This is a genomic window from Streptococcus himalayensis, assembly GCF_001708305.1.
Classification (GTDB): domain Bacteria; phylum Bacillota; class Bacilli; order Lactobacillales; family Streptococcaceae; genus Streptococcus; species Streptococcus himalayensis.
In genome coordinates, this window is record NZ_CP016953.1 from 421029 (window position 1) to 470000 (window position 48972).

The 48972-nt window shown below is 40.1% G+C and carries 41 protein-coding genes and 3 pseudogenes (2 of these 44 running past the window's edge); 15 read left to right on the plus strand and 29 right to left on the minus strand.

Annotation, left to right across the window (positions count from 1 at the left end; all coding sequences use genetic code 11):
* The 25 genes and pseudogenes from BFM96_RS01980 to BFM96_RS02100 all read right to left on the minus strand — a co-directional run.
* Positions 1-145, minus strand: partial view of a nucleotide sugar dehydrogenase gene (locus BFM96_RS01980; RefSeq protein ID WP_068989686.1) — the beginning only. The gene continues 1064 nt to the left of window position 1, outside the view; 145 of the gene's 1209 nt are visible here — the first part of the coding sequence; its start codon is at positions 143-145; its stop codon lies off the left edge, out of view.
* A 69-nt stretch (positions 146-214) separates the two neighbouring features.
* Positions 215-1108, minus strand: a complete 894-nt coding sequence (locus tag BFM96_RS01985) for a glycosyltransferase family 2 protein (RefSeq protein WP_068989687.1) — start codon at positions 1106-1108, stop codon at positions 215-217.
* 100 nt (positions 1109-1208) lie between these two features.
* Positions 1209-2078: a glycosyltransferase family 2 protein gene (locus BFM96_RS01990; protein ID WP_068989691.1), complete on the minus strand. Its 870-nt coding sequence runs from the start codon at positions 2076-2078 to the stop codon at positions 1209-1211.
* A gap of 36 nt (positions 2079-2114) precedes the next feature.
* Positions 2115-3188: a hypothetical protein gene (locus BFM96_RS01995; protein WP_068989695.1), complete on the minus strand. Its 1074-nt coding sequence runs from the start codon at positions 3186-3188 to the stop codon at positions 2115-2117.
* Positions 3189-3218: 30 nt separating this feature from the next.
* Positions 3219-3956, minus strand: a complete 738-nt coding sequence (locus BFM96_RS02000) for a glycosyltransferase family 32 protein (RefSeq protein ID WP_068989698.1) — start codon at positions 3954-3956, stop codon at positions 3219-3221.
* Positions 3953-4444: a glycosyltransferase gene (locus BFM96_RS02005; RefSeq protein ID WP_068989701.1), complete on the minus strand. Its 492-nt coding sequence runs from the start codon at positions 4442-4444 to the stop codon at positions 3953-3955. Before BFM96_RS02005 ends, BFM96_RS02000 begins: the two co-directional genes overlap by 4 nt.
* A complete protein-coding gene (gene pssD / locus BFM96_RS02010; RefSeq protein WP_068989704.1) occupies positions 4444-4893 on the minus strand; it encodes a PssD/Cps14F family polysaccharide biosynthesis glycosyltransferase in 450 nt (149 codons plus the stop codon). Before pssD ends, BFM96_RS02005 begins: the two co-directional genes overlap by 1 nt.
* A gap of 1 nt (position 4894) precedes the next feature.
* Positions 4895-6265, minus strand: coding sequence for a sugar transferase (locus BFM96_RS02015; protein WP_068989705.1), 1371 nt, complete (start codon positions 6263-6265; stop codon positions 4895-4897).
* 826 nt (positions 6266-7091) lie between these two features.
* Positions 7092-7406 (minus strand): annotated as a pseudogene (locus BFM96_RS02020) (LLM class flavin-dependent oxidoreductase); the annotation flags it as partial.
* 87 nt (positions 7407-7493) lie between these two features.
* Positions 7494-8120, minus strand: coding sequence for a hypothetical protein (locus BFM96_RS02025; protein WP_068989711.1), 627 nt, complete (start codon positions 8118-8120; stop codon positions 7494-7496).
* A 9-nt stretch (positions 8121-8129) separates the two neighbouring features.
* A complete protein-coding gene (purR, locus tag BFM96_RS02030) occupies positions 8130-8951 on the minus strand; it encodes a pur operon repressor (RefSeq protein WP_068989712.1) in 822 nt (273 codons plus the stop codon).
* 201 nt (positions 8952-9152) lie between these two features.
* Positions 9153-10100: a 3'-5' exoribonuclease YhaM family protein gene (locus BFM96_RS02035; protein WP_068989713.1), complete on the minus strand. Its 948-nt coding sequence runs from the start codon at positions 10098-10100 to the stop codon at positions 9153-9155.
* Positions 10090-11310 (minus strand): DNA recombination protein RmuC, encoded by a 1221-nt coding sequence (locus tag BFM96_RS02040; RefSeq protein WP_068989714.1) that lies wholly within the window; start codon positions 11308-11310, stop codon positions 10090-10092. Before BFM96_RS02040 ends, BFM96_RS02035 begins: the two co-directional genes overlap by 11 nt.
* Position 11311: 1 nt before the next feature.
* Positions 11312-11944 (minus strand): thiamine diphosphokinase, encoded by a 633-nt coding sequence (locus tag BFM96_RS02045; RefSeq protein WP_068989716.1) that lies wholly within the window; start codon positions 11942-11944, stop codon positions 11312-11314.
* Entirely contained in the window at positions 11937-12596 is a 660-nt protein-coding gene (gene rpe, locus BFM96_RS02050) for a ribulose-phosphate 3-epimerase (RefSeq protein ID WP_068989718.1), read from the minus strand. Before rpe ends, BFM96_RS02045 begins: the two co-directional genes overlap by 8 nt.
* An 87-nt stretch (positions 12597-12683) precedes the next feature.
* Positions 12684-13562, minus strand: a complete 879-nt coding sequence (gene rsgA, locus BFM96_RS02055; protein ID WP_068989722.1) for a ribosome small subunit-dependent GTPase A — start codon at positions 13560-13562, stop codon at positions 12684-12686.
* Between the two features lie 687 nt (positions 13563-14249).
* Entirely contained in the window at positions 14250-15125 is an 876-nt protein-coding gene (gene rsmA, locus BFM96_RS02060; protein ID WP_068994116.1) for a 16S rRNA (adenine(1518)-N(6)/adenine(1519)-N(6))-dimethyltransferase RsmA, read from the minus strand.
* Between the two features lie 367 nt (positions 15126-15492).
* Positions 15493-16053 carry a ribonuclease M5 gene (gene rnmV / locus BFM96_RS02065; protein ID WP_068989724.1) on the minus strand — a complete coding sequence of 187 codons (561 nt, stop codon included), beginning with the start codon at positions 16051-16053 and terminating at the stop codon, positions 15493-15495.
* A gap of 1 nt (position 16054) precedes the next feature.
* A complete protein-coding gene (locus BFM96_RS02070; protein WP_068994119.1) occupies positions 16055-16828 on the minus strand; it encodes a TatD family hydrolase in 774 nt (257 codons plus the stop codon).
* Positions 16829-17514: 686 nt separating this feature from the next.
* Positions 17515-17652 carry a 50S ribosomal protein L34 gene (gene rpmH, locus BFM96_RS02075; RefSeq protein ID WP_018368178.1) on the minus strand — a complete coding sequence of 46 codons (138 nt, stop codon included), beginning with the start codon at positions 17650-17652 and terminating at the stop codon, positions 17515-17517.
* Positions 17653-17757: 105 nt separating this feature from the next.
* Positions 17758-18270, minus strand: a complete 513-nt coding sequence (locus tag BFM96_RS02080; protein ID WP_068989726.1) for a beta-class carbonic anhydrase — start codon at positions 18268-18270, stop codon at positions 17758-17760.
* 171 nt (positions 18271-18441) lie between these two features.
* Positions 18442-19137: a TIGR00266 family protein gene (locus BFM96_RS02085; RefSeq protein ID WP_068994122.1), complete on the minus strand. Its 696-nt coding sequence runs from the start codon at positions 19135-19137 to the stop codon at positions 18442-18444.
* A 214-nt stretch (positions 19138-19351) separates the two neighbouring features.
* Positions 19352-20713, minus strand: coding sequence for a DNA repair protein RadA (radA, locus tag BFM96_RS02090; RefSeq protein ID WP_068989729.1), 1362 nt, complete (start codon positions 20711-20713; stop codon positions 19352-19354).
* Between the two features lie 2 nt (positions 20714-20715).
* Entirely contained in the window at positions 20716-21159 is a 444-nt protein-coding gene (locus tag BFM96_RS02095) for a dUTP diphosphatase (RefSeq protein ID WP_068989732.1), read from the minus strand.
* A 421-nt stretch (positions 21160-21580) separates the two neighbouring features.
* Positions 21581-23023 (minus strand): LPXTG cell wall anchor domain-containing protein, encoded by a 1443-nt coding sequence (locus tag BFM96_RS02100; RefSeq protein WP_068989735.1) that lies wholly within the window; start codon positions 23021-23023, stop codon positions 21581-21583.
* A 189-nt stretch (positions 23024-23212) separates the two neighbouring features.
* Here BFM96_RS02100 and BFM96_RS02105 point away from each other — a divergent pair, with 189 nt between their 5' ends.
* Positions 23213-24148, plus strand: a complete 936-nt coding sequence (locus tag BFM96_RS02105; protein WP_068989738.1) for a helix-turn-helix domain-containing protein — start codon at positions 23213-23215, stop codon at positions 24146-24148.
* Positions 24149-24451: 303 nt separating this feature from the next.
* Here BFM96_RS02105 and BFM96_RS02110 read toward each other — a convergent pair whose 3' ends face one another.
* Positions 24452-26221 carry an ABC transporter ATP-binding protein gene (locus BFM96_RS02110; protein ID WP_068989741.1) on the minus strand — a complete coding sequence of 590 codons (1770 nt, stop codon included), beginning with the start codon at positions 26219-26221 and terminating at the stop codon, positions 24452-24454.
* A gap of 1 nt (position 26222) precedes the next feature.
* A complete protein-coding gene (locus BFM96_RS02115) occupies positions 26223-27929 on the minus strand; it encodes an ABC transporter ATP-binding protein (RefSeq protein WP_068989744.1) in 1707 nt (568 codons plus the stop codon).
* A gap of 623 nt (positions 27930-28552) precedes the next feature.
* Between BFM96_RS02115 and BFM96_RS02120 the strand changes: the two genes are divergently transcribed.
* Both BFM96_RS02120 and galU read left to right on the plus strand, forming a co-directional pair.
* Positions 28553-29569, plus strand: a complete 1017-nt coding sequence (locus BFM96_RS02120) for an NAD(P)H-dependent glycerol-3-phosphate dehydrogenase (RefSeq protein WP_068989746.1) — start codon at positions 28553-28555, stop codon at positions 29567-29569.
* A 27-nt stretch (positions 29570-29596) separates the two neighbouring features.
* Positions 29597-30493 carry a UTP--glucose-1-phosphate uridylyltransferase GalU gene (gene galU, locus BFM96_RS02125; RefSeq protein WP_068989749.1) on the plus strand — a complete coding sequence of 299 codons (897 nt, stop codon included), beginning with the start codon at positions 29597-29599 and terminating at the stop codon, positions 30491-30493.
* A 43-nt stretch (positions 30494-30536) separates the two neighbouring features.
* Here the strand turns inward: galU and BFM96_RS11190 are convergent, their stop codons facing one another.
* Entirely contained in the window at positions 30537-32168 is a 1632-nt protein-coding gene (locus tag BFM96_RS11190; protein WP_068989752.1) for a helix-turn-helix domain-containing protein, read from the minus strand.
* A gap of 119 nt (positions 32169-32287) precedes the next feature.
* On the opposite strand from BFM96_RS11190, the gene argF reads away from it, so the two are divergent.
* From argF to BFM96_RS02170, 7 genes and pseudogenes are all read left to right on the plus strand, one after another.
* On the plus strand, positions 32288-33226 hold the full coding sequence (gene argF / locus BFM96_RS02135; RefSeq protein ID WP_068989754.1) for an ornithine carbamoyltransferase: 939 nt from the start codon (positions 32288-32290) through the stop codon (positions 33224-33226).
* A gap of 53 nt (positions 33227-33279) precedes the next feature.
* Complete coding sequence (locus BFM96_RS02140) at positions 33280-34785, plus strand: YfcC family protein (protein WP_068989757.1); 1506 nt, start codon at positions 33280-33282, stop codon at positions 34783-34785.
* A 14-nt stretch (positions 34786-34799) separates the two neighbouring features.
* The gene (locus BFM96_RS02145) at positions 34800-35657 is read left to right on the plus strand and encodes a dimethylarginine dimethylaminohydrolase family protein (protein ID WP_068989760.1); all 858 of its coding nucleotides are present in this window, start codon (positions 34800-34802) and stop codon (positions 35655-35657) included.
* A 14-nt stretch (positions 35658-35671) separates the two neighbouring features.
* Positions 35672-36652 (plus strand): NAD(P)-dependent oxidoreductase, encoded by a 981-nt coding sequence (locus BFM96_RS02150; protein ID WP_068989763.1) that lies wholly within the window; start codon positions 35672-35674, stop codon positions 36650-36652.
* Between the two features lie 306 nt (positions 36653-36958).
* Positions 36959-38196, plus strand: a pseudogene (locus BFM96_RS11305) (IS3 family transposase); the annotation flags it as partial.
* Positions 38197-38290: 94 nt separating this feature from the next.
* Positions 38291-38718, plus strand: a pseudogene (locus BFM96_RS02165) (transposase); the annotation flags it as partial.
* Between the two features lie 98 nt (positions 38719-38816).
* A complete protein-coding gene (locus BFM96_RS02170; protein WP_068989767.1) occupies positions 38817-40073 on the plus strand; it encodes an ISL3 family transposase in 1257 nt (418 codons plus the stop codon).
* A 410-nt stretch (positions 40074-40483) separates the two neighbouring features.
* On the opposite strand, the gene BFM96_RS02175 is transcribed toward BFM96_RS02170, so the two are convergent.
* Complete coding sequence (locus tag BFM96_RS02175) at positions 40484-43936, minus strand: SEC10/PgrA surface exclusion domain-containing protein (RefSeq protein ID WP_068989768.1); 3453 nt, start codon at positions 43934-43936, stop codon at positions 40484-40486.
* A gap of 151 nt (positions 43937-44087) precedes the next feature.
* On the opposite strand from BFM96_RS02175, the gene BFM96_RS02180 reads away from it, so the two are divergent.
* The 5 genes from BFM96_RS02180 to BFM96_RS02200 form a co-directional block, all read left to right on the plus strand.
* Entirely contained in the window at positions 44088-44414 is a 327-nt protein-coding gene (locus BFM96_RS02180; protein ID WP_068989771.1) for a helix-turn-helix domain-containing protein, read from the plus strand.
* A gap of 1046 nt (positions 44415-45460) precedes the next feature.
* Positions 45461-46768 (plus strand): site-specific integrase, encoded by a 1308-nt coding sequence (locus BFM96_RS11310; protein ID WP_223245865.1) that lies wholly within the window; start codon positions 45461-45463, stop codon positions 46766-46768.
* A gap of 101 nt (positions 46769-46869) precedes the next feature.
* Entirely contained in the window at positions 46870-47208 is a 339-nt protein-coding gene (locus BFM96_RS02190) for a DUF771 domain-containing protein (RefSeq protein ID WP_068989773.1), read from the plus strand.
* 56 nt (positions 47209-47264) lie between these two features.
* On the plus strand, positions 47265-48395 hold the full coding sequence (locus BFM96_RS02195) for a site-specific integrase (protein ID WP_068989780.1): 1131 nt from the start codon (positions 47265-47267) through the stop codon (positions 48393-48395).
* Between the two features lie 197 nt (positions 48396-48592).
* Positions 48593-48972: the 5' end (the start) of an ISL3 family transposase gene (locus BFM96_RS02200; RefSeq protein WP_068988908.1), read on the plus strand. Its footprint extends 877 nt past the window's final position; 380 of the gene's 1257 nt are visible here — the first part of the coding sequence; the start codon lies at positions 48593-48595; the stop codon falls past the right edge of the window.

Here is a 48972-nt window from a genome sequence, read left to right on the forward strand (position 1 = left end):
TATCCTGAATCGGAGACTGCTTCTGATTGATCATCTCCACTTTCTCAGGAATAATATCAACAGCGGTTACTTGATGATGTTGTGATAATAAAACAGCTATTGACAGCCCAACATAGCCTGTCCCTGCTACTGCAATATTTTTCATTTGACACTCCTTCATACTATGCGTAAGCAATTTTATGATGTTTTTAATTATTTGTGTTACAGTTTGTCACTATTTTACCATATAACGAATGAATTGCTTATAGAAAGACAAGGATGTGCGTTTGAATAAATGGGTTGTTAAAATATTTTTCAAGGCAGATTTAAAATGAACAAAATCCTTTGTTGCGTAATAATGAGGCGCAAGACGACAGGCGAAACGATATTCTACTTCTTTTCTTTCCCGTTCTGAAAGCAAATCATAATGACTTCTACACAAGTCTCTTAATTTTTCTTCTCCAATGATGCGCTTTTCATGTCCCTGTCTACTAATTCTCTGACTTTCTTCATCGTGATAGATGGATAAAAATTCTGGTACTCGGTCTACTTCATATCCTGCCGCTAATAATTTCACAATGACCGTCGAATCTTGTTTACATGGCACATCGCTAAAGCAGCCTACTGAATCCAACGCTTCCTTTCGGCACATCCATTGAGAAGTTGCGGCTATACAGTCTAGCATCCCTTCAAAAACACATTTTCCTGTGTAGTCATAGGTATATTTGACTTCATGACCTTGACTATCGATGCTTAAACAATAACCATAGATTAAACCAACCTTGTCCGAACTGTTCTTAAAAAGTTCTAACTGCTTTTCAATCTTGATTGGTAGATATTCGTCATCATCATCTAAAAATGCAATGTAGTCTGCCTTGCTGTTTGCTATCCCGACATTTCTTGCAACAGCACCACCAACATTGACTTCATTCACGATGAGTTTCAGGCGAGCATCCTTAATTCCCTCCACTAACTCTCTTACTTTAGCTTTCAAGTCAGTCTCTTTATTATCATCAACCACCAAAATTTCCATATTTTGATGCGTTTGATTTAGGACACTTTGAATGGCTCGTCGCAAGGTATCTGTCCTACCATACGTCGTAATAACCACACTGACTAAATCATCCACGGTTTTCTCTCTCCCATTTTTCTAAATCATTTTCAACATGATAAACTGCTACGATCACACTAATCAATTCATTCATCATTTTATCTCTTCCTCTCTCATCTCACTTAAATCTCTTTAAATAAACCATATAAGCTAATGGTCTTAATAACATTTTTTTAAATCTATTTTTTTTCACTTGCATATTCGGAAGGGCTATTCGTAAAGCCTCTTTATTCAACGTAACCTTCAACATTTCTAAAAACTTATTCTTACCCACTAAGTTTTTAGAAATAAATTGCTCCCTCTCCTTAAAGAGTAAGAATGTCCCTTGCGGATTATTTTTCCACAAGGTAAAGATATTGCTGGTTAAACCACTAGCAAGGTATTCAAAATAATACAGTTCTCTATTTATCGCCCTAAATTTCCCAATTTCTGAAAGAGCAATATAAAAAATTTCTTCGGATAAAAATGTCTCATTTGGATAATGAGGAAATCGTACAGCTTTTACGCTAGCATTCTTGATAACAATAGCCGTTTCTATCGCTAGGCCATACTTTAATTTTATTTCAGGGATTGATACTTGTGTCACTTGCTCTGGCAACCAAGATGGTCTTTGACTAACAGGAGATTTAGGATAAACGAGTCCAACTTCCTCTTGCGACAAAGAATTTATATCTTTTAAGATGAGGGAGACGGCTTCATCACTCAGCCAATCATCACTATCAACGACCATATGATAATCCGATTCAGCCATATAATCCAAAGCTAGGTTATAGGCAGTATGCTTTCCCCCATTTTCTTTTGGTAAATAAATGATATCAAACTGGCTAACTCCACTAAGACTTGCAATCCAATCTTGTGTTTGATCGCTGGACCCATCATCTACTACTAGCCAACTAAACTCATGACAAGTCTGAGATTGTAAGGATTGATAAAGTTTTTTTAATTCCTGACACCGATTATAGGTAGGAGTTACAATATAAAATTTCACAGCTTCCTCACTTTATTTTTTTCAATTTTTAGTAGCCTATTGCAGATCGTCTAACTCTCGAAAATAGTACTTTGCAATGATAAATAGCGTAATATTGAACAAGGTATTCATATAGAAGCTTTCTGTAAACAAGAGCAACGAAATCATCACTAATACAAAGTTTGTCGCTAAGCTCCCATAGTTTGCAGTAAATCGAGCTGTTTTATAATAGGCAAGGCTGACAATGATAGCAAGAATGACTCCGTACAACATCACAATCATAGAGTAACTATTATCAAAGAGAATACCTGTACCATCATAATTTCTTCCAAATAGCGTTAGTGGATACTGAAACTGTAAATGAGTGTAATACAGTCGACCTGTTAAAAATATATCTAACTGTTGAACGATTACGCTCTTTCCTAATAATCGGGCTAACACCAAGGTGAGCCCTAGCAAGAAAAACTGAACGTACGGAACTACTATTTTCAACAATTTCAAAACAGGTTTCCATTGCAACGCATAATATCCTACGAATAGTAAACAAATCATATAAAAACCAGTCCTAGAGTAGGAATATGAAAAAATCAAAAAATTGCAAATCATTAAAAAGAAAACTTCTATCAATTTCAATCTTTCAAACTTCAAAAAAAGCCACAGTACGACAATCATAAAAAAGGAACTGTGAAAGAGATTAGGATGCCCAAAACCAAATGAATAGCGGGAAATAAAGACTCCTTCGCGATAAAAAATGGCTTGTTTAGCTGGCAAGATGCCAACTACAGAAAGCAATACATTATAGAAAAAGCCGACAAGGCGGGAAATCAACATGGTCCAAAAGATTTTATTTAAACGAATGCCCTTACTTCCAACCACGAGCAAAAGAGAAAACAAAACCGTCTCTTTCTTTGTCATCAGAAGACTCAAAACACCTATTAAAAACAGAGCTGCCAAGCCGATAAACTCATTTCTAGTCCATCTCTCTTTTACAGACTTCATGACAATCAATACCGTACCAAATAGTAAGACCGCCACATATACCTTGTTATCACTAGAAATACCGATACCTTTGACAAAGCTTATCAATAGTAGGGGCAATAAATAGAGGATCTCATTTTTTGTCAATCTCAATCTGAACCCCTCCTTTCTTCGTCTTCTTTTTTATTTTTTGAGTAATTCTTTTACTTTTTGATAGCTTCCTTCTCCCAAGATAGCATCCATTTTTCTTCTAGTGAAGACCTTAAAAGGTAGTAACAACTTTTTAAACCGTGCTCCTATTCCGCTACCGTACCAACTTGCATCATAATGGTGGATTGAATAAGTATTTTCTGTATAATTCATCTTTTTTGTTTCCAAACTATACGGGCAAAAATACTCCGGGGGATAGATGGTCACATCATCAACCAATTGCACCTTATTTTCTTTTTTTAATCCCTCAGATAAGAGGAGGTCAGTAGTAATATCCACACAAGTTTTGTTCATACGAGGATTAAAGTCTATCGATTCATACGCTTCTTTATTCTTTTTTACAAACCCATGTCCTTTTTCTGCTCCAAATCCTAATCCAGTTGCAACTCTACCAATGGTTTCCATCCCCATAAAACACGATTTATCCAATAAATCATCTAAAGAGGTCAATAGTTCCACATCTGTGTCCAAGTAGATACCACCGTATTGATAAACGATGTCTAGACGTGCATAGTCGGAAACAAAGGCATATTTCCCCATACTATAGGCTTGAGCGATAAAAGGTATCTTATGAACATCATAATTCTCTTCATTCCATTCAACAATCCTGTACTCCGGACATTTTTCCTTCCAAGAGAGGATACATTTCTGAACACTTTCTGGCAGTGGATGATTCCCAAACCAGCAGTAATGAATTGTTTTAGGTATCATAATTTGTTTACCAATCTTTCTATCTCCATACGAAATCGATTATTGAACTCTTTATTATTGGATACTGTTTTACTGGTAGATTGAGAATGGGTCGTCAAACAGTCTTTTAATTGGCTAATTTGTTCGACTGTTACAATATTCTGATAGTTTCTTTGTACATACAAACTAAATTCCAATTGATGGTCATTGACATGCTCACCATACTGCTTCAATCTTGGAACGACAATGGGGACTTTTCCCTCAGCAACGACCCCCATAAAGGTAGCTGGACCACCATGGGTAATAACAATTGAGGCTTCTTTTATATACCGATTCATTTCATCGTAGGACAAGAGCTTCTTCCAGTTGCAGTATTGAGGTTCATAGGTTGAATAACCTGTTTGAATAAATACTTCTTCTTCAATCAGTCCCTCAGCTTTCAAACGATCGACTTCCTCTATCAAGCGATTAAAAGGTTGCTCGTGCGTGCCAACTGTTACAAAGATCATTAAAATATACTCCCTAAATTGATTGCTTTCGGATAAACCTCTTTCATTTTTTCCCACTGGACAATAAACTTATCCGTCACTGGATATACCAATTTCCCTGTTAGAGTCGGTTTATCAATCCTGTCAAACACTTCGATATATACTGTTTTTACTCCGAATAGCTTTCCTAAATAAAAGAAAGGGACAGCCACTGCTGCACCTGACGAGATAATCACATCTGGTCGCTCTTTTCTTAAAACTTTAATGGCTAAGAGTGTATTTTTGATTAAATTTTTTATATTTCGATTCGTTGGAAAATAACAAGAATACATCTTTTCATCTCTCAAAACACTTCGCGCATCTTCTTTATCAAATATAACCCAAAATCTTTCTTTATCTTGCCAAAAGGGCTTTAATAAATAAAGATGGGTTAAATGTCCTCCGCTAGATCCCACTAAACATACCTTCATGCTATTTCGCTCCATCTTTCATCATCACTACCTTGAGTGTTTTTAGTAATATCTTAATATCCGACCAGATGGTCCAGCCATCAATGTATTCCAAATCTAGTTTCACAACTTCCTCAAAATCTGTAATCTCACTACGCCCACTGACCTGCCAGAGACCTGTAATCCCTGGTTTGAAGCTTAAGCGGCGCTTTTGGTCAGGAGTGTAGTGCTCATACTCATCCTTCGTTGGGGGTCGTGTTCCTACTAGGCTCATGTCCCCTTTTAACACATTGTAAAATTGAGGTAGTTCATCTAGGCTAGTCCTTCTCATAAATCGACCAATTGGAGTAATCCGCGGGTCATCATCCATTTTAAACATCCCACCCGTCATGGTATTGTGTGCCATCAGCTCTTTTTTCCGCTCTTCGGCATCCATATACATCGAGCGAAACTTATAAAAGTCAAAAATTCTACCATTTTGTCCTACACGCTCTTGTTTGAAAATAGCGGGTCCGCCATCCTTCTTGATTTTGGAAGCGAGACAAAGATAAGCAATTCCACACAGGAAAAGTCCTGCTAGGCTTCCTAAAATATCAAGCAGGCGCTTTGCGAAAATATGGCTTGGTTTGTAAAAATTGGTCGAAAAAGTCACGACATTAAAATCACCGACCTCACGCAATTTTTTCTCTCCAGGATAAAAATTAAAGGCATTTAAGACAACATTCACCTGAATTCCCATATTTTCAAATTGGGCAATATAATCTCGAATCGGATAGTCACTTGGAAGATTAATCAAAACCTCATCAACCACTGATTTTGTAGCATAGGAAAGCAACTGCTCTTTCACGACAAAGGGAATGTCTGGATTCCTATAAGCAATGCTATCTACGGTAGAAATAGCAACAATATTGCCATTGAAAGCTGGGGAAGTCATCAAGCGATGTAAGGTGGCATCTGCACGGTCCAAAATCGTTACGACCAATATCTTTCGACTACTTTTTAATCGAGGATACAACTCGCGGTAATAGTGTTTGATGAAGATATTAAGGATGTATTGCCCTATCAGGTTTGCTGCGATAAAATACAGGACACCACGACGAGAAATAGAAAAGTTATCCTTGAGCATAAAAGACACAAAAGTCGTTAGAATCGCATAACAACTGCTATATCTCAATGTTTGAACAAACTCTTCTAAATACCCTCTTCGAAGAATTTTTTCGCTATAACTACTGAGGTAAAAAGCGACGATATGTAAAAAGGATAAAATGACAATGCCACTTCGCGTCAAATCGGTATGTGAAACCATACTGATGACACTCGCGATAAGTAAGACAACAACAAGTTGAATAACTGCAATAAAATTATGGAGCCTGTCTTTTCTCTCTTCAAACATATTTATCCCAAAACATCCTATATTCTCTTCAACTTTATCGATTCCGCAAGAAATCTTTTATCATTTTATAATAAATCAATTAATAGTGAATAAAAAATGAGTTTAACTCAAACTATCACTCATTTTTAAACAATCTATTTACCGAATTATATCACCTACCAAAGTAAAATGCAATAGACTTGTTTGGAAAGTTTTAACCTTAAAACACAAAAAGTTCACCCCCCCCCCCTTATCTGTTTAGCCTAAAATAGGCTCCTCAAATTCCCAAACAAGCCTAATCAATTCAACTTTTCTCAGCTATTTATGAAATCAGAGCCTCAAACAAGCAAATATTTATTGTTTTTAATATTCGTTATTTATGAATAAATTGTATAAAAAATCATAATTACAAATTTATCCAGCAACAACTCCCTTGTTTAAAAAAGGATGACACATAAGCATCTATCAAAGATGAGCTTATGAACTTTTTACGTTTACCTATGACGAAGAACTGGCTAAGCTTCTCGGTATTTCCTTAATTCCCGCAGAAGGCGTCTGCCAGTCTCCTAAAGCACTTTGGTATACATGCTAAAAACAAACCCAATAAAATCCACTCAAACATCTCACACTAACTTCCACCATAGCGAAACTTAATTTGAAACGTTTTCAGATGAGAAGATTTTGTGCGCTCATTTTTTCAACTAGATTCGACTAAAAAAGTCATGAAATCAACCGTTATAAAAAACCAGTGGAACTTACCCTGACCTGGATTTCCACTGGTTTTATCATTTTTATCAGACTAAATGCCACTTGAAAAGTCAATGGAAGTTAGTTTGGGGATTTAGCATTATTTCTTGCCTGCAAAATAGGAACGAACCTTCGGTGCGACTTGCTCGCCATACAGTCGAATGGCTTTCAAGGTATCCTCATGCGGCATAGACCCTACTGGAAGATGGAGCATAAAACTATCCAGTCTTAACTCCTCTACCACTCGAATGATTTTATTAGCCACCGTATCAGGATCGCCGACGAACATCGCACCATCCTCACCAACACTCTTCAAGTAAGCATCATAGGTCAATGGTTCCCAGAAAGGTCTATCCTTACTAATCGCATCTACCAGCTGCTTGGTCGGGTAAAAATAATCCCGCTCAGCTTTTTTCCTATATCAAATAACTTTTTAATCCTCCATCGATCCAACATTCCTAGTATCAGTGGAGTTCTGTACAAGCCATCCTGCTAACCTTCCTTATTCTGTCGTTTCTGAAGAAGCAAAACCTCCACTTTCTGGAGCTGGTTCAGTGATAGTGGTTTCAGTCGCTGGCTCTTCAGCTGCTACACTTGGAGCGGCTGGTTGTACTGGTTGAAAAGGCTGCACTGGTTGAAGCGGTTGAGTGGGCTGAACGACCACAGCCTCTTCTTGAGCATTCTGGCTAGGCTGAGTAGCATTCGTTTCGACTGTTGATTCGGTTGTTTCTGATGAGGATGAATTGCCTTTGGTTTTTTCATCTTCTTCAAGCTTTGTCTCCACGGCCTTCAGGCGTTTCTCAAGTCTTTCTCTCATCGCTTTATCTTTTAGTTTGGCGATTTTTTCTTTCAAAGGAGCAATTTGTCCTTTTTTAGGAGTAGCTTCAAGCTTTTTCAGCTCTAATTCTAAATCTTTTTCTAATTTTTGCTGCTCTCGTCGCTCTTTTTCTCGTTCCCCCAAAGAAGTTTGAACTATTTTCGGTCTGCTTTCTGATAATTTTTTCTGTGCCTCTGCTTGCTGCTTTCTCACAACGAATAAACCTGAAATCAGCACAGCAACAAGGACAAAAATCACTGTCAACCGCGACCAAAGCGGACTTTGATCAAACTTGTCGAATAAACTCTTCACGTATTTTCCTCATTCTTTATCAAAAATATTTCCAACTTCGACATCAATTTTACTGTTTTTCACATCGATATTGGTCACCCTTAGCAGCGATTTATACTCAAATGTATCCCGTGCAGCTTGGGCATTATCTGCAAAAACTGCAACACCTGCCAATTCAGAATCAAATTCTGACAAGAGACTGACCATCCCATTGATAGTTCCTCCGCCTTTAAGGAAATCATCCACAATCAAGACACGGCTACCCGCTTTTAGGCTTCGCTTGGATAAAAACATCTTTTCAATCCGATCACCACTTGAGCCAGAAACGTAATTGACACTGACGGTCGAACCTTCTGTGATTTTCAAGTCTCGGCGGACAATGACAAAAGGAACATTCAACACATTTGCCACAGCATTTGCCAAAGGAACTCCTTTGGTCGCCACTGTCATCACAGCATCAATCTTCTGATTGCGGAAGGCTTTTGCAATAATTCGACCGATATTTTTTAGGATAGCCGGCGTACTCAAGAGATCAGAAAGATAGATATAGCCTCCTGGCAAAATACGGTCACTTTCGGATAGCTTGGCACACAATTCTTCGACTATGCTACGTCCTTCTGTGTCAGAAATAGACGGGGTGAAAATCACTCCCCCACCTGCCCCTGTAATGGTTTCCACATGACCAATTTCCATCTCTTCAAAGGCTCGTTTGATAATCACCATATCCTCTGAAATAGAGGACTTTGCAGACTCATACTTTTCTGCAAAGGTATTTAAACTGGTCAATTCATAAGGATGATTCATCAGATAATTTGAAATGACAACCATCCGCTCACTTCTTCTTAATTTCATTCTGTCACCACTTCGTTCCTATTTTCTCCATTATACCATAAAAGCACAAAAAACGAACATTATTTTGTATCTAACATCCGTTTTTCGCTTTTCATCAAATTTCAGCCCTTCTTGTAGGGGTAGGAGAGCATTCCATTCTAAGATGATTGACCTTTCGTCATTACTATCATTTCTTAGAGAGCTTTCCTTTTTTAATAGACACTACTCCTCGTCCAATTTTGGCTTATAAAACATACGATTATCTAAAGCAAAGAGCCGGTTGGTCATCTCTCCTGGTGCAACGAGGTTCAGAGCTGTTGTCATCATCATCATCTCCGCATCTAAATTATCAATCATGTGAAGAATCTCCGCCTCCATAATCTTGGGACGAACAGGGCTGCCGTACTCCAATAGCCCATGATGGCTCAGAATGACATGTCGCAAGACAATCACTTCTTCCTTGGTGTCATCAATCTTTAATTCTGCCAAGATTTTCGTGATTTCCTCATCAATCAAGGCAATATGGCCAATGAGATTTCCACGAACAGTGTACTCAGTCTGGTCTGGTCCTGTCAGCTCAATCACCTTGGCCAAATCATGGAGCATAATTCCCGCATAGAGCAGACTTTTGTTTAACTGCGGGTAAATCGTGCCAATGCTATCTGCCAAGCGAATCATGGTCGCTGTATGATAGGCAAGTCCTGCCTCAAAGGCATGGTGATTAGTTTTTGCCGCTGGATAGGTATAAAATTCCCGATCATACTTGGCATACAAGGCACGAACCACGCGCTGCCAAACTGGATTTTCAATTTTAAAAATCATCTGAGAAACATACTCACGCAGCTCTTTGACATTGACCGGTGGCTTTTCCTTAAAATCAGACGGATCGTGAGGTTCCCCTATCTTTGGCAAACGCAGGGTAATTTGGTTGACTTGGGGGGTGTTGTTATACACTTCTCTGCGTCCTTGCATATGGACAACCTTCCCTGCTGTAAATTCCTCTACGTTATGAGGTTGGGCATCCCAGAGCTTGCCTTCAATCGTCCCTGTATCATCTTGGAAAATAAAGGCCAGATAATTTTTCCCTGCACGGGTTTGACGCACTTCAGCAGATTTTATCAGATAAAATCCTTGAAAATGCTCATCTTTTTTCATTTGATTAATCTTCATCTACATCCTCTTCCTCTTGGAATTGCAACAAGTCTAGCCCAGCATTGTCCCCAGAAATCTCAATATGTTGCAACGTTCGCTCAATTGCAGTCGTCCGCCGTGTCAACAATTCATCGATATTACCAGACGCATGCTGCAAATGCTTCTGTGCCTTGGTTAAAATGCCACCAAACTTGCTAAATTCCAACTTGACATTGCCCAAGACCTTGCTGATGTCATCCGCACTTTTTTGGATATTCAGAGTTTTAAAGCCCACAGAGAGCGAGTTTAAAAGGGCGGATAAAGTGGTCGGCCCAGCCACCACAATCTGCTCCTCCCGCCGCAAACTGTCAAAGAAAGCTGGTTGACGAACGACTTCCGCATAAAGCCCCTCGGTCGGTAAAAAAAGAATTCCAAAATTAGTCGTGTGGGGCGGTGCGATATACTTGTTCTTAATATCCTTGGCAAACCGCTTGATACTCGCCAGCAAAGCCTTGCGATAGCGTTCAATCTCCTCTTTATTGCCCGCTTCATAAGCGTCCTCTAGGCGGTAATAATCCGCCAAGGGAAACTTGGAGTCAATCGGTAGGTAAACGGATTCTCCAGCTTGACCTGGCAATTTGACCGCATACTCCACGTGCTCACTCGAATGTGGTACAGTCGCAAACTCTACCTCATACTGACTAGGCGTCAAAATATCTTCGATAATCTGAGCCAGCTGCAACTCGCCCATAATCCCACGCGTCTTGGTATTGGATAAGACCTTGTTTAAGGTCCCCACATCTCGCGCAATATGCTGCATTTCACCCAGACCACGATTGACAGCCTCTAACTGTTTGGACACCGTTTCAAAAGATGACTGCAAGCGGGTTTGTAAAGTCTTATCGAGTTTTTCCTCCACAGTTTGGCGCATTTGCTCCAAGCGAAATTCATTCGAAGCTTGAATCTGCTGCATCCGCTCATCTGTCTTATCCCGATTCTTACTGAGGTGCTCTGCCATTTCCAAACGAAATTCCGTCAAACGGTCACTCAACGCTAACTCCAACTGCTGAGCCTGCAATTGACTGGCCTGACGTTCCTCACGAAAACGATAATCCAGCTGATCAGATAAGTGATCGGCCTGTTCTTCCAAGCTCTCTTTTACTAAATTCCGTGCCTTGTCCCTCTCCTGCCACAGCAAGATGAGCAAGACGAGATTGAGCAAGCCCAAACTCACCATAATCCATTCCATACTAGCTCCTATCCTTGCTATAAATGACGACCAAATATCCTTTAGGACAGGTCACTTCTATCGGTTGCCCGATAAATTCGTTTGACCCATAGATTTTTTTCTCAAAGAAATTCTGCTCATTCAAGGGGTACTTGGCTCCTGAAATGGTCAAGGGGGTTGATGTTTCCGACATAAAGCCTACATAGGTCATGCCCTCCTTAGGCTCTACCTGATGCTTTCCTTCTGGAAAATAGCAGAGCAGATTTTGCTCATCGACCAAGCAAAACTGACGCATATAGGGAGCAAGACGAGGGTCACTAGGCAGAAAGACATTGGACAAGGTATGGTCTAAACGACCTCCAAAAGCTCCAAAAATATGGACTTGTGCCTCAGGCATTTTTTGAAAGAGCATGTTTAACGCCAATTCCAAATCCGTATCGTCTTTTTCAGGCTGAGCCTGCGCAAAGATTTCTGAAGCTTGGGCAATCCGTTCCCGTTCCTCAGCTGTCACCGAATCAAAATCGCCCACCGCCATGTAAAGTGGCAGACCTTTCTCAAGTAAAAAGAAAGCCCCACGATCAACCCCGACAAAATAATCAAAGTCTGTCTGATAATCCGCCATTCGCCCCCCAGCAAAGACAGCTACCCTAGTCATGGAGAGCCTCTCGTAAGGTCACAACTTGCTGTGCGACATCCCCTTTAAAGACGTAGCTACCTGCCACAAATACATTAGCACCCGCTTCTTTGGCAGCCGTGATTGTATGGTTATCAATCCCTCCATCGACCTCAATATCAAAATCCAAGCCCTTTTCTTCTCGCAAAGTAACCAATTGACGAATCTTCACCATGGTCTCTGAAAGAAAAGCTTGCCCGCCAAAGCCTGGATTAACCGTCATAACCAAGACTTGATCGACCAAATGAAGGACATGCTCAATTGCTGCAATCGGTGTTCCAGGATTCAAGACCACGCAAGGTTTCACCCCTGCTTGGCGAATTTTTTGAAGAGCTCCGTGAATGTGCGGTGTCGCTTCCACATGAATGCTGATAATATCTGCACCCGCCCGTGCAAATTCCTCAATATGCTGTTCAGGATTAGACACCATCAAATGGCAATCAAACACCAACTTACTGTGCGGACGCATGGCTCCTACCACACCAGCTCCAAAGCTGATATTCGGCACAAAATGACCATCCATAATATCAATATGCACATATTCTGCACCACTTGCTTCAATCGTTTTCAGCTCAGATTCAAAATTCGCATAATCTGCACTCAAAATCGACGGGGCAATCTTCGATAATCTCATCTCATTCTCCTTCTATTTCTGGTTGATTTTCCTATGTTTTTAGAAATTTCTAACCTATCTTCCTCTATGCTTCTACAATTTCTATCTCTATTTAGGGAATTTCTTTGCCGTTTTCTTAAAGGTTTCGCGACGATTCTCAATCTCACTTAACATTTGCAAGTAATTTTCAAAACGAAAAGCTGCAATGGCTCCCTCTTCAACAGATGGCTTGACAGCACAAGCTGGCTCATGTGTATGGGTACACGTTCTGAATTTACAAGATTGACTGATTTTTTTGATTTCTGGGAAGCAAGTATTTAACTCCTCAGCCGTATCCACTTCGTAATCAAGGGAAGAAAATCCAGGGGTGTCCGCAATCTTACCACCATTGAGGTCATACAGACTAACAGCCCGAGTTGTATGCCGTCCTCGACCTAAACTTTCAGAGATTTCCCCCGTTTCTAAAGCCAATTCTGGCGCAATCTGATTGAGCAAGGTTGATTTTCCAACTCCTGTTTGTCCCATGAACACTGTAATTTTGCCCGTCAACAGGGGCAAGAGGTCTGCAACGCTCTTTGCCACATCGTAGCCAACCGCTCGATACACCGCAAGCGTCTCAGTTAACTCATCTGGATGGGCCAACAAATCCGTCTTACTGATATAAACAATGGGATGAATGTTTTTATGCTCCAAAAGAACCAAAAATCGATCCAACAGATTGGCATTGAAATCAGGCTCTTTAGCAGACATGATAACAACTGCCTGGTCGATATTAACAATCGGAGGTCGCACTAGGCTATTTTTACGCTCATAAATCTTCAAAATATACCCTTCTGACTGCTCCTCCGCTGAAAAATCCACTACATCTCCCACATAGGGAGTCTGCCCTTTCTTGCGAAAATTCCCACGCGCACGTGTCTGATACAGCTGACCATCGCTCTCAACATAGTAAAAACCAGCCAGAGCCTTCATAATTTTTCCTTGCAAATCGTCTCCTTTATTGCGTTACTACTGTTTATTATATCAAATTTTCAAGGAAAATGGAGAGAAAATTTGTTTATCATCTGTAAAAATCAAGAACTACGAACCGCAAGCGAAAATCGCATTTCAATCCTAATCGACCACAGAGGAAAACCTAATGCAGTTCGCATCTGCTTTAACAGACATCATAAACTATCTAATTCTCTATAAAAAGCAAACTCTGACTAGGTTCCTCAATTGAGCATTGCGGAAGGTGAACGATAAAACTGGCGTAGCCTATGTCCTAAAAACTGCAAGTAGAACTAGAGGTCGGCAAGGTAACACTCATTTAATTTCAAAAATAGCTGTGCATACATAAAAATATTTTTGCTATGAAATGAAGTGGGTTAAATAAGTCAAATAGGATGCTTTTTTAGCAAATGAAAAGGACAGTGATAAAAAAGAGGTAGGAAACATCTGAGAAAATGCCAAAATCGCTACCTTTGATTTTCATTGAGTATGAGTTAACGACACCAGATTTTGATTTTTGATAAGCATCCCATTACAAAAAGAGGTGGGAAACAACAGTTCCTACCTCCCTATTTTCCAATTAGACTGCTAAGAAAAGGAGTGCTATGAACTCTCATTCGCCTAGAAATCAAGGCTCACAGCTCTCTCGCCTACACAAAAGTGATTTTTATCCTACTTTCGTTTCTAGCCTAGTCCTTCTTCTTTCAACGCATCACTCAGGCGAGCAAAATCTGCCAAAGTAAGAGCCTCACCGCGTACTGATGGCTGTAAACCTGCTGACGCAATCGCTGCTTCCAACTTTTCTTTAACCCCATCTGCCTTTCCAAAATAACTGGTCAAGTTGTTCCACAAGGTCTTGCGGCGGTGAGTAAAGCTAGCCTTTGCCACCTTGAAAAAGAATTTTTCGTCCGTCACTGCGACCGCAGGCTCTGGACGTCTGGTCATTTTCAAAATCGCACTATCCACATTCGGTGCTGGTACAAAGACTGTACGCGGCACAATAAAGGCTACTTTAGCGGTCATATAATACTGCACCGCAATAGACAAGCTGCCATAAGCCTTGGTATTGGCCTCAGCAGAAATTCGATCCGCTACCTCACGTTGCATCATCACGACAAATTCGCTAAATGGAATTCCACTTTCAATCAAATGCATCAAAATCGGAGTCGTGATGTAGTAAGGAAGATTGGCCACTACCTTAATCGGTAAATCAGGATTTTTAAACTGCTTGACATGCTCTGCCAAATCAGTCTTTAAAATATCCTGATTGACCACCGTCACATTGTCAAAATCACGCAGCGTATCCGCCAAAATCGGCACCAGTCGGTCATCAATTTCAAAAGCCATGACCTCCGCTGCCCGCTCTGCCAAAAATTCCGTCAAGGCTCCAATCCCTGGTCCAATCTCAATCACATTGACCGACTCATCAATCTCAGCCGTATCTACAATCTTCTGTAAAATATTTGTGTCCGTCAAAAAATTCTGACCAAAAGACTTCTTAAACGTAAAACCATGACGCTCCAAAATCGCGCGCGTCACACTATAATCTGCAATTCTCATATAAGATACCAAGGGCGTAAAACGGACAAAGCCAAAATAGGAGTTTTTGTACGAAGATGCTGGCATCTACAAAAAAACTATCTTTTGGGCACAGGCCGTAGCCCGGGTTCAGTTCCTTTCTGTTTCTAAAAGTACATACAAACTAAAAATTGAAAAGCTACTACTTTCTCGACACTTTTAGCTCGTATTCAATTCCTTTCTTTAGATAGTAAGCCCATAAAGAGCGAGGCAATAGTAGGAGTTTTTGTACGGAGATGCTGGCATCTACAAAAAAACTATCTTTTTGGTACTGGCCGTAGCCCGGATTCAGTGTCCTGTTATTTCTTTTATCTTTTTCTATTCCTGTAAAATAAAAGTTACCACTTTCTTACTCATACCCCTCCATAACCTTTTCTACTTCCGCCAAAGAAATGCCAAACATCTCAAGGCGTTTCAAAAGTTGCTTGCCATTGGTATAGCCAATACGGAGCTGTTGCCCAAGGTATTCCCTGCGCTTGCGACTATCTAAGCCTGCAAGAAAGCCGAAACGAATCAAGTCACTCCGTGTGATGTCAAAACGAGATTTTTCCTCCGCTACACCCAGCACCTGTGAGAGTGCCCGATCCAAATCCTCAAAAGCAGCATGTTCAATCCCGAGCGATCTTCCCTTGGTTTTAGAACTGGGAGCTGCCTCATCTCGATTTAAAAAAGCATGCTTGGCACTTGGAACAGCTGCCATGATGATCTTTCGAATCCGCTCCCCATTAAAGTCCGGATCTGTAAAAACAATCACCCCATGTAGATCATTCAAGCGCTTGATCCGCTCAAGATCCTCCTGCGAAATGGCCGACCCTCTTGTTTCATAGGTTTCTACTTCGTAAAACCGTTTGAGATTAGCCGTATCATCTCGACCTTCGACTACGATAATTTCTGCTATTTTCCGCTTCATATCAGTCTTTTAACCCAAACAGCTCTTGTGCATTAGCATAAGTCCTACTTGCGACTTCTTCCACAGACAAGCTACGGAGCTCTGCAATTTTCTCCACCACATAGCGGGTATAGGCTGTACGATTTTCCTTCCCACGCTTGGGAACAGGAGCTAGATACGGTGCGTCTGTTTCCACTAAAATCTTATCAAGTGGTAAATGAAGGGCAGCTTCTTGGATGTCTAGGGCCTTCTTAAAGGTAACAACTCCTGAAAAAGAAATTGTCATCCCAAGCTCGATAAACCGCTCTGCCATTTCCAAAGAACCAGAGTAAGAATGCATAATCCCACCACGAGGACCTACCCCCTCACTCTTGATGATGGCATAAGTATCCTCCAAAGCATCCCGAGTATGGACAACAAAGGGAAGGTCTACTTCTTTGGCTAAGACAATCTGCCGGCGGAACACCTGCTCCTGCACCTCTTTAGACGCTGTCATCCAATGGTAATCCAAGCCAATCTCACCCAGGGCAATGACTTTTTCATGAGTAAGACGCTCTCGCAAAAACTGCTCCACTTCATCCGTGTAACTGGCAGCTTCTGTCGGATGCCAACCAATGGTTGCATAGACCTGCTCATAGCGCTCTGCCAAGTCTAGGGCACGTTCAATCGTCGGCCGATCAAACCCCACTACATTCATTCGTGTCACACCCATTTCTTTGGCTAAGGCCAATTCTTCCTCAATACGCCCTTCAAACTCTTCCACATTTAAGTGGGTATGGGTGTCAAAAATCTGAATCATCTTTTTCTCCTATAATTTTGGTAGTTACCCAATCATATTCTTTCTTCTTTTTGCTATTTTCTGAGATCATGCGAGCACAATCTGCAACCGTCATTGTTAATCCTCGGTCGAAAAAATATCGTTTTAGGCTCACTTCTTTCGCGGTTTCTCTAAGATATAACTGATAGCAAATACTAACAAAATGATGATTTCGATGAACTAGTGATACTCTATCAAAATCACAATCTGACTAGGAGGCTGAGACAAAAGTGTCAAATCTTGCTTCTTTTATAGCTTTAACAGTTTGACGCATATCAATAGTCAGGGGAGTGACGATTGATACCTGAGCTTAGAAATTCGAAAGCGAGGATTATCTGGTTTTTAAAACGTTGATAAATCAACATTCTAGTAGAAGAGGCTAGCGAATATTTCGCTAGCTCTATTTCCAACCTTGCGGGGGGTGGGGCTAAACTAATCCAGACATAAAGAAGTGAGGTAAATCGATTTCTTCGAAATCACGATTGAGACCCACTCCCATTTCCAACCTTCAACAGTCCGCTGGACTGTTGAAGCAAAGCAAGTTAGCAACGTCAGATTTTGAATGTTGACGAGTATGAAACCCGCAAACTCATTTGTTCTATTATACCGTTTTTACGACAAAAAAACCAACAGACTCGAGTTTCTGCTGGCTTTTTATCATTTTATTATGCCACTGCAAGCACTTTGCGTCCTTTACGACGACGAGCTGCTAACACGCGACGGCCGTTTTTAGTTGACATACGGTTACGGAATCCGTGTTTACGTGCGCGACGGATTTTACTTGGTTGAAAAGTACGTTTCACGATGAATACCTCCTCATAGATTTTGTATTCGTTTAGCCGGCTAGTTTTGATCAGTTACTAAACATACCTAACTATTCTATCTGATTCTTTGAGCTTTGTCAATAGCTAGGCCTGTAATTTTTCAGCTTTCACTTCTGTCATGCGACCTGTATCCACATCATAGACCGCACCAGAGATGATAATATCCTCTGGAATCAAAGGAGATTGCCGCAACAAATTCATATCCTCACGGACACTCTCTTCCACATCAGTAAAGGGCAAAAAGTCCTGATGAGATACATCCACGCCTAAAATTTCCTGCAAATCCGCTTGAAAAGCCTCATTGGTGAAGGTCTGAGCACCGCAATCCGTATGATGTAGCACCACAATTTCCCGAGTGCCTAATTGTTGCTGGGAAATGACCAGCGAGCGAATCATATCATCGGTCACACGACCCCCAGCATTCCGCAAAATATGGGCATCTCCAAGTGCCAATCCCAAGGCTTGTGCTACGTGCAAACGTGAGTCCATACAAGTCACAATCGCTACCCTGGTCTTTGGCTTCAAGGGCAAATGATAGGTCCCATGCAAATCCACATAAGCCTGATTGGCTTTCATAAACTGTTGAAAATAAGACATGAAAACTCCTTTCGTGAAAATCACCTAAGTCTCTTTTCATACTAGACTATCATTTTAAACGATATTTGTCAGGCACGAAAACCCATTTCAAAAAAAGGCTCGGTTATTCCGAATTTTTTCGGCTGTTTAACAGAGAACATTTCGACTGCCGTCAAGTTACATGACCTTTTTCTATCCGTTCTTTGGCAATAAGTCACTCAAGACATGGGCGAAGGTTTCGATATTCAAACTTTGTACATAAATATCACCTGTTCCTGTAAAGGTATTCACCACACCTTCACCTGTCCCCACGGATTGCCAAAAGCCTTTTTCTAGGTGAACATGATAGTCCAAATCACTGCTCCACGCTACGACATGGGCATTGTCAATGGTCATTTCTTGATCGTGAAGCTCTATTTTTTTAATGGAGCCAAAGGCATTCACCAAGAGCGTTCCTTCACCTTCAGTAGTCATGACGAAAAATCCGCCTTGTCCGCCAAAGAGGGCACGTCCTACCGACTGGCGTTTCATGGTGTAAAAGGCTGATCCATCTAAGGCTAAAAAGGCACCGTCATTCAGGCAATATTGCTTTTCACCAAGGTAGAGGGGCATGACCTGTCCTGGAAGATTGGGAGCAAGAGCCAAACGGCCGTCATCTGCGTCAGAAATAGCCTGTGTGATAAAGGTACTTTCGCCCGATACCATCGACCGACCAACAGCTTTGACAAGTTTTCCAAGTCCAGACCCCTTAGCATTGAGCTTGGTGCTTAATTGGACACTAGGGGTATGGTAAACCATGCTTCCACGCTGGATATAGGCTGATTCTCCTCGTTCCAGTTCAATTTCCACCAAGGGAAACTGCATCGTGCTGTCTAGTTGAAATTTCATGCGATTATCTGCCATATTCTGACTCCTTTATTGTTTGTTCGCTGTACGCGATTGAATACTTGCTATCTGAGCTAGCTTAGGGGAAATCAAGTGAGTTTTACTGCTTTATTAAGCTCTGCCCTTTTAAATTTGACCTTATTACCTGACATAGAAAAAATATATCTTTCTTGCTTGATTTTCATATATAAGCAGCGGACTTGTCTGTCTTCCCAGTCTAACCGAATACTTTCTTGAGCACTTCGCCAATGGTTGTCACGCCAATGACTTCGATTTCTTGAGGGATTTGTAAGCCTATAAGGGAATTTTTTGGAGCATAAAGCCTAGTAAAGCCCAGCTTAGCCGCTTCATTGATTCGTTGTTCAATGCGGTTGACACGGCGAATTTCACCAGTCAAGCCGATTTCACCGATAAAACATTCCTGGGGATTGGTTGGCTTATCCTTGTAGCTAGAAGCAATCGCAACCGCAACCGCCAAATCAATTGCCGGCTCATCTAACTTGACACCCCCAGCAGACTTGAGATAGGCGTCTTGGTTTTGGAGCAATAAACCAGCCCGTTTTTCCAAAACCGCCATGATGAGACTAGCCCGATTAAAATCAAGCCCTGTCGTCGTACGCTTGGCATTGCCAAACATGGTCGGTGTCACCAAGGCTTGGACTTCTGCTAAAATAGGACGCGTCCCTTCCATGGTCACGACAATACTGCTGCCAGTCGCTCCATCCAAGCGTTCTTCCAAAAAGACTTGACTGGGATTGAGCACCTCAACTAAGCCTGCTGACTGCATTTCAAAAATGCCGATTTCATTGGTAGAGCCAAAACGATTTTTGACAGCCCGCAAGATACGGAAGGTATGCTGACGCTCCCCCTCAAAATAGAGCACGGTATCCACCATGTGCTCTAGCATCCGAGGACCTGCAAGCGTGCCTTCCTTGGTCACATGCCCCACAACAAAGGTCGCAATATTGTTGGTCTTTGCAATCTGCATCAGCTCCGCCGTCACTTCTCTGACCTGACTGACCGACCCTTGAACACTTGAAATCTCTGGGCTCATAATGGTCTGGATAGAGTCAATAATCAGAAAATCAGGCTGAATCTTCTCAATCTCTGTCCGAATACTCTGCATATTGGTCTCAGCATAGAGATAAAATTCACTGTCAATATCTCCCAAACGCTCTGCTCGCAATTTAATCTGCTCTGCCGATTCCTCACCACTAACATACAGAACCGTCCCTTTTTGCGATAGCTGGGTTGATACTTGCAAAAGGAGAGTTGATTTCCCAATCCCTGGGTCCCCCCCTATCAGAACGAGGCTCCCTGGCACAACTCCTCCCCCCAAGACACGATTGAACTCCTCCATATCTGTCTTGGTACGGCTCACATGACTAGAGGTCACCTCCGCCAACTTCATCGGACGCGTCTTCTCACCTGTCAAGGACACACGCGCATGCTTGACCTCTGCGACCTCGACTTCCTCGACAAAGGAAGACCAAGATCCACAGTTGGGACAGCGACCCAGATATTTAGGGGAATGATACTCACAATTTTGGCAAATAAAGGTTGTCTTTTTCTTGGCCATGCTTAATTCCCCGTTGAGCCAAAGCCACCTGTACGTGTGCCAGTTGCTTCATCCCCATCTGCCAGCAAAAAAGGTGCAAATACCGCTTGGACAATCCGCTCACCAACTTCAAGCACCACAGTCCTATCCGTGATATTTTGCATTTGAGCAAAAATGTGACCTTCATTGCCCGGATTTCCATAGTAATCCCCGTCAATCACACCGACCGAGTTAATCAAGACCAAGCCTTTCTTGCGAGGATTGGACGAACGGTCATAGAGATACAGAACTTCCCCAGCCTGCATATAGGCTTTCACACCTGTCGGCACCAGCTTAATCTCACCAGGGGCAATCTCCACACGCTCCGCCACTTTCAAGTCATAACCTGCCGCATGGGCTGTTTCCCGCTTGGGCAGTAAGTTTTCATCTGTAAATTGCGATACCAATTCAAAACCACGTTGTTTCATGTCTATCTCCTATCTATTCTCATTCCTATTATACTATATATTCGGCAAAAAAGGAGTGAGAATCACATCACCACTCACTTCTCCAAAGCAAAATAAAGGGCTGGAAATTTCCAACCCTCAATTAGGAGATTTATGATGAAAAAAGTTAGGATGTATCAAATAAAATTAGGAGGCTTTCATTTGATAGATCTAGTATAAACTTTCTCTCTTAAAGAAACCTGAAAGTAGAAATCTATATTTTCATAACATTTCCATGACGCTATTACAAAAAACAAAAGCCAGACATGTGCCCAGCTTTTGTTCGGAGATTATTATGAAAAATTTAGGATGTTATCAAATAAAATTAGGAGGTTTTCATTTGATGAGTCTAGTATAACCATCTTTCCTTAAAGAAATCTGAAAATATCCTCTTTTTTTCAATTTATTTTTCTTTCCGTTTCAAGCCTACAAATCCTGCAATACTTGCAAGAATGAGACCAGCGACAGAGAAGAACGCAATCTTGCTTTCCCCTGTTTTTGGAAGTGCTCCTTTGGCAGGTTTAGCTGGTGTCTTAGTTGGTGTTTTAGCTGATGTTTTAGCTGATGTTGTAGCACCCTTCTTAGATGATGAAGATACGTTATTTCCTGCTATAAATTTCGATGTGATTTTTCCTTGGTCAGAACCAGGAGCACCAACTCCAGGTCCCCCTGCTTGTCCATCAGGTTTTACTTTCGTTTTTCCAGTATTTGATTGACCTGTCGGTTTGTCTGTTGGAGCAGGCTGTTTGTCTGACGCACGATAGAAGAAATCGCTTTCGACAAGCTTAGCCGGACCATCTCCTCCTCGCACCAAACGTTCTTTCGTTTGAATTGAAGGGTCTGCTCCCAAACCATTTTTATAGGCAACATTCGCTGGGGCAAATACAAGAACGCCAGCTCCTATCTTATTTGGAGTTTTCAAATTGAAGTAGACACCTGGCAATTTGTCTTTATAGGCTCTTGGACCTTCAATCATCGTTGTTCCACCATGGCTTTCCACTACATTGCCCTGTTTGTCAATCGTAATCGTATGACCTTGGCTATTTTTCCATGTACCAACAATCTTGGAAATGTCTCCTCCAAGAAGCTGAACTAGGACGTCATTTTCTGCTTTATCCTCTTTATCCGAAGCATTATCTAATGAAGAGGATAGTAACGTTTCTGATAGTGTTGTATCAGTTGTTGTGGATGACGTTTCTGACGGTTTTGTTTCTGTTGTTGTGGTTGGTGTTTCTGTTGGTTTGGTTTCCGTTGTTGTGGTTGGTGTTTCTGTTGGTTTGGTTTCCGTTGTTGTAGTTGGCGTTTCTGTTGGTTTGGTTTCTGTTGTTGGGGTTGGCGCTTCTGTTGGTTTGGTTTCTGTTGTTGGGGTTGACGTTTCTGTTGGTTGAGTTTGATTAACTACTTTCCCATTTTTTACAGTGAAGGTTGTTGTAGCAAAGTACTCAGTCTTATCTAATGATGTATATCGCCCTTCATATTTATAAGTTCCATCAGGGAATTTGTCAATCCAAAAATCCTTATGAGGGGCACTGTTAGTGAAGTATTGGAAACCTGTATCCCAAATAGTTCCTTTATCAGTGTAAAATGTTACAGCAAACTCGACACCCTGATTTTTCAAATAGTCACTCTGAAGCCCAATACGGATATAACTTCCATTAGCAAAAGGGGTAGCAGTTGCCGGTATGTCCTTACGTGGGTTCACTATTTCTGTCGCTGGTGTTGCTCCTCCCTCACCTTCGGCGTGAGCGATTGGACCACCGAGGGCAAGCATGGCAAGCGTTGCAATCGCAACGGAACCAAAGACTACTTTTGTTTTACGCAAAGCGTAGGTCGTTTTTACTTTCATGATAGAACTCCTTTATTGTTTTCTTTATTATACACCACATTTACTTGCAAAGGAAAAAATTGGATATAAATGTTCAACATCGTGCCCCCCTCTAAAATTTCAGGTGGATTTGAACATTTATGTTCATCTATTTCATTCCTTTTAGAAATATGCTATACTAGTAAAAAACGAACATTTAGGAGACAGCTGATGGCCCTATCTGAAAAATATGGACAAACCTTTAGATACCTCAGAGAAGCGAGGGGATTCTCTCTCAAAGAAGCGGCTGGAGAGACCATATCCCCTCAACATTTAGGCCGCTTTGAAAAAGGAAAATCGATGGTCAGTCTCGAACATTTTGAACACCTGCTTCAAAATATCGGGATTGATTGGAGTACCTACCTCGTGACCAGCTTACAGTTTAATTCCGATGCACTCAGCAGACGGCAGGCTGAAATCTATGACCTTGTCGCCAAACGGCAATACACCAAAGCTATCGAGGTCATCAATCGCCCGCTTGAAGAGGATGGAGAGCCTATCTCTGACTACTACGTCGTGAGCCATCGTGTCGTTACCAAGCTCGGCTTAGCCAACCGCACTGGCAACTCTTTTCTCACTCCGAAAGATTGGCAAGAAGTAGAGTACATCAAGCAACGACTGACCGATATCGAATTGTGGGGCAATATCGAAGTCAATGTCTATGCCCAACTATTGCCTTATTTTTCCTACGAGTTTATTTCCTTCAAGGTTCGAGAAATTCTAAAATTACTCAAGACCAATCCCCATATCAATCACCATCAGTTGGGCGAATCCTGCCTATCGGTGTTAAAAGAAACCGTGACCTACTATTCCCAACAAGCTTACTACCAAGAGGCCGAAGACTTGATTCAACAATGCTTGGAACTCTTTGAAACCGTCCCTCGAACAGGCGTGAACATGTGGCTCAATCTTGATTTATTTATCCTTCGAAGTCATAATTTCTTAAGACAAAATGACCCACAGGGCTTAGAAATTGCTCAAAAAGTGATGAGCGTCTTGAATCACTTGGAAGAGTTGGGCATTGGAGGACGGCTGATTCCCTTGCGGGAGGATTTCTTCCAAACGACTGTCAAACTCAATCAAACAGGAATTCCCTTTAATCCTTGAGATGCTAAAATGGGAGTGAGACTCAATCGGTATTTCGAAGAAATCGATTTACCTCACTTCTTTATTTCTGAATTCGTTCAGACCGAAGACAAACTAGTCGAGTGACTGGTTTGTCTCTTTGTTTTCTGTGTTATTTTTGAAAAAAATAGTTTAAAAGAGTGGCTTACTCCTACCCCTGCAAGGTTGTCGGGGTTGTAGAATGTTGATTGATCAACGTTTTACAAATTCGACAACTACTGCGTCAAACTGTTAAATCTATAAAGAAATGAGGCTGGATACTTTTGCCTCAGCCTCATTTTTTCTTTATTCAAAAACAAATTGGTTATGGTACAATTCCGCATAAAATCCATTTTGGGCAAGAAGTTCATGGTGGTTGCCTCGCTCAATGACCTGACCATCTTTTAAGACAATAATCTGGTCGGCATTGAGAATGGTTTTCAAACGATGGGCAATTACAAAGCTGGTGCGACCAGCGACCACCGCCTCCATTGCTTGCTGAATCTTGCTTTCTGTCACAGTATCGACATTGGACGTTGCCTCGTCTAAAATCAGGACTTGCGGGTCTGTCAAGAGCGTCCGTGCAATGGATAACAGCTGTTTTTGCCCAGTTGAGAAGCTATTTTGTTCATCATCGACTATGGTCTCATAGCCTTCTGGCAAGCTCATGATGAAGTCATGGATATGGGTTGCACGCGCTGCAGCTTCGACCATCTCTTGGCTAGCAGTCGGCAGACCAAAACAGATATTTTCACGAATCGTCCCGTGAAATAAAACCGAATCTTGCAAGACAATCCCCACACGGCTCCGCAAGCTATCCAAATCATATTCACGAATATCTCGACCATCAAAACGAATGCTTCCCTTGTTCACATCGTAGAAACGGTTAATCAGATTCATAATCGTTGTCTTCCCAGAGCCTGTCGGCCCCACGACCGCCACCATCTGACCTTTCGGAGCTGAAATTCTCACATCCCTCAAGATAGGCTTGCCAGCCGTATAAGCAAAATCGACATGCTCAATCTCTACTCCCTCACGTAATTGAGTAAAGACAGGTGCCTCTTGCGGGCGAATTTCTTCTTCTGCTTCAAACATTTCTTGAATCCGGTCCGCACCTGTAAAGGCTAATTGCAAGCTCCCCCAGTTGGCAGATACCTGCATGATAGGCTGGTAATATTGCTGCGAATATTGCACAAAGGTCACAATCAAGCCCATGGCTACTGGAATGGAAGTGCTCGTATCCTGCAATAAAATCGCAGAGCCTGCGAAAATAACAATAGCAGTATTAAGCAAACTCATCCCATTCATAATCGGAAAGAGAATACCTGAGAAAATCCGCCCCTTAAAGGTCGCCCGTTTCACCTTTTCATTTTGTGCCATGAAGCCTGCAATCATCTCCTCTTGCAAACCTTGCACAATGACTGCCTTTTGCCCAGAGATGCTCTCATCCATAAAAGCATTGAGTTTCCCAACCTCAGCCTGCTGAATGTTGGTATATTTCCGAGCCATTTTCAAAATCAACACCAAGAGCATCATGGCTACTGGCGTACTAGCAACAGTCACCAAGGCCAAGGTCGCATGATGGGCAAACATGACGATTAAGAGCCCAATATAAAGAGCGATATTGCTCATTACCTGAATCAAGCTCTCGTTAAAGGCCTGCATGATATTATCCAAGTCACTGGTAAAACGCGACAAAATGTCTCCATCCTGATGGCGGTCAAAGAAAGATACCGTCAAACGCTCGAGCTTTCCAAACAGGTCTTTACGCATCTCATTGGTCGAGTAGGAAATCACACGGTTCATCAATAGCATGTAAATCAAACTCGAAATAGAAATGCAAAGAAAGACCAGGGCAAGATTACTCATGCCAGATGAAAAAGTCGTCCAAAGACTACTAGTGTCTGCCCCTTGTTGGTAGGCAACTCCCAGCTGCACCAAGTCCGTCACAGCCTCTCCCAGATAAATAGGGAAAATAGCCTGCAAGGCAGTTGCAACGATAATCAAGGCAAGAACCATCACAAAGGAGCCTTTATAAGCCTTGAAATAGGTCCAAAAAAAGCGTGCTGTTTTCATCTTACTCCTCCTTTCCTTTTTGCGTTTCATAGATTTCACGATAAACGGCATTCGTAGCCACCAAGTCTTTATGCGTGCCTTCTCCAATCAGGCGACCTTGGTCTAGCACCAAGATTTTATCTGCATGGACCACAGAGCTTATTTTCTGGGCAATGATAATGGTGGTCGTTCCTTTTAAGTCTTTGTTCAAGGCTTCTTGGACTAATTTCTCTGACTTGGCATCCAAAGCTGAGGTACTATCATCCAAAATCAAGATTTTCGGATTGCTAACGACACCACGTGCAATCGACATCCGTTGCTTTTGACCACCTGAGAAATTATTTCCTCGCTCTTCGACTGAGCTGTCATAGCGGTCATCCATGCGATTGATAAATTCACTCGCTTGGGCAATCCTTGCCGCCCGTTCTAATTCAGAAAGACTAGCAGTCGCCTTTCCTTGACGCAAATTGTCCGCAATCGTTCCGCTGAATAAAATCGCTTTTTGAAGAACGATGGAAATCGTGTTCCGCAAGGTTCCCTCGCTTAGCTCTGGCAAGGCCTTGCCCCCAATTCGAATCTGTCCTTCTTGCGGGTCAAATAAGCGAGGAATCAGCTGAGCCAGTGTTGATTTTCCAGCACCCGTAGCACCGACTACGCCTACCATTTGCCCAGCCTCAACAGAAAAACTAATGTCCTTTAGCATCGGTTCTTCATCATTTGGATAAGTGAAGCTAACATGGTCAAACTCAATCGTACCCTCCAGCTCCTCATCGGCTATATCCTTAAAAGTCATAGCCGGCTCCGTATCCAAGACCTCATTCAACCGCTTCATGGACACCATGGCTCGTGTCACTCCGTTTGCCATAAAGCCAATCATGATAATGGTAAAAATGATTTGATTAAGATAGGTAATAAAAGAGGCAATCGCTCCCGTCACGCCTGGATCCATCTCGACCATCCCAGCTACTAGCCAGATGGTCAGATAAATAGTAGCATACCCAATCATCATAACCAAGGGTTGCACGACTGAAAAAGCATAGCCGACAAACAGATTTTGGCCGAGCAAATCATCGGAGACAGCCTTAAATTTTTCAAACTGACTTTTTTCCTGCACAAAAGATTTAACCACGCGTACACCACGGAGATTCTCCTTGGCAATGCTGTTCATTTTCTCCAATAAAGTCTGGAAAATGCGGAACCGCGGTCCCATCATTCCCATCATGACACCTGTTGCTCCAAAAATCAAGACAACCATGACCACAATCACCCACCAAAGTGCCGGGAGAGTAGTCACAGCCATAATAAAGGAACCGATAAACAAAATCGGCATCCGAAGCAGGACTTGGAAGAGCACCATGGTCATATTTTGCACTTGGTTGACATCATTGGTCATTCGAACGACTAAATTTCCTGCATTGAATTGTTCCACATTGGCGTAGGAAAACGTCTGGATTTTCCGAAATGTTTGCTCTCGTAAATCAGACGACACCGCTTGCGCGATATAAGCAGCTAGAGTGACATTGATCCCCCCAGCAACCAAACCAAGAACCGCTATCCCTAGTAGCCATTTCCCAATGCGTACAATTTCATCACGCTGGTTGCCCAACAAGGCTGTCAGGACATCTTGCAAAAACAAGGGTTGCAACAAGCTACTAGCAATCATCACCGAAGTCATCAAAACAGACGCACAAACAAACCATTTATAACGCCATAAGGTTTTAAAATACATAATTCCTCCTCTAAAATTCTTACTCTTCATGTTTAACCTTCAAAGAGTTTATCTGCTATCCATCGCAATATCTGATACTCTGTAAAAATCAAACTCTGACTAGGGGAGTGAGACTCAATAGTGATTTCGAAGAAATCGATTTGCCTCACTTCTTTATTTCTCTGTTCGGGCTAAACTGTTAAATCTACAAAAATAATGAGAGTAGGGACTTTTGTCCCAGCCTCGCTATAGAAAAACTAGCATAGTTTGTATCCTAAAAACCTCAGGTAAAACTAAAGTTCAGTAGGATGAGTTAAGGACGTCAGACTGTGATTTTTATAGACTATGAATTGGATTTTCCAAGCATAATTCTTTTATTATACCACAATTCTAGACAAAGGAGCACTTGGACTATCTCATTTTCAAAACAAACGCATGAAAAATTGCACCTATCCTAATGTTTGAACAGTGCAATTTTTTTAAACTATTTCATAACTTTTTTGAAATGCCTGAACTTTGAAATGTAGAAAGTTTTATTTTCACTCCAAAATCTTTCTTGTATCTGACTTGTCTCATCGTGAGAGCGTATGCAAATTTTCCTTTTTATGGTAAAATAGAAAGGAGAACTCTAAAAGGAGAGAATCATGCACACACAAAAAATTGCCATTCTTGGACCAGGTTCCTGGGGAACCGCCCTGGCTCAAGTTTTAAATGATAATGGCCACGAGGTTCGCATTTGGGGAAATCTCCCCGAGCAAATCCAGGAAATCAATCAACATCACACCAATCAACACTATTTCAAGGACCTTATTCTCGATGAAAAGATTACGGCCTACCTTGATTTAAAAGAAGCCTTGGATCAAGTAGATGCTGTTCTTTTTGTTGTCCCAACCAAGGTCACACGACTTGTCGCAAAACAAGTAGCACAGGTCCTTGATCACAAAGTAACACTCATGCATGCCTCTAAAGGGCTCGAACCTGATACGCATAAGCGAATTTCAGAAATCCTAGAAGAAGAAATCCCTGAAAAACTTCGAAGTGAAATTGTTGTCGTATCTGGACCCAGTCATGCAGAAGAGGCCATTGTCCGTGATATCACCCTAATTACCGCAGCTTCAAAAGACCTGCATTCCGCCAAATATGCTCAGGAAATCTTTAGTAATCATTACTTCCGCCTCTATACCAATACAGATATCATCGGTGTAGAGACTGCCGGAGCTCTGAAAAATATCATCGCCGTAGGAACCGGTGTCTTACACGGCCTTGGTTATGGAGACAATGCCAAAGCCGCAATTATTACGCGAGGCTTGGCCGAGATTACTCGCTTAGGCGTAAAACTTGGTGCCAATCCTCTGACCTATAGCGGCTTATCCGGTGTAGGAGACTTAATCGTTACGGGAACCTCTGTTCATTCCCGCAACTGGCGGGCAGGGGATGCTCTTGGACGTGGGGAAAAATTATCAGATATCGAAGCCAACATGGGAATGGTCATCGAAGGAATTTCCACCACAAAAGCAGCCTACGAGCTCGCTAAGGAATTAGACGTTTATATGCCCATCACCCAAGCCATCTATCAGGTCATTTATGAAAATCAAGCCATCAAAGAAGCTATCCGTGACATGATGAACAATGAATTCAAAGCTGAAAATGAATGGTCCTAGACTACGGAGACAAAAAGGAGAAAACACATGACAAAAGTAAGAAAAGCTGTCATTCCAGCAGCTGGTCTTGGAACACGTTTCCTTCCAGCAACCAAAGCACTCGCCAAAGAAATGCTTCCAATCGTTGATAAACCAACCATTCAATTTATCGTTGAAGAAGCCCTCAAATCCGGCATTGAGGATATCCTTGTCGTTACGGGGAAATCCAAACGTTCCATCGAAGATCATTTCGATTCCAATTTCGAATTGGAGTACAACTTGAAAGAAAAAGGAAAGCACGACCTTCTTCGTTTAGTGGATGAAACAACTGGCATTCGTCTACATTTCATCCGCCAAAGTCATCCACGCGGTCTAGGAGACGCTGTCTTACAAGCCAAAGCCTTTGTTGGAAATGAACCCTTCGTGGTAATGCTTGGAGATGACCTTATGGACATTACTGATGAGACGGCTATCCCCCTCACCAAACAGCTCATGAATGACTACGAAGAAACCCATGCTTCTACCATTGCCGTCATGAAAGTACCTCACGAAGATGTTTCAAGCTATGGTGTTATCGCTCCTCAAGGAGAAGGGATTAACGGTCTATACAGTGTCAATACCTTCGTTGAAAAACCAGCTCCCGAAGATGCTCCGAGCGACCTTGCCATCATCGGCCGCTATCTCCTCACACCAGAGATTTTTGCAATTTTAGAAAATCAAGCCCCCGGAGCAGGAAACGAAGTCCAGCTCACAGATGCCATTGATACCCTAAACAAAACTCAACGCGTATTTGCCCGTGAATTTAAAGGCAACCGCTATGATGTCGGAGACAAGTTCGGCTTCATGAAAACCTCTATTGACTATGCTCTCAAGCACCCACAAGTAAGAGAAGATTTAAAAAACTATCTCATTTCTCTCGGAGAGACCCTAAAAACAGAAGATTAAAAATAACCCCAGCTGGAAATTTATTTCTAGCTGGGGGTTTTATTTAAAAATTATTTTGATACAAACGTAGAGCCAAATGAAGATTCATTAAATGATCGGTATTTTTCAAACTAATTTGTAACAACTGTTCAACTTTCCCCAAACGTGCCCGCAATGTATTCACATGAATAAATAGTCTCTGACTCGTAATTGTATAAGAAAAATGATTGTCGAAAAAAGTAGATACCGTCTCATATAACTCGGTCTTCATCTGTCTATCGTATGTGATTAAAGGTTGCAAAAATTGTTCAAATAATTCTTCAATGAACAAGTGATTGATGGCTCCCATATCATTTGTTACTAATTTTAAAACGCCAATATCTTGATACCGCTGAAGATGACTGGAACACTGATTTGACTTTGCAAAACGAATAGCTTGTCTCGCTTCATCCAAACTCATTTTTAATTTCCAATAAGGTTTACTTGTGCTAATCCCAATATAACAGTTATTGTGTTTAAGTGATTGTTGAACAATTTTTTGCAATACATCCAACTGATGAAACGCTCTCGAATAAGTTCCTCCCACTATGACGAGTTGTTGTTCCCGAGAAAAGAAGTGAAGATCGTTCAACTGTAAATCAGAATTCTTTATAGCAGTTATCAAATCCATACAAACTTGTTCAAAAACCAATGGATTTGAATCGGGAATCAAATCTGAAACCACAATAATTTGCAAATTACTATCAAGATGTTTTCCCAGACCTAAACTATATCGTTCTAATAACGTCTCATCTGGACCTGTCATTTTTAATAACTCATCCAATATGACTGATTTTAAATAGACATTATTTTTCTGAAACTCTATTTCGAGAACTTGCTTTAATTCAAAAATCGATTGGATATTTTCTAATTTAGCTAAAATAGTGGAATCCAACACATCGGTCTTATTGTCAGTTTTCAAGACAATATAATAAGCTAATCTTTGATGTTCATATACAGGAAAAAAGAAAAGATGATAACCCAATTTGTTTAAAAATAAACTTCTATAGCAATAACCATAGACAGTAGTATGATTCAAATCAACACCTACAGCATGAAAACGTCCAATATTATTAGTACTAAACTTTTCAAAATATTCTTTCCAAGACCAATCATTACTAGAATCAATTACTTCCAATGTTTTTCCAACAATAGCTAAAGATAGACCTGTTGTCTCATGGACAATCTGACAAAGATTATTCAGACTATGATTACGTGAAAAATAGCGGATAATTTGCTTAATAAATTTTTCTGATTCAATAAGAGCCTTTGAATTTTGTACCAGCTCTGCTTTCTGAAAAGCAATAATGACATCGCTCCACGAAAAATCATTGTCAATTAAAATCAATGGAATATCATAGTATCTTAATAAATCAATAATATCCTCTGAAATATACTTATGATACTTCTTTTTTGATAAAATCGCGCTAACATTTTTATTTTTCAATATCTCAATAAAATTTTTAGTGAAATGACTCGTCATAAATTTTCCTATAATCAGTAACTCACCTCCATTTAACCAGTCAGCAATTGTTGAAACATCCATAATATTGACTGATTTTAATTGTTTCTCCATACCTAGTTTGGTAGAAAAAATATCAGCAGATATCATGATATCTGAAGACTCTAAAGATTTTACCGTTAAATTTGATAACATAGTATTTTCTCCTTTGTTTAAAGATACAATGTAAACCCTTTCTTTTTATATGATACCACAATATATTTTTTTAATCCTATCTTTTATAATAACATTATCAAATAAAAAGGAGTAAAGCCATGAGAAATCGCTTTAAAGGAAAAGATTATCTTGCTTTCAAAGATATGACTAAGGAAGAAATTGAGTTCATTACAGATTTAAGTCTAGAATTCAAGAAAAAATGGACAGCTAAAGAGCCTCACGAATATCTAAAAGGTCAGGTGTGGGCTGCTCTATTTGAAAAAAATAGTACGCGAACACGAAATGCCTTTGAGCGAGCTGCAGCAGACTTAGGTGTAAAAGTTGTCTATTTAAGACCGGATGAAATGCAAATGACACGTGGAGAACCTCTCAAAGATACTGCTCGAATTCTAGATCGCTATTTCGATGGATTATTCATTCGAACCTTTGGACATGAAATTGTCGAAGAGTGCTCCAAATGGATGCAAAATCCTGTCATAAATGGCTTGACTGCACTAGAACACCCTACTCAAGGAATTGCTGATTTGATGACTATCAAAGAGAAAAAAGGAGACTATAGAGGACTTAAGATGTGCTACTCAGGAAATCTTTATAACGTTGCTTATACAACTATGATTTTCTGTGCTACTCTCGGAATTCACTTATCAATCGCCTGTCCTGAAGGTATTGAACCAAATCATGAAATACTAGAAGAAACTTTACGACGTGCAAAACAAAGTGGAGCAATCATTGAATTTACACAAGATTTTGATGCAGCTTTAAAGGATGCTGATATTGTTTACGGCATGTCACAGTATAGTATGGGACAGAGTGATGAAGAGATTGCTTTTTTAAAGGAAGCATTCAAACCTTATCAAATCACTATGGAAGCAATGAAAAAAGCAAAACCAGATGCCATATTCATGCACTGTCTTCCTGCGCATAGGGGAGAAGAAGTTACCGATGAAGTGATGGAATGCGCTCAGTCTGTCATCTTTGATGAAGGTGAAAATCGAATGCATTCGATAAAAGCTATTTTAGCAGCTGTAGCCAATTAATAAAACTATTTAAGTAAAAGAAATTCTATCTGGTAAACCTAGAGGAGGTCATGATGGATGTCCAAGAAAAGAAAAAATTTAAATCTCCAAACACATATGTAATTATTTTCTTTGTATTATTATTTGTTGCTTTTTTAACTTGGTTTATACCTGGAGGTGAATACTCTTATGATAAATCAGGAAGAGCTATTGCCAATTCATATAGACAAATCAATGCAAATCGTCAAGGATTATGGGATGTTATCATGGCTCCTATTATCGGAATGGTGGGAAACGATAAAGTTTCTGGAGCTATTACAATATCCTTAAATGTTATGCTATTCGGTAGTTTCTTAGAAATGATGGACGCAACTGGCGCAATTAATATTGCTCTAAAAAACGTTGCTAAAAAATGCCAAAAGAATTACTATGTTCTCATTACTGTACTCACTTTCCTCATGGGAATTTTTGGAACTGTCCAAGGGGCATATGAAGAAGGATTTGTCTATTTACTCATGTTTCTTCCCATCATTCTCTCTCTTGGATTGGATACGATTGTAGCACTCATGATTGTTATATTTGGAACACAAGCTGGTTGTGCTGCATCTATCGTAAATCCATTTTCAACTGGTATTGCTTCAGGAATTGCTGGAATTAGTCCTGGAGAGGGAATCATATTTCGTACCTTAGCATTTTTTGTACTCCTGTCTTTCTGTTCTGCAATTATCTGTCTATATGCAAAAAAGGTCAAAGCACATCCTGAAATTTCCGTTCAATATTTTAGAAAAGAAAAAGATATTCAAGAATTTGCTCATGATCAAGGAGAGGAACAAACTCTAGACCAAAACCAAAAGAAAGTATTTGTCATCTTTATACTTACTTTCACAATTATGATTCTTTCTTTGATCCCTTGGACATCTCTCAATAAAGAATGGACATTTTTTACAGATATAACTGAGTGGGCTAATCAAAATACTGTTGTAAGTACTATATTAGGTAGTAGTCTTGTTCCTTTAGGGGATTGGTACTTTAACGAAATCAATGGTCTATTACTCGTTATGACTATCTTATCCGGTTACATCATGGGTTACGATATCGATAAGACGATACAAATTTTAATCAGAGGAGCTGCTGCACTTGTATCCACAGCATTTATTGTACCGCTTGCAAGAGGGATTCAAGTACTGATGACTAATGGTAGTATTACAGCGACTGTTCTAAACGCAACCGAAAAAACCTTAGGTTCATTACCTCCCGCTATGTTTATATTCGTATGCTTCTTAGTCTACATTATTTTAGCAACTTTTATTCCTAGTTCAACTGGACTAGCTGCAGCTACCATATCCATAATGGCTCCATTAGGTATTTTTGCTGGTATATCCGAAGCCAATATGGTCGTCATCTATAACTTTGCTCTAGGATTTGTAAAATTACTAGCACCAACCTCAATTATCGTTATGACCTGTACGCAAGCTGTACATGTCAGTTACGGAGCTTGGATAAAAGCAACATGGAAATATGCTGCTCTATACTTTTCTATATTAATCCTATTACTTATGTTATCACTAGCCATTATCTAATAAAGGAGAAAAATATGACTAATCGTATCTATGTCAGCAATGCTACTAACCAATTAAAAAAAGTAATTGTTTGCTCCCCAAAATATTATAAGTTTAACGGTATCAACGAAATTACAAAATCATGGATGGAGAAAGGAGAAACAGAACAGAATGACCTAATGGTTCAAGAATGGGAAACTCTAATCAATGCCTATAAAGCTAATGGTGTTGAAGTCATCGAAATGGAACCTCAATCCGAATTGGAAGTACAGACTTTTGCTCGAGATTTTGGTGCCATGATTAAAGAAGGAGCAATCATCGGTAAATTTCGACATCCTGCACGCCAAAATGAAACACAAGTGTACGAACAAAAACTAAAAGAACTAGGTATTCCGATTGTTGCTCGCTGCAATGCTGGCTGTTTTGAAGGAGGCGATTTCTGGATGATTGATGAACATACTATTGCCCTTGGATTAGTAGATCGTACTGATCAAGCTGGAGTTGACAATTTACGAGAACAATTGCAAAAATTCGGTTATACAGTTGTAGGGGTTCCTGTTGCACCTGAACACTTACACTTAGATATGTGTTTTAATATTGTTGCTCCAAATATATGTCTAGCAGCTAAAAGTGTGTTGCCATTCTGGTTTATCAAAATGTTAGAAAGACGTCACTTCACTATTATTGATGTTCCGGAAGAACTCATTGAAAAACACGGATGCAATGTACAAGCTTTGGGTAACAATACAGTATTAGGAATAGCCAATAATGTAACGGTCAATGAAGCATTAGAAAATGCTGGTGTAACGGTCATTAAATTACCATTACAACAAATTTTAAAAGCTGGAGGAGGTCCTCACTGCATGACTTATCCAGTAGAACGTAGTTATTAGAAAAGGAGATACGGATGAAAATTGTCATTACTGATTATCCGGACTCCATGATGCCAAATCATGATTACGAAATACAAATGCTTAAGCAAGGTCTAGGAGAGAATACAAATATTGTTATTTATGAATATAAAGATAATCGTGAAGAATTTTATCAAGTCATTAAAGACGCAGATGCTATTTTAACGGCTTTTACACCGATAGATGCACAAGCTATTCGCCATGCTGAAAAATTAAAAGTCATTTCTATCAACGCTACTGGCTATGATAATGTTGATTTACAAGCCGCAAATCAACGAAAAATTGGTGTCTGTCCAGTAGGAGAATATTGTACTAAAGATGTGGCAGAATTCACAATTAGCATGATGATGATTCTCGTTAAAAATATAAAATACTATCAATACGATATCGAAAAACACTATCAATGGAGATATAATTGTACAGAACCTAATCAGCGACTTTCTGATATGACTCTTGGAATCTGTGGTTTAGGAAAAATAGGAAAAATGGTTGCTAAAAAAGCTTTAGGACTTGATATGAAAGTCATTGCTTGTGATCCATTTATAGAACCACCTTCAGATTTAAATGTGAAACTTGTTTCCAAAGAAGAACTGTTTGAACAGGCAGATATCATCACCAACAATATGAATTTAAATGAAACTAACTATAATTATTTTGACTTAACAGCTTTCAAACAAATGAAAAAGCAGCCCTATTTTATTAATATGGGACGTGGTGCTTGTGTAGTTGAACATGAATTAGTAACAGCCTTAGATTTAGGACTTTTAAAAGGAGCAGCTTTAGATGTCTTAAAAGATGAAACACCAACTTTAAAATCCCATCCATTGATTGGACGAGAAAATGTTCATATTAGTCCACATGCAGCATTTTATTCGACTTCTTCATTGAAAGATCTGCAAAGAATCTCTACAGAAAATATCGTTAACTATTTAAATGGATATAAAGATAAAGTGTTTAAACTCGTTAGTGACTACTGAATAACATTATAGTATACATTTATAAATATTTGATATTGTAAAACTATCTTCATGTGTGAACTCAGTTTAATCAAAAACTAACGAGCAACTTTCTCCTGCTTTAAATGGTGAATTTGTAATGATTCATTCTCTCTTTCAGGCCTATTTAGCACCTAAAAATAAGATCTTATTTCAAGTAGAGAGCAAGTGAGCACTTTATCAATAGAAAATCCTACCAAAACACCCGCCTTATATATTGATATACTCCCCATATAGTAGACAGTGAAAAAACAAACATTCACTAAATACTATAAGGGGAGTTTTCCTATGTCCAAAAGAAGTCCAAAATCAATAGAAGAAAAGTTAGAAATTGTTTGCTTATTACTTAACCAAAAACAGTCGCTTACCCAACTCAGTAAACAATATCAGGTCGATAATCAAACAATCCAGTCTTGGAAAATGAAATATGAGAAGTCCGGTATCGACGGTCTTAAGGAAAGTCGAACTCGGAAACACTACCCGTCTGAGTTAAAAGAACAAGCTGTTCAAGACTATCTAGCTGGTAAAGGTTCCTTAAGAACGATCTGTTCAAACTATCATATCTCTGACGCTTATGTTCTCAGAAGTTGGATAAAACGGTATACTAGTGGGAAAGAATTAACATCCACAGGTAAAGGACAAAGCCATATGAAGCAAGGACGCAAGACCACCTTTGAAGAACGACTTGAGATTGTCAACTACACCATCGCTCACGAGAAAAACTATCCAGCTGCCATTGATAAGTTTGGTGTCTCCTACCAACAAGTTTATTCATGGGGACGTAAGTTTGAGAATGAGGGAGCTCAAGGGCTGGTAGATCGTAGAGGAAAAGGACTAGAAAGCAAGCCAAATCTCACTGAGACGGAAGAACTTCAACTCAAAATCAAACAACTGGAAGAACGGAATCGTTATTTAGAAATGGAGGTGGGTCTGCTAAAAAAGTTGGAGGAAATAAAACGGCGAAACCGTCGCTAAGAGCGGGAAAGCACCTAGAGAAGTTCCAAGTTATTAAGGATTATCATAATGAACACCCAGATAGTCTTATCTCTATCTTATGCCAGATTCTGAAGGTCTCACGTTCAGGCTACTATAAGTGGCTCAATCATGATGAAACAACCTCTGAGAAAGAAAACAAGAAATTGATGAAGAAGATTCAGGAACTCCATAAACAGCACAAGGGCATCCTAGGTTACCGTCGCATGACAACATTCATTAACCGTCGATTAGCCACCAACTACAATAAGAAACGGATTCGTCGGCTGATGGGTATTCTTGGCATCCAAGTTATTCGTCGTGTAAGGCATGCTTGCACGAAAGCTGGTAATCGATTTTACGCTGAGAATCTTCTCAATCGGGATTTTACTGCGACAGCGCCGAATCAGAAATGGTGCACAGATGTCACCTACTTACAATACGGTCTCGGCGCCAAGGCTTATTTGAGTGCAATCAAGAACCTCTATGATGGCTCGATTATCGTCTATGAGATTGATCACAACAATGATAATCTCTTGGTTATGAAGACCATTTCAGAACAACTGCAAATAGAAAAAGTTCCAGAGTCAATCAAGACTTTGGAACTTTTTCAATATACCTCGTTATGGGGCAGTTACGATACAATAGGATAGCCGTAAACTCAGTGACAAGCGGTTTTACCGCCCTACATTTCGCATGCATTTGACCAATAAGGAAATCTTAGACAAGCTCCTATCCTACTCAGATGAGTTACGACACCATTATGAACTCTATCAACTTCTTTTATTCCATTTCCAAGAGAAAAACTCAGATCATTTCTTTGACCTAATTGAACAAGAAATAGCCACTGTTAACCCTATTTTCCAGACGGTATTTAAGACGTTTCTAAAGGATAAGGACAAGGTTTTAAACGCTTTGGAATTGCCTTATTCCAACGCTAAATTGGAAGCTACCAATAATCTTATCAAAGTCATTAAGCGTAATGCCTTTGGATTTCGGAAGATGAAAACTTCAAAAAGCGGATTTTGATTGCCATCAACATCAAAAAAGGGCTCTATAATATCTGTAGTGGGTAAATCCACTGTGGAAATTATGGAGCCTTTTTCAGTGTAGAAAAAAAGTCCCATATGACCTATAATGAAAAGCGACAAAACCATCATTTAGAAAGACTCATATGGAACAACTAAATCTTATCACAAATTTTCTCAAAATGAAAGACAAAAATATCACGATCACTAATGAATGCGACATGGGAACACACTTAGAACTCCACGGTCACTTGGATTACACAGCCCCTAAATGCCCTTCCTGCAAGGGACAAATGGCTAAGTATGACTTCCAGAAAGCCTCTAAAATCCCCTACTTAGAAACTGCTGGCTACCCGCTACTTATCCGCCTTCGAAAGCGTCGTTTCAAGTGCAAGGAATGTGGGAAAATAGCGGTCGCTGAAACTCCTATTGTTAAGAAGAACCATCAAATCTCTGTCGCTGTCAACCAGAAAATCGCACAATTACTCATCGAAAAGCAAGCAATGACACATATCGCACACAGACTTTCCATTTCAACATCTACAGTTATTCGAAAACTCAATGAGTTTAAGTTTGAAACGGATTGGGCTAAGCTTCCAGAAGTCATGTCCTGGGATGAGTATGCCTTCAAGAAAGGGAAAATGAGCTTTATCGCTCAAGATTTTGACACAAATAACATCATCGCTATCCTTGATGGAAGAACGCAGGCGGTCATCCGAAATCACTTCCTACGATACCCTAGACAGGTCAGAAACCGCGTTAAATTCATCACTATGGACATGTTTAGCCCCTATTATGCCCTCGCTAAGAAGCTTTTTCCTTACGCTAAAATTGTTCTTGATCGCTTCCACATTGTGCAATATCTCAGCCGTGCTATGAACCGTGTCCGCATACAAATCATGAATGCTTTTGACCGCAAATCGCATGAATACAAGACGCTCAAACGCTACTGGAAACTGGTACAACAGGATAGTCGTAAACTCAGTGACAAGCGGTTTTATCGCCCTACATTTCGCATGCATTTGACCAATAAGGAAATCTTAGACAAGCTCCTATCCTACTCAGATGAATTACGACAACATTATGAACTCTATCAACTTCTTTTATTCCATTTCCAAGAGAAGAACTCAGATCATTTCTTTGACCTAATTGAACAAGAAATAGCCACTGTTAACCCTATTTTCCAGACGGTATTTAAGACGTTTCTAAAGGATAAGGACAAGGTTTTAAACGCCTTGGAATTGCCTTATTCCAACGCTAAATTGGAAGCTACCAATAATCTTATCAAAGTCATTAAACGAAATGCCTTTGGTTTCAGGAACTTTGAAAACTTCAAAAAGCGGATTTTGATTGCCATCAATATCAAAAAAGAGAAGACCAATTTGGTCCTCTCTAGGTGTTAGCTGACATCTACCCACTACAGTGAGATTTACGTTTAAATACGTTAAAACAAGTAACAAAACTATTGATAAACCAAGACTTCGTCATCATCTTAGTTACATTAAATATAGAAAGGTTGACCAACTATTGACCAAAAATACACTTCGTTTTCACTGACTTTAAAGTAGGGATTCACTGCAATTCAATAAATTACAGAAACATTGATTTTAAATTATTTTTGTAATCATAATTTTCAGTTAAGAAAGTCGCAAAAACACCAACTTTGATTTTCATTAAGTATAACTTATCATAAAAATCTAAAAGCAAGAGTCTTAAAAATTAGCTCTTGCTTTTAGTTTCTCTTATTTTTCTACCTATCATCTATAAATGACTATTTCCAAGATGCTTTACTGCTTATCAAATCAATCATTGGCTAATATACTTTTTTATTTTTGTTTCTCTTCATAGTAACCAGTCCTAGACTTGATGCAACAGCTCCCAGAGCCATTAGAGCGACATTTCCTTTTGCCCCTGTTTCTGGCAATTTTTGATATCTTTCTTTACGAGAGTAAGATTGAGTCTGTACTTCACTTCCTTCTACACGTCCAGGCTCTACAGGAGCTGGCACTGGTTTAGCTGGCTTAGGATTTTCTACTGGAGGGAGCACTTCCTTACCGTTGTTATCAGCGTTTTCTTCCTCTTCTTCCTTCACCAAGGTAGATAAATCAAGTGTTGGAAGGTCATCACGGAAGGCAGGTGCTCCAAGATTGAAGTTTGGTTTTTTAGCTGGTTTTTCCACCTCTATCTCAGAGTCTGGTTTAGTTTCTGGAGCAGTTGGTTCTTTTGGTTTGTCGTCAGGTTTCACCTCAGGTTGGGTAGGTTCGTTCTTCTCTTTTTCCGCCTGTGCTTTTTCAGCTTGCTCTTTGGCTAGTTTTTCTGCTGCTTCCTTCTCACGAGCCAAGCGGGCTGCTTCAGCCTTAACTTTTGCTTCTTCTTCCGCCTTGATTTTTGCTTCAGCTTCTAGGCGGGCTTTCTCGGCAGCGTCTTTTTCTGCTTGTGCTTTAGCTTCGGCTTCTTTGCGTTCCTTTTCCAAGCGGTCTGCCTCAGCTTTAGCCTCGGCTTCTTTGCGTTCCTTTTCCAAGCGGTCTGCCTCGGCTTTAGCTTTGGCTTCTTTTGCAGCTGTTTCTTTAGCGAGGCGTTCTGCTTCTAGTCTAGCTGCTTCTTCCTTTGCTTTCTTTTCCGCTTCAAGGCGAGCCTTCTCTGCTAACTCTTTTGCGAGGCGTTCTGCTTCGGCTTTCGCTTTAGCTTCGGCTGCTAGTTTTTCAGCCTCTGCCTTTGCTTTGGCATCTTGCTCTGCTTTGAGACGAGCTTCTTCTGCCTTGCGTTCTGCTTCAAGGCGTTCTTTTTCTAAACGGTCCGCTTCGGCTTTAGCTGCTAGGTAGTCCTGATAAGCCTTATACTGGCTTTCTACCACCTTCAAGTTGTTCACTGCCTTGTCATAGTTAGCTTGTGCTGCATTCTTTTCTTGTGTAAGGGTTGCGACTTGAGCTTTCGCTATGTCAAGTGCCTGTTTTGCCTGTTCTGCTTCTCTTTGAAGAGGTTGTAATTCTGCCTGTAGAGTAGCTAGTTTTTGGGCGTTGGCTTCTGCTGTAGCAAGAGTTGTTTGAGCAGCCTTGAGGGCAGACTCAGCCTGTGTGAGTTCCGTTTGAGCTGTCTTAAGAGCCGCTTTCTTCTCAAGAAGCGCAGCTTCTTTATCCGCAAGGGTGCGATTGGCATCTGTAAGAACAGTTTGTGCCTGTGTAAGAGCTTGACCTTTAGAAGCTACACTCGCTTGACTGGTTGCGACATCTGCCTGTGCCAAAGTGAGGGCTTTTTGTGCAGCGGTGAGAGTTGCTTCTTTTTGGGCTAGGTCTGTCTTAGCGGTCGCAAGTTCAGCTTGAGCAGCCCCTACAGCACCTTGCGCTGTTGCAAGGTTCGCTTTTGCCGTGTCTAATGCTCGCTGAGCGGCTGGTGTTTGCACAGGAGTAGCCTCAGCTTTTGCTAGTTCACTTTGGGCTGTCCGGAGACTAGCTTGTGCTCTTTGGAGTTTAGACTCTGCATTTTCCAAAGCAGCTTGTGCAGGAGCTAGTTGACTGTGAGCAGTCGCTAATTTCCCTTCTGCTGTCGCTACTTTAGCTTCCAAGGCTTCTTTTGAAATGGGGTTGGCAATTGGGGTACCGGCATACTCTGGTTTAGCTGGACCATCTGTAAATTCAAGCAGGTAACCTGAGTTCTTTGAACCGGTATATCCAGACAAACCAAAGTACTGGTCTCCTTTACGGGCTTCCCGGAACTTAGCATCTAGGTTGGTAAGGGAGATGGCATGACCGAAATGTTGGAATTGCAAATAATCAACAAGCACCATGTGTTTTATAAACAAAGCTACTTGACCTTTTAACTCTGTCATCGTATAATTGTCATTAAAGATATCTGTTTGGGGGGACAAGTCTTCGTCTAAAGCTTGTCCTGTCCGATCTTTTACTCGGATGATGGCTGGGATATCATGTCCTTTTTCCGAATCCCAGTCATCCGCCAAGTATTCTTTGGCAATCATATCCGCAATCTTCATAGACCCTGTTGAAATGAGGGCTTTTGAAGCAATGCCCATTTGTGCCCGCAAATCATTAATGATTGTTTGAGCGAATTGAGCTAATTCTAAGCGATCGGCATCCGTTAGGTCATTTAACCCATTCCCGTTTTTAGAAATCACGACTCGTTGATTAGACTCAATAGCATCAAGAGATGTGCGCAATTTTCGCAAATATTTCCCATCGATACTCTCTTTGTTTAAGCGACGAGACTCCGCTTCCAACACCTTCCAAATCCGGTTCATCTCGGTGGTGTCCTTGGTCACATAGCGGGCTTCGTAGAATTTCACCAAGTTTTCTTTATAGGTGTCGGACAGTTTGATGGTAAAGATAGAACCAAGGGCTTGTTTTGCCTTATCTAGTTCTGCTTGAGCAGATGAGATGTGATGTTGGATTGCTGTAAGATTGCTGCTTGCGGCAGTTTTTTCATGTTCAGCAGTTGAGACTTGGGCTTGGCTTGTTGCTACTTGATTTTGAGCAGTGGTGATGGCAGCTGCTCGTTTGACATCTGCTGCTTTGGCATCAGCTACCTTTGCTTGAGCCGTTGCCACTTCATTTTCTTTAGCAGTCACCTCTTGAGTAGCTTGGGCTACTTTTTTTTCTGCCTCAGCTACCGTTGATTTAGCTGTGTTGACTTGGTTTTGAGCAGTTGTTGCAGTAGCTTGAGCCGTCTTTTCATCAGCGAGGTCTTGAGCGAGTTGCTTTTCTGCCTGTGCTTTAGCAGTGGTAGCATTTGCTACTGCCTTCTCTGCGTTTTGAACAGCTGTTGTGCTTCCTGCTACTTCATTTTCAAGGGTGCTAACAGCCATTTGATTGTTCTTAACTTGGTCTTGCTTTGTCGTAACTGCTTGCGTAGCCGTTGCTACTTCTTTCTCAGCTGTAGGAACAGGTGTTGCCGCCGCTTCATGTTCTGCGGTAGTCACTTCCGCCTCTTTTGCTTCAAGAGCTTGACTGGCACTGGTATAGCTTGCTTCAGCGGCAGGAAGCGTTTGTTCTGCGGTGGCAAGATTGCTTTGTGCTTGGTTGAGGGCAGACTCAGCAGTGGCTACTTGATCTTTTGCTTGATTGACATCGTTTTCTGTTACTTCGGTCGTTGCATTAGTAACAACCGCAGCATTGTTTGCTGCTTCATCCGCATGCACTTCTACCGTTGCGACAGTAGTTAGCATTCCAATCGCAAGAACCCCTACTGCTCCGTAGGCTTTCAGTTTGCGGATAAACCCATGGCTTTTGTTAGTTGTGTGTGTATTTGTTGACATATCTCTGTACCTCGTTTGTTCCAAAAACTATTTTTTAAGGCTATTTTATCATTTAAAACAGTTTTTTACAACTGTTTAGGTAAAGAACAGTTTTTTATGGTGGTTTGTTTTATCAAATATTATATGTATGATATATTTTAGAGGTACAATCATGGATAACAAACTACAAGAATACATCTCAAAACGAATACGCCTACTACGAATCCAAAAAGGGATAACACAAATGGAGCTAGAAGAAAAGGCTGGCCTCGGCTATAACTATATCTACAAACTGGAGAATAAGCCTAATAATATAACACTCTCAACTTTGTCAAAGGTTATGGAAGCATTAGAAATAGATATTACAACATTTTTTGATATAGAATTCACCCCAGATAGCGATATAGAAGACTTAATTCTTTTACTGAATGATTTACCTAAACGTAAACGAAAAGAGGTTATTCAAGCTATCAATTCACTCGTCCGAACCTTAAAATAGTATTCTTTTATTTTATAACAAAAATAGCAGCTACCGATATGGTGCTGCTTTTTGGTGCTTTAGAATTAAATAAGTGTTTCATTGCTATTTTCTTATACAATTTTTACAAGAAATTATACAGAGAAGAAAGAATTTATTTTTTTTGCGAGCTTTAGCTAGCAGGTTTTGCGCGGTTCGCAAAACATCGGTTCGCTAGAACCGACAGCGAGGAAAAAAGAAAACGCAGAGCTTTCTTTTTGGGCTGCAAGCCTACGTGTTTAGCGCTGAGTAACGACAGTTTACTCACGCTAAACACGTAAATCCTCAAAATCTAGATTATCTCTATAAATGTATCCAGTTAACGTAGTAATATAGGCAGGGAATCGCAAAACGCCCTGCCTTTTCCTATTTTCTAAGCAATATCGTTTTATTCATTACAGTCATGAGCTTATTTTATGGACTTTTATATTAGACCACGATTACAAATAAAATGGAGAACTATCATGTCCCATTTTTTAGTCCAAAATGGTTCTTTTACTATACCAATATTCACAAAAATACGGTCTTATACCTTTTCCATTGTTTTTAATATTCATGGATAAAATACGATTCCAATTTTTAAACAAATATGGACATCTTTCCTATGCCATCATCTAAGAAATTATGCTCTAACCTAAACTTCCTTTTTAGATAACACGAAATTTCAATAAGTTCATTGCAATTTTTAGAAAATTGTTCCTCCCAGTTTTCATTTTAAACTGGAATAACGTAATTTTTTATCCATTTGATTTTTTTGTTTTAGTTTTTCTGGCATAGTAATAATGAAAAGATTGAATAAGTAGAGTTAGTAATGTTCTGGTGATATTGTTTCATCGGAACAAAAGGAGGAAACAGTTCGATTTCATATTCGTGAGATTCTGTTCATTCAATAAAACAACTCATTTATTCAATCAGAATATAAAATTAAGAAAGGAATTTTAGAAAATATTTTTGTAGAAAAAACTTATTTTTTAAGCTAGAAAAAATACACAACGTAATGATAAAGGAGGAAACAATCACACAGTTAATTGTCTAACAAAGGTTTACGAATAGCGAAGCCAAAGCAAGAAATCGTTCATTTAATTGAAAAAGAAGAAAAAGAAAATACGTTATCAGATGTATTTTATGTATATTCAAGCTCTCGAATCGAAATTGAGCATTGGAGTAGTCTTCTCCAATCAAAAAAATACAAAGAACACCTGCCGCAACAGGGAGATTCTGTTTTCGAAAGTATCGCGTTAATCGAAAACACCTCAACCATTGGTTTAATAAGAAAGGAGTTTATCATGGGCAAAAAAAGACGGTCACGTTCAGATCGAAACCAACATCGCAAACAGGCCATCGCAAAGCAAATTGAAGCATTGAACACCCCAGAAGGACGTTTTGAGTTTGTCAATGCAAAAGGACTCTCAAATTTAAAAGCACGTTATAAAAAGGGAAAGGGAATCAAGAGAAATGAAGCGAAAAAAACTGGTAAAGATATCGAATTGATTCACAGTTTCTGTACTCTTCAAAAATATGCTGGTTCGTGGAAATGCTTCGCAACATGGTTTTCTACGCACATTTCTTCAAAACGATTAATACAATTAGACAGTTTTGAAAAAGATATAGAGGGTTGGACAGAAATCGTTAATCAATATCTTCAGTTTTGCATAGAAAATGAACTTGCTCCAAACACACAAGCAAGCTATAAATCTGCCATTGCCAAAGTTCTTGGTATATCCTCAACATCGTTCATTCCAACTCAGCCAAGAACACGTGCAAGTCGCACAAATAATCGTCTATTCGATAGAGACGAACGTTTGTCTGATAAAAATAACGAGTATTGGCATAAAGTGGTTTCTGCGACTGGCTTGCGTAAGAAAGAATTGATGAATATTACTGGTGACGCAATGCAACGTGGTCGAAATGGTCGTTGGTATTTAAATATCAATGGCCATAAACATCAAACAAAAGGCCGCAGAGACCGCTGGGCTCCAATCATGCCAACAAGCAAAGAGGAAGAAGACTGGCTTGTAGAAATATTTAGACGAGCGGGTAAACGAAAGGTATTTCAAGTACCGAAAGATTTAATTTTGGATGATTTTGATGGAAAAAAAGTTCCAACGGCATTAAAACCGCACAAATACAGAGCTGAATATGCGGAACGTGTTTATTTAAACGTAGTACGTGATATTTCTAAAATTAAAAATAGAAAAGAAATCATTTATTTACGTAAGGAGTTGGCAGGAATTGCATTAGATCGTGTCGCATGTAAAATTGTGACAAAAGCTTTGGGACATAATCGTCCTGATGAATTTCCAAAATCATACGCTTATAAGCTGTTGAAACGCTAATATAAATTTTTTTAAACAGCTATTTTTTATCAATTTTACTTTCATTCAAACGTTTTTATGGCATACTTCTTATAACAAAAAACGAAAGGAATGGATAACATATGGATACTATTACAATCAATATCGAAGGTTTAACTGTCACTCTTCCAGAAACACATATCCTTGTTTCTCGGGAGGATTACAAAAAGCTAGAAAACAAAGCAGCAATGGGACGATATATGAGCTTATCAGATGTTTTAGAACTGCTTTCAATCTCTCGGCCGTGGTTGCTTGAGAATGTGCTTTACAAGCCCAATATTCGCAAAGACATTGACATTGAGCAGAATCCCAATGGTTTTGTAAAATACCCTCACAATCAGGGCGGGAAATATCTCTTTCTAGCTTCAAAAACAAAAGAATTCTTTGAGCAGAATTTTTCTGACTTATTAAAAGGAAAATGATATAATAGCCAGGACGAATGTCTTGGTTATCATTTTCTACAAGAAAGGATAATACAATGGCAATATCTTATAGACAAAGAGGTAAAAAGAAAACTTGGGATTATCGCATTTTCGATAAAAACAAGATAGTCGTAGCGTCTAATTCTGGCTTCAAAACAAAAAAAGAAGCCATCTTGGAAGCTACACAAATTGAATTAGAACTCTTACAAGGCAACACGATTGATTCATCTGTATCCCTTTATCAACTCTGGAAAAGTTGGTACCACCTTCAAATCAAACCGTTAAAAAAAAGTGATGGAACCATAAACCATCACCTTCATAGGGGTAAGCTTATCTCAGAGTATTTCAACGACAAACCAGTTATTGAAATAAAAGCTAGCGATTATCAAGAATTTATCAATAATTATGCTAAAAGAGTTGGAAAAGACACTGTACGACGCTTGAATGCAGAAGTTCGTAAAGTGGTGCGATTTGCCAAACGTGACAAACTCTCCATTACCGATTTTACAGATGGGGTTATCATCACTGGAAAATCTAGCCGTAAAATCAAGGAACAAAAAGCTATTACAAGTACAAAAGATTATCATAAATTACTTGCCGCTTTAAAATCCAATATTGAAAAGCAGTTTAATAGTATTGATTATCTGCTATATGTTCAACTAAAAACAGGTCTACGGTTCGGAGAAGTTTTGGGATTAACTTGGGATTGTATCCACTATGATACCAAAGAAATCTACACTTATAGGCGATATGACCCACGTAGACAAGAATGGCGACCACCAAAAACCGATACATCTGTCCGACATATTCCAATTGATTTAGAAACCCTAGAGTTATTGAAAAAATTAAAACAGCTACAAATTCGGGAACAGAGAGATTCGAACATTAAAAACCTGAATGATTTTGTTTTCTACAATTTATTTGAAGGTGTTCCAAGTAACCATTCTGTTAATAAACACCTTCGAGAATTACTAAATCATCTACAAATTACACCTTACGACCTATCTTCTACTGGCATCCGACATACCTATGCCAGTATCATGTTAGCCTATGATATTGATATCTGGGTTATCGCTACGAATATGGGGCATAAGGATATTACTCAGATTACTAAAACCTATGGTCATTTGATTAAAGAAAAAGCAGAGAAAGAAAACAATCGTATTCGTGAGTTATTAGCTTCATAATTTTTTTCTGAAAAAGTTGACCAAAAATTGACCAAAATTGAAAAAGACCTTGATTTCTCAAGGTCAAATATTCGGCTCTATAATATCTGTAGTGGGTAAATCCACTGTAGAGATTATGGAGCCTTTTTCAGTGTAGAAAAAAAGTCCCATATGACCTATAATGAAAAGCGATAAAACCATCATTTAGAAAGACTCATATGGAACAACTAAATCTTATCACAAATTTTCTCAAAATGAAAGACAAAAATATCACGATCACTAATGAATGCGACATGGGAACTCACTTAGAACTCCACGGTCACTTGGATTACACAGCCCCTAAATGCCCTTCCTGCAAGGGACAAATGGCTAAGTATGACTTCCAGAAAGCCTCTAAAATCCCCTACTTAGAAACTGCTGGCTACCCACTACTTATCCGCCTTCGAAAGCGTCGTTTCAAGTGCAAGGAATGTGGGAAAATGGCGGTCGCTGAAACTCCTATTGTTAAGAAGAACCATCAAATCTCTGTCGCTGTCAACCAGAAAATCGCACAATTACTCATCGAAAAGCAAGCAATGACACATATCGCACACAGACT

Coding starts and splice junctions, on each gene's coding strand:
- BFM96_RS02000 (WP_068989698.1), bottom strand. CDS start 3,956: ATGATACCTAAAACAATTCATTACTGCTGGTTTGGGAATCATCCACTG.
- BFM96_RS02005 (WP_068989701.1), bottom strand. CDS start 4,444: ATGATCTTTGTAACAGTTGGCACGCACGAGCAACCTTTTAATCGCTTG.
- pssD (WP_068989704.1), bottom strand. CDS start 4,893: ATGAAGGTATGTTTAGTGGGATCTAGCGGAGGACATTTAACCCATCTT.
- BFM96_RS02015 (WP_068989705.1), bottom strand. CDS start 6,265: ATGTTTGAAGAGAGAAAAGACAGGCTCCATAATTTTATTGCAGTTATT.
- purR (WP_068989712.1), bottom strand. CDS start 8,951: ATGAAATTAAGAAGAAGTGAGCGGATGGTTGTCATTTCAAATTATCTG.
- BFM96_RS02035 (WP_068989713.1), bottom strand. CDS start 10,100: ATGAAGATTAATCAAATGAAAAAAGATGAGCATTTTCAAGGATTTTAT.
- BFM96_RS02040 (WP_068989714.1), bottom strand. CDS start 11,310: ATGGAATGGATTATGGTGAGTTTGGGCTTGCTCAATCTCGTCTTGCTC.
- BFM96_RS02045 (WP_068989716.1), bottom strand. CDS start 11,944: ATGACTAGGGTAGCTGTCTTTGCTGGGGGGCGAATGGCGGATTATCAG.
- rpe (WP_068989718.1), bottom strand. CDS start 12,596: ATGAGATTATCGAAGATTGCCCCGTCGATTTTGAGTGCAGATTATGCG.
- rsmA (WP_068994116.1), bottom strand. CDS start 15,125: ATGAGAATTGCAGATTATAGTGTGACGCGCGCGATTTTGGAGCGTCAT.
- rnmV (WP_068989724.1), bottom strand. CDS start 16,053: ATGAAGCGGAAAATAGCAGAAATTATCGTAGTCGAAGGTCGAGATGAT.
- BFM96_RS02080 (WP_068989726.1), bottom strand. CDS start 18,270: ATGTCTTATTTTCAACAGTTTATGAAAGCCAATCAGGCTTATGTGGAT.
- BFM96_RS02085 (WP_068994122.1), bottom strand. CDS start 19,137: ATGAAATTTCAACTAGACAGCACGATGCAGTTTCCCTTGGTGGAAATT.
- radA (WP_068989729.1), bottom strand. CDS start 20,713: ATGGCCAAGAAAAAGACAACCTTTATTTGCCAAAATTGTGAGTATCAT.
- BFM96_RS02095 (WP_068989732.1), bottom strand. CDS start 21,159: ATGAAACAACGTGGTTTTGAATTGGTATCGCAATTTACAGATGAAAAC.
- BFM96_RS02100 (WP_068989735.1), bottom strand. CDS start 23,023: ATGAAAGTAAAAACGACCTACGCTTTGCGTAAAACAAAAGTAGTCTTT.
- BFM96_RS02105 (WP_068989738.1), top strand. CDS start 23,213: ATGGCCCTATCTGAAAAATATGGACAAACCTTTAGATACCTCAGAGAA.
- BFM96_RS02110 (WP_068989741.1), bottom strand. CDS start 26,221: ATGAAAACAGCACGCTTTTTTTGGACCTATTTCAAGGCTTATAAAGGC.
- BFM96_RS02115 (WP_068989744.1), bottom strand. CDS start 27,929: ATGTATTTTAAAACCTTATGGCGTTATAAATGGTTTGTTTGTGCGTCT.
- BFM96_RS02120 (WP_068989746.1), top strand. CDS start 28,553: ATGCACACACAAAAAATTGCCATTCTTGGACCAGGTTCCTGGGGAACC.
- galU (WP_068989749.1), top strand. CDS start 29,597: ATGACAAAAGTAAGAAAAGCTGTCATTCCAGCAGCTGGTCTTGGAACA.
- BFM96_RS11190 (WP_068989752.1), bottom strand. CDS start 32,168: ATGTTATCAAATTTAACGGTAAAATCTTTAGAGTCTTCAGATATCATG.
- argF (WP_068989754.1), top strand. CDS start 32,288: ATGAGAAATCGCTTTAAAGGAAAAGATTATCTTGCTTTCAAAGATATG.
- BFM96_RS02140 (WP_068989757.1), top strand. CDS start 33,280: ATGGATGTCCAAGAAAAGAAAAAATTTAAATCTCCAAACACATATGTA.
- BFM96_RS02145 (WP_068989760.1), top strand. CDS start 34,800: ATGACTAATCGTATCTATGTCAGCAATGCTACTAACCAATTAAAAAAA.
- BFM96_RS02150 (WP_068989763.1), top strand. CDS start 35,672: ATGAAAATTGTCATTACTGATTATCCGGACTCCATGATGCCAAATCAT.
- BFM96_RS02170 (WP_068989767.1), top strand. CDS start 38,817: ATGGAACAACTAAATCTTATCACAAATTTTCTCAAAATGAAAGACAAA.
- BFM96_RS02175 (WP_068989768.1), bottom strand. CDS start 43,936: ATGTCAACAAATACACACACAACTAACAAAAGCCATGGGTTTATCCGC.
- BFM96_RS02180 (WP_068989771.1), top strand. CDS start 44,088: ATGGATAACAAACTACAAGAATACATCTCAAAACGAATACGCCTACTA.
- BFM96_RS02190 (WP_068989773.1), top strand. CDS start 46,870: ATGGATACTATTACAATCAATATCGAAGGTTTAACTGTCACTCTTCCA.
- BFM96_RS02195 (WP_068989780.1), top strand. CDS start 47,265: ATGGCAATATCTTATAGACAAAGAGGTAAAAAGAAAACTTGGGATTAT.